At 74.3% G+C, this 54,926-nt stretch carries 58 protein-coding genes and 2 pseudogenes (2 of these 60 only partly in view); 26 read left to right on the top strand and 34 right to left on the bottom strand.

Going from position 1 to position 54,926, the window contains the following annotated elements; translation table 11 throughout:
* On the bottom strand, positions 1-2,206 hold the 5' portion of the coding sequence (locus OF117_RS11200) for a serine/threonine-protein kinase (protein ID WP_263552917.1). The gene continues 8 nt to the left of window position 1, outside the view; only the first 2,206 of its 2,214 coding nucleotides appear in the window; the start codon lies at positions 2,204-2,206; the stop codon falls past the left edge of the window.
* A 289-nt stretch (positions 2,207-2,495) separates the two neighbouring features.
* Between OF117_RS11200 and OF117_RS11195 the strand changes: the two genes are divergently transcribed.
* Positions 2,496-3,020, top strand: coding sequence for a putative nucleotidyltransferase substrate binding domain-containing protein (locus OF117_RS11195; RefSeq protein ID WP_263552916.1), 525 nt, complete (start codon positions 2,496-2,498; stop codon positions 3,018-3,020).
* 130 nt (positions 3,021-3,150) lie between these two features.
* Here OF117_RS11195 and OF117_RS11190 read toward each other — a convergent pair whose 3' ends face one another.
* From OF117_RS11190 to OF117_RS11175, 4 genes are all read right to left on the bottom strand, one after another.
* A complete protein-coding gene (locus OF117_RS11190) occupies positions 3,151-3,750 on the bottom strand; it encodes a short chain dehydrogenase (RefSeq protein WP_263552915.1) in 600 nt (199 codons plus the stop codon).
* A 94-nt stretch (positions 3,751-3,844) separates the two neighbouring features.
* On the bottom strand, positions 3,845-4,975 hold the full coding sequence (gene ald, locus OF117_RS11185) for an alanine dehydrogenase (RefSeq protein ID WP_263552914.1): 1,131 nt from the start codon (positions 4,973-4,975) through the stop codon (positions 3,845-3,847).
* 50 nt (positions 4,976-5,025) lie between these two features.
* Positions 5,026-6,420, bottom strand: a complete 1,395-nt coding sequence (locus OF117_RS11180) for an aspartate aminotransferase family protein (RefSeq protein WP_263552913.1) — start codon at positions 6,418-6,420, stop codon at positions 5,026-5,028.
* Positions 6,421-6,732: 312 nt separating this feature from the next.
* Entirely contained in the window at positions 6,733-7,485 is a 753-nt protein-coding gene (locus tag OF117_RS11175) for a GntR family transcriptional regulator (protein ID WP_263552912.1), read from the bottom strand.
* Between the two features lie 375 nt (positions 7,486-7,860).
* Here OF117_RS11175 and OF117_RS11170 point away from each other — a divergent pair, with 375 nt between their 5' ends.
* Positions 7,861-8,418, top strand: a complete 558-nt coding sequence (locus OF117_RS11170) for a hypothetical protein (protein ID WP_263552911.1) — start codon at positions 7,861-7,863, stop codon at positions 8,416-8,418.
* A gap of 78 nt (positions 8,419-8,496) precedes the next feature.
* On the opposite strand, the gene OF117_RS11165 is transcribed toward OF117_RS11170, so the two are convergent.
* A complete protein-coding gene (locus tag OF117_RS11165) occupies positions 8,497-9,066 on the bottom strand; it encodes a hypothetical protein (protein WP_263552910.1) in 570 nt (189 codons plus the stop codon).
* A 132-nt stretch (positions 9,067-9,198) separates the two neighbouring features.
* Between OF117_RS11165 and OF117_RS11160 the strand changes: the two genes are divergently transcribed.
* Entirely contained in the window at positions 9,199-9,591 is a 393-nt protein-coding gene (locus OF117_RS11160; RefSeq protein WP_263552909.1) for a VOC family protein, read from the top strand.
* 195 nt (positions 9,592-9,786) lie between these two features.
* Positions 9,787-9,996: a hypothetical protein gene (locus OF117_RS11155; protein ID WP_263552908.1), complete on the top strand. Its 210-nt coding sequence runs from the start codon at positions 9,787-9,789 to the stop codon at positions 9,994-9,996.
* 36 nt (positions 9,997-10,032) lie between these two features.
* Here OF117_RS11155 and OF117_RS11150 read toward each other — a convergent pair whose 3' ends face one another.
* Complete coding sequence (locus tag OF117_RS11150; RefSeq protein WP_263552907.1) at positions 10,033-10,809, bottom strand: hypothetical protein; 777 nt, start codon at positions 10,807-10,809, stop codon at positions 10,033-10,035.
* A 63-nt stretch (positions 10,810-10,872) separates the two neighbouring features.
* Between OF117_RS11150 and OF117_RS11145 the strand changes: the two genes are divergently transcribed.
* Both OF117_RS11145 and OF117_RS11140 read left to right on the top strand, forming a co-directional pair.
* Entirely contained in the window at positions 10,873-12,675 is a 1,803-nt protein-coding gene (locus OF117_RS11145) for a carbon starvation protein A (protein ID WP_263552906.1), read from the top strand.
* A gap of 71 nt (positions 12,676-12,746) precedes the next feature.
* Positions 12,747-13,094: a hypothetical protein gene (locus OF117_RS11140; RefSeq protein WP_263552905.1), complete on the top strand. Its 348-nt coding sequence runs from the start codon at positions 12,747-12,749 to the stop codon at positions 13,092-13,094.
* On the opposite strand, the gene OF117_RS11135 is transcribed toward OF117_RS11140, so the two are convergent.
* Positions 13,080-13,934, bottom strand: coding sequence for a mechanosensitive ion channel family protein (locus tag OF117_RS11135; RefSeq protein WP_263552904.1), 855 nt, complete (start codon positions 13,932-13,934; stop codon positions 13,080-13,082). The two genes, OF117_RS11140 and OF117_RS11135, sit on opposite strands and share 15 nt — an antisense overlap.
* Before the next feature lie 105 nt (positions 13,935-14,039).
* On the opposite strand from OF117_RS11135, the gene OF117_RS11130 reads away from it, so the two are divergent.
* The gene (locus OF117_RS11130) at positions 14,040-14,180 is read left to right on the top strand and encodes a hypothetical protein (protein ID WP_263552903.1); all 141 of its coding nucleotides are present in this window, start codon (positions 14,040-14,042) and stop codon (positions 14,178-14,180) included.
* A gap of 29 nt (positions 14,181-14,209) precedes the next feature.
* Positions 14,210-15,580, top strand: a complete 1,371-nt coding sequence (locus tag OF117_RS11125; protein ID WP_263552902.1) for a serine/threonine-protein kinase — start codon at positions 14,210-14,212, stop codon at positions 15,578-15,580.
* A gap of 26 nt (positions 15,581-15,606) precedes the next feature.
* Here OF117_RS11125 and OF117_RS11120 read toward each other — a convergent pair whose 3' ends face one another.
* The 3 genes from OF117_RS11120 to OF117_RS11110 all read right to left on the bottom strand — a co-directional run bounded on the left by OF117_RS11120 (position 15,607) and on the right by OF117_RS11110 (position 17,657).
* Positions 15,607-16,629: a potassium channel family protein gene (locus OF117_RS11120; RefSeq protein WP_263552901.1), complete on the bottom strand. Its 1,023-nt coding sequence runs from the start codon at positions 16,627-16,629 to the stop codon at positions 15,607-15,609.
* Between the two features lie 93 nt (positions 16,630-16,722).
* Positions 16,723-17,301 carry a universal stress protein gene (locus OF117_RS11115; protein ID WP_263552900.1) on the bottom strand — a complete coding sequence of 193 codons (579 nt, stop codon included), beginning with the start codon at positions 17,299-17,301 and terminating at the stop codon, positions 16,723-16,725.
* On the bottom strand, positions 17,298-17,657 hold the full coding sequence (locus tag OF117_RS11110) for a universal stress protein (RefSeq protein ID WP_263552899.1): 360 nt from the start codon (positions 17,655-17,657) through the stop codon (positions 17,298-17,300). The genes OF117_RS11115 and OF117_RS11110 overlap by 4 nt, the downstream gene beginning before the upstream one ends.
* 99 nt (positions 17,658-17,756) lie before the next feature.
* Between OF117_RS11110 and OF117_RS11105 the strand changes: the two genes are divergently transcribed.
* The gene (locus OF117_RS11105; protein WP_263552898.1) at positions 17,757-18,959 is read left to right on the top strand and encodes an acyl-CoA dehydrogenase family protein; all 1,203 of its coding nucleotides are present in this window, start codon (positions 17,757-17,759) and stop codon (positions 18,957-18,959) included.
* Between the two features lie 64 nt (positions 18,960-19,023).
* On the opposite strand, the gene OF117_RS11100 is transcribed toward OF117_RS11105, so the two are convergent.
* Positions 19,024-19,308 (bottom strand): hypothetical protein, encoded by a 285-nt coding sequence (locus OF117_RS11100; RefSeq protein WP_263552897.1) that lies wholly within the window; start codon positions 19,306-19,308, stop codon positions 19,024-19,026.
* Between the two features lie 104 nt (positions 19,309-19,412).
* On the opposite strand from OF117_RS11100, the gene OF117_RS11095 reads away from it, so the two are divergent.
* A complete protein-coding gene (locus tag OF117_RS11095) occupies positions 19,413-19,712 on the top strand; it encodes a hypothetical protein (RefSeq protein ID WP_263552896.1) in 300 nt (99 codons plus the stop codon).
* 110 nt (positions 19,713-19,822) lie between these two features.
* Here the strand turns inward: OF117_RS11095 and OF117_RS11090 are convergent, their stop codons facing one another.
* Entirely contained in the window at positions 19,823-20,410 is a 588-nt protein-coding gene (locus OF117_RS11090; RefSeq protein ID WP_263552895.1) for a TetR/AcrR family transcriptional regulator, read from the bottom strand.
* A gap of 75 nt (positions 20,411-20,485) precedes the next feature.
* Here OF117_RS11090 and OF117_RS11085 point away from each other — a divergent pair, with 75 nt between their 5' ends.
* Complete coding sequence (locus tag OF117_RS11085) at positions 20,486-20,890, top strand: VOC family protein (RefSeq protein WP_263552894.1); 405 nt, start codon at positions 20,486-20,488, stop codon at positions 20,888-20,890.
* A 13-nt stretch (positions 20,891-20,903) separates the two neighbouring features.
* Here OF117_RS11085 and OF117_RS11080 read toward each other — a convergent pair whose 3' ends face one another.
* Positions 20,904-21,839 carry an oxygenase MpaB family protein gene (locus OF117_RS11080; protein ID WP_263552893.1) on the bottom strand — a complete coding sequence of 312 codons (936 nt, stop codon included), beginning with the start codon at positions 21,837-21,839 and terminating at the stop codon, positions 20,904-20,906.
* A gap of 60 nt (positions 21,840-21,899) precedes the next feature.
* Positions 21,900-22,166 (bottom strand): LytR C-terminal domain-containing protein, encoded by a 267-nt coding sequence (locus OF117_RS11075; RefSeq protein WP_263552892.1) that lies wholly within the window; start codon positions 22,164-22,166, stop codon positions 21,900-21,902.
* Between the two features lie 511 nt (positions 22,167-22,677).
* Between OF117_RS11075 and OF117_RS11070 the strand changes: the two genes are divergently transcribed.
* The gene (locus OF117_RS11070) at positions 22,678-23,187 is read left to right on the top strand and encodes a hypothetical protein (RefSeq protein WP_263552891.1); all 510 of its coding nucleotides are present in this window, start codon (positions 22,678-22,680) and stop codon (positions 23,185-23,187) included.
* 74 nt (positions 23,188-23,261) lie between these two features.
* On the opposite strand, the pseudogene OF117_RS22255 reads toward OF117_RS11070, so the two are convergent.
* The 7 genes and pseudogenes from OF117_RS22255 to OF117_RS11040 all read right to left on the bottom strand — a co-directional run.
* A pseudogene (locus tag OF117_RS22255) lies at positions 23,262-23,372 on the bottom strand (lytic murein transglycosylase); the annotation flags it as partial.
* 973 nt (positions 23,373-24,345) lie between these two features.
* Positions 24,346-25,257: an AEC family transporter gene (locus OF117_RS11065; protein WP_263552890.1), complete on the bottom strand. Its 912-nt coding sequence runs from the start codon at positions 25,255-25,257 to the stop codon at positions 24,346-24,348.
* Positions 25,258-25,313: 56 nt separating this feature from the next.
* Positions 25,314-25,637: a putative quinol monooxygenase gene (locus tag OF117_RS11060; protein WP_263552889.1), complete on the bottom strand. Its 324-nt coding sequence runs from the start codon at positions 25,635-25,637 to the stop codon at positions 25,314-25,316.
* Positions 25,638-25,657: 20 nt separating this feature from the next.
* Positions 25,658-26,176, bottom strand: coding sequence for a DUF1097 domain-containing protein (locus tag OF117_RS11055; RefSeq protein WP_263552888.1), 519 nt, complete (start codon positions 26,174-26,176; stop codon positions 25,658-25,660).
* Positions 26,177-26,186: 10 nt separating this feature from the next.
* A complete protein-coding gene (locus OF117_RS11050) occupies positions 26,187-27,212 on the bottom strand; it encodes an NAD(P)-dependent alcohol dehydrogenase (RefSeq protein WP_263552887.1) in 1,026 nt (341 codons plus the stop codon).
* Entirely contained in the window at positions 27,209-28,006 is a 798-nt protein-coding gene (locus OF117_RS11045) for an iron-sulfur cluster assembly protein (protein WP_263552886.1), read from the bottom strand. Before OF117_RS11045 ends, OF117_RS11050 begins: the two co-directional genes overlap by 4 nt.
* Positions 28,007-28,019: 13 nt before the next feature.
* Entirely contained in the window at positions 28,020-29,063 is a 1,044-nt protein-coding gene (locus tag OF117_RS11040; protein WP_263552885.1) for an amidohydrolase family protein, read from the bottom strand.
* Positions 29,064-29,235: 172 nt separating this feature from the next.
* Here OF117_RS11040 and OF117_RS11035 point away from each other — a divergent pair, with 172 nt between their 5' ends.
* A complete protein-coding gene (locus OF117_RS11035) occupies positions 29,236-30,741 on the top strand; it encodes a helix-turn-helix domain-containing protein (protein ID WP_263552884.1) in 1,506 nt (501 codons plus the stop codon).
* Between the two features lie 126 nt (positions 30,742-30,867).
* On the opposite strand, the gene OF117_RS11030 is transcribed toward OF117_RS11035, so the two are convergent.
* The 3 genes from OF117_RS11030 to OF117_RS11020 all read right to left on the bottom strand — a co-directional run bounded on the left by OF117_RS11030 (position 30,868) and on the right by OF117_RS11020 (position 33,254).
* Positions 30,868-31,365, bottom strand: a complete 498-nt coding sequence (locus OF117_RS11030; protein ID WP_263552883.1) for a hypothetical protein — start codon at positions 31,363-31,365, stop codon at positions 30,868-30,870.
* A 117-nt stretch (positions 31,366-31,482) separates the two neighbouring features.
* Entirely contained in the window at positions 31,483-32,307 is an 825-nt protein-coding gene (locus tag OF117_RS11025) for a phosphotransferase (RefSeq protein ID WP_263552882.1), read from the bottom strand.
* Positions 32,304-33,254: a sugar-binding transcriptional regulator gene (locus OF117_RS11020; RefSeq protein WP_263552881.1), complete on the bottom strand. Its 951-nt coding sequence runs from the start codon at positions 33,252-33,254 to the stop codon at positions 32,304-32,306. The genes OF117_RS11025 and OF117_RS11020 overlap by 4 nt, the downstream gene beginning before the upstream one ends.
* Positions 33,255-33,574: 320 nt before the next feature.
* On the opposite strand from OF117_RS11020, the gene OF117_RS11015 reads away from it, so the two are divergent.
* The 3 genes from OF117_RS11015 (at position 33,575) to OF117_RS11005 (ending at position 36,698) form a co-directional block, all read left to right on the top strand.
* Positions 33,575-35,113, top strand: coding sequence for a PTS mannitol transporter subunit IICB (locus OF117_RS11015; protein ID WP_263552880.1), 1,539 nt, complete (start codon positions 33,575-33,577; stop codon positions 35,111-35,113).
* Between the two features lie 45 nt (positions 35,114-35,158).
* Positions 35,159-35,596, top strand: coding sequence for a PTS sugar transporter subunit IIA (locus OF117_RS11010; protein WP_263552879.1), 438 nt, complete (start codon positions 35,159-35,161; stop codon positions 35,594-35,596).
* A 61-nt stretch (positions 35,597-35,657) separates the two neighbouring features.
* A complete protein-coding gene (locus OF117_RS11005) occupies positions 35,658-36,698 on the top strand; it encodes a zinc-dependent dehydrogenase (RefSeq protein ID WP_263552878.1) in 1,041 nt (346 codons plus the stop codon).
* Positions 36,699-36,710: 12 nt separating this feature from the next.
* Here OF117_RS11005 and OF117_RS11000 read toward each other — a convergent pair whose 3' ends face one another.
* Positions 36,711-37,358 carry an ATP-binding protein gene (locus OF117_RS11000; protein WP_263552877.1) on the bottom strand — a complete coding sequence of 216 codons (648 nt, stop codon included), beginning with the start codon at positions 37,356-37,358 and terminating at the stop codon, positions 36,711-36,713.
* A 124-nt stretch (positions 37,359-37,482) separates the two neighbouring features.
* Positions 37,483-37,704 (bottom strand): annotated as a pseudogene (locus OF117_RS22135) (hypothetical protein); the annotation flags it as partial.
* Positions 37,705-37,936: 232 nt separating this feature from the next.
* Here OF117_RS22135 and OF117_RS10995 point away from each other — a divergent pair.
* The 5 genes from OF117_RS10995 to OF117_RS10975 are packed head-to-tail and all read left to right on the top strand — an operon-like array spanning position 37,937 to position 42,989.
* Positions 37,937-38,740, top strand: coding sequence for an ABC transporter ATP-binding protein (locus OF117_RS10995; RefSeq protein ID WP_263552876.1), 804 nt, complete (start codon positions 37,937-37,939; stop codon positions 38,738-38,740).
* Positions 38,737-39,606 carry an ABC transporter ATP-binding protein gene (locus OF117_RS10990; protein WP_263552875.1) on the top strand — a complete coding sequence of 290 codons (870 nt, stop codon included), beginning with the start codon at positions 38,737-38,739 and terminating at the stop codon, positions 39,604-39,606. Before OF117_RS10995 ends, OF117_RS10990 begins: the two co-directional genes overlap by 4 nt.
* Positions 39,603-40,493, top strand: a complete 891-nt coding sequence (locus tag OF117_RS10985; RefSeq protein WP_263552874.1) for a branched-chain amino acid ABC transporter permease — start codon at positions 39,603-39,605, stop codon at positions 40,491-40,493. The genes OF117_RS10990 and OF117_RS10985 overlap by 4 nt, the downstream gene beginning before the upstream one ends.
* Positions 40,486-41,739: a branched-chain amino acid ABC transporter permease gene (locus OF117_RS10980; RefSeq protein ID WP_263552873.1), complete on the top strand. Its 1,254-nt coding sequence runs from the start codon at positions 40,486-40,488 to the stop codon at positions 41,737-41,739. Before OF117_RS10985 ends, OF117_RS10980 begins: the two co-directional genes overlap by 8 nt.
* Positions 41,736-42,989, top strand: a complete 1,254-nt coding sequence (locus OF117_RS10975; protein ID WP_263552872.1) for an ABC transporter substrate-binding protein — start codon at positions 41,736-41,738, stop codon at positions 42,987-42,989. Before OF117_RS10980 ends, OF117_RS10975 begins: the two co-directional genes overlap by 4 nt.
* A 74-nt stretch (positions 42,990-43,063) precedes the next feature.
* On the opposite strand, the gene OF117_RS10970 is transcribed toward OF117_RS10975, so the two are convergent.
* Positions 43,064-44,227 carry an MFS transporter gene (locus tag OF117_RS10970; RefSeq protein WP_263552871.1) on the bottom strand — a complete coding sequence of 388 codons (1,164 nt, stop codon included), beginning with the start codon at positions 44,225-44,227 and terminating at the stop codon, positions 43,064-43,066.
* A gap of 92 nt (positions 44,228-44,319) precedes the next feature.
* A complete protein-coding gene (locus tag OF117_RS10965; protein WP_263552870.1) occupies positions 44,320-45,054 on the bottom strand; it encodes a PIG-L deacetylase family protein in 735 nt (244 codons plus the stop codon).
* 223 nt (positions 45,055-45,277) lie between these two features.
* Between OF117_RS10965 and OF117_RS10960 the strand changes: the two genes are divergently transcribed.
* Positions 45,278-45,685: a DUF1707 domain-containing protein gene (locus OF117_RS10960; protein ID WP_263552869.1), complete on the top strand. Its 408-nt coding sequence runs from the start codon at positions 45,278-45,280 to the stop codon at positions 45,683-45,685.
* A gap of 73 nt (positions 45,686-45,758) precedes the next feature.
* On the opposite strand, the gene OF117_RS10955 is transcribed toward OF117_RS10960, so the two are convergent.
* The 3 genes from OF117_RS10955 to OF117_RS10945 all read right to left on the bottom strand — a co-directional run bounded on the left by OF117_RS10955 (position 45,759) and on the right by OF117_RS10945 (position 49,061).
* Positions 45,759-46,808 (bottom strand): cytochrome d ubiquinol oxidase subunit II, encoded by a 1,050-nt coding sequence (locus OF117_RS10955; protein ID WP_263552868.1) that lies wholly within the window; start codon positions 46,806-46,808, stop codon positions 45,759-45,761.
* Complete coding sequence (locus OF117_RS10950; RefSeq protein WP_263552867.1) at positions 46,805-48,187, bottom strand: cytochrome ubiquinol oxidase subunit I; 1,383 nt, start codon at positions 48,185-48,187, stop codon at positions 46,805-46,807. Before OF117_RS10950 ends, OF117_RS10955 begins: the two co-directional genes overlap by 4 nt.
* A gap of 151 nt (positions 48,188-48,338) precedes the next feature.
* The gene (locus OF117_RS10945; RefSeq protein ID WP_263552866.1) at positions 48,339-49,061 is read right to left on the bottom strand and encodes a GTP cyclohydrolase II; all 723 of its coding nucleotides are present in this window, start codon (positions 49,059-49,061) and stop codon (positions 48,339-48,341) included.
* A gap of 85 nt (positions 49,062-49,146) precedes the next feature.
* Here OF117_RS10945 and OF117_RS10940 point away from each other — a divergent pair, with 85 nt between their 5' ends.
* Positions 49,147-49,671, top strand: coding sequence for a MarR family winged helix-turn-helix transcriptional regulator (locus tag OF117_RS10940; RefSeq protein ID WP_263552865.1), 525 nt, complete (start codon positions 49,147-49,149; stop codon positions 49,669-49,671).
* Between the two features lie 63 nt (positions 49,672-49,734).
* Here the strand turns inward: OF117_RS10940 and OF117_RS10935 are convergent, their stop codons facing one another.
* A complete protein-coding gene (locus OF117_RS10935; RefSeq protein WP_263552864.1) occupies positions 49,735-50,307 on the bottom strand; it encodes a hypothetical protein in 573 nt (190 codons plus the stop codon).
* A gap of 386 nt (positions 50,308-50,693) precedes the next feature.
* Between OF117_RS10935 and OF117_RS10930 the strand changes: the two genes are divergently transcribed.
* Positions 50,694-52,091, top strand: coding sequence for a sulfite oxidase (locus tag OF117_RS10930; RefSeq protein ID WP_263552863.1), 1,398 nt, complete (start codon positions 50,694-50,696; stop codon positions 52,089-52,091).
* Positions 52,092-52,596: 505 nt separating this feature from the next.
* Here OF117_RS10930 and OF117_RS10925 read toward each other — a convergent pair.
* Positions 52,597-53,496, bottom strand: coding sequence for a LysR family transcriptional regulator (locus OF117_RS10925; protein WP_263552862.1), 900 nt, complete (start codon positions 53,494-53,496; stop codon positions 52,597-52,599).
* A gap of 109 nt (positions 53,497-53,605) precedes the next feature.
* On the opposite strand from OF117_RS10925, the gene OF117_RS10920 reads away from it, so the two are divergent.
* Positions 53,606-54,523, top strand: coding sequence for an EamA family transporter (locus OF117_RS10920; RefSeq protein WP_263552861.1), 918 nt, complete (start codon positions 53,606-53,608; stop codon positions 54,521-54,523).
* Between the two features lie 64 nt (positions 54,524-54,587).
* Positions 54,588-54,926, top strand: the 5' portion of a protein-coding gene (locus OF117_RS10915) for a maleylpyruvate isomerase N-terminal domain-containing protein (RefSeq protein WP_263552860.1). Its footprint extends 276 nt past the window's final position; 339 of the gene's 615 nt are visible here — the first part of the coding sequence; its start codon is at positions 54,588-54,590; the stop codon falls past the right edge of the window.

Here is a 54,926-nt window from a genome sequence, read left to right as displayed (position 1 = left end):
GGATCACGTAGTCGACGTCGTAGCAGCGGACGAACAACGATCCGTCCTTGGCCACCAGGTACTCGGGTGCCGAAGCCAGTTCCAGCGCACCGGTCGGAGCGCCCGTCCCCCGATCGAGGACGTAGAGCCAGTCCGGCTCGCTCGTGAAGCCGTAGCCGGTGACGATCCGGTCCTGCAGGATCTCGAAGTTCTCCGAGTTGGCCACGAGGGGCGGGCTCCGCCAGAGCCGCTGCCCGCTCGTGAGGTCGATCGCGGTGATGTAGGCGTTCATCCCCGCTGACGACGCGGAGTACGTCCGGTGGGCGTGCGACACGTAGAGCACGCCGTCGACCTCGCGGGCCCAGCGGATCCCCTGGGCGACGTACGGTTGCTCGCCCTCGGCGAACTCGGGAGCCATGACGAAGCGCTGGAAGTCGTATGCGTACCGCACCTCCTCGTTCGTCGGGTCCAGGGCCACCAGCACGGACGGCGCCGCGCGCTCCCCGTAGAGGAGGAACGTCGCCTCCGGAAGATCCAGCACCCGCGCCAGCGGACGACCTCGGTACGTCGTGGGCACGCCGGCCGGCGCGGGGTCGGCCGGTGCGCCGACAGGCTCCAGATCCCCGGGGAGGGACAACTGGTTCGCTCGTAGCCAAGCATCCACGTCGGTGATCTGGTTCGGCTCCTGCGAGACGACGGCGAGGCCAGCCGCGTCGCTCAGGGACGGTGGCTCCCGGTCGAACGGCGGAGCCTCGAGGACGACGGGCTCGACCGTGTCGAGGTCGGCGAGGCCGGGAGCAGCGGGCGGAGCAGGCGTCGTCGGAGCACGCGTCGTCGGAGCAGGGGTCGGCGCAGCCGGCGTCGTCGGAGCCGAGGTCGGGCTGCCGGCGCGAGGGTCGGGATCCGGTGAGCGGAAGCCGCCGAGGAGGACCGTCGCCAGGACGACCACTGCCGCAATGGCCATCACCACCGCGCCCGGTACGAGCAGAGGGTGACGTCCGCGGGTCGGGCGCCGCCCACGGTCCGGCTCGTGCGGCGTGGTCGGTCCGGTCGGTCCGCCCTGCTCGGTCGGGGGGCGCTCCGGCTCGTCCCCGCCGGTCTCCGGAGCCGATGTCATCACCGCGTCCACGAGGTCGTCCAGCTCCGGCGGGCGGCGGGCTGCGGCGAGGTCGAAGGCCACGCGCCGGGTGACCGCGGAGCACGCGACCTCGATGGTCGTCGGCGCGCCCCACGTCTGTCCGTTGCCCGCGGGCAGCATCTCGGGCAGGGCGAAGAAGCGCATGCGGCGGATGAGGTCGACGAGGTGCTCCGCCTCGTGCGGCGGCAGTGCCTCGGTGCGGATCGGGCCGACGACGGCTCCCGTGCCACCGAGACCGGGGATGAGCGTGATGCTGTACGGCGGGTCCGGCACCGCGGGGAAGTCGGCGAGCGCCGTCCTGGCCGCCGCCGCCAGGTCCCGGCACGAGGCGAAGCGCTCGTCCGGGTCCTTGGCCATCGCCCGCGCCACGACGTCGTCCAGGGCGGGCGGGAGCCACGGGACGAGTGCCGACGGCCGCGGCGGGGGCTGGGTCAGGTGCCCGTGGAAGGCGGCCGCCACGGTGGACCCCGGATAGGGAACGCTGCCGGTGACCAACCGGTAGAGCAGGCAGCCCAGTGAGTAGATGTCGGAGCGGGCATCGAGCGGCCGGCATTCGATCTGCTCCGGTGACGCGTAGTCGAGCGTGGCGACCACCGCTCCGGTCCGGGTCAACCCCGTGCCGCCGTCCAGTGCCTTGGCGATGCCGAAGTCGGTGAGGAACACCGACTCGGGTTCGTCCTCGTCCGGGCCGGGAGCGAGGAGTACGTTCGCCGGCTTCACGTCCCGGTGCAGCAGGTGCCTCGTGTGCGCGTGGTCGAGGGCTGCGGCGACCGCACTCACGACGCGCACGGCCCGCTCCGCCGGGAAGAGGCCACCGGACATGGTCAGCGCCCTCTCGGCGTCGACGCCGTCGACGTACTGCATCGTCAGCCAGAGCCGACCGTCGTCCTCGCCGCGGTCGAGCACCGGGACGATGTTGCGGTGCGACAACCTGGCCGCCAGGTCGGCCTCGCGGAGGAACCGTTCGGCGAAGTCCGGGTCGGCCACGAGTTCGGGACGCAGGAGCTTCAGGGCGTCCGACCGCGGCAGCCGCGGATGGCGCACCAGGTAGACGGCGCCCATCCCTCCGCTGCCCAACTGCCGGATCACCGTGTATCCGGCGATCGTGTCTCCCGGGGCGAGCGACACAGGGGGCCTCCTGAAGCCTGGGACGCAGATGCTAGGAGGATCCGTGCAGCTGGTCATCGGTGCGGGTTGCGGCCCTTGCGGGTCACGGACACGTCCCCTGGCCGCAGCGCCGCGTGTGCGTCGTCCGGGCATGGGCTCGACCTGCCGTCCGAACCTCCCTGTGCGCGCCGGACTGCAGAGGGTGTGGTTCTGAGGCTGGCGCGAGGGCGGCCACCGAAAGGACGACGCGGTCATCAAGACCTGCTTGCTCGTGGACGGTCGACCGATCCACGGCGACCTCACCCTGCCCGAGGTCGCCCGCGTCTTCGGCAACCTCCGCCTCCACCTCTCGACCATGAAGATGCTCCTCGCGATCTCGGTCGACCGGTCCGGCGCGCTCCGCGGGCGGCGGTGGCGTCGCACGAAGATCGACCTCAAGCGGGAGGCGTTGCTGCCGATCGCGAACATCGCCCGGTGGGCCGCGCTCAGCGTGGGCTCCTCCGCGCTGCAGACGCAGGAGCGACTCCGGGCCGCGGCCGGGTCACGGATGATGACCGCGGAGGACGCCGACACGCTTCTCGACGTCTTCGAGATCGTCCAGCACGTGCGACTGCGCCACCAGCTCGAGCAGCTCGTGGCGGGCCAGACCCCTTCCGACGCGATGAGGCTGCGCGACACGTCGACGATCGAGGCGAGCGTCCTCGACGAGGCGATCGGCGAGATCCTCGCCGTCCAGCGCAGGATGGCCAACAAGGCGAGGTACGTCCCGGAGCTCCGGGGCGCACCGCTGGCCTGAACCGCCCGCTGCGGAGCAGGCGCATCCCGACCGACGCGGTGCGCGGTCAGGGTGCGCGGTCCAAGCGCGCGGTCAGGGGCCTGGCAACCTGCGCCACGGCAGCCCGGACCGACGCAGCCGGATCGAGGCGTCACGGCACGTGGAAGACCCGGCCGGTCTCGGCGCCCTCGATGGAGCGGACGTATGCCGCGGCGGCCACGTCGACGCCGACCGGTGTGATGCCCGGGAAGGAGTCGCCGTACTGCTCCATGCTCTCCGCGAACACGGTGGGGCTGACCGCGTTGATGCGCTGAGGTGCGATCTCGATCGCCGCGGCGCGCACGAAGCCCTCCACGGCCCCGTTCACCATCGCGGCCGCGCTCCCGGTGACGATGGGTTCCCGGTTTAGCACGCCGGTGATCAGAGTGAACGACCCCCGCGCGGCGACGTGGTGCGTGCCCTGGCGGACGAGCTCGATCTGGGCGGCGACCTTGCCGCGATAGGCGCTCAGGTAGTCCCCGGGCGTCATGTCGACGACCCGCTTGTACGGGACGGCGCCCGCGGCGCTCGCCACCGCATCGAGGTCGGCGACCTGCGCGAAGACCCGGGCGACCTGATCGGGGTCGGCGACGTCGGCTCGGATGTCACCGGCCGTGCGCCCGACCGTCACGACCTGGTGACCGCGACCGACGAGCGCCTTGCCCACTGCGGTACCGAGCCGACCTGTCGCCCCGACCAGCAGGACCTTCATCGTGTCCCCCTCCGTCCGTCGTCCACCGTCGCACCGCCGTCCCGCGCGACGAGGGGCGGCCGGCACGCGGCGTGCCGACCGACCGCAGGGGACCTCACCGCGGCGCGAGCAGTTCCGCGGGGTCGGTGAAGGGCAGCGAATGCGCCTCGGCGACCGGCTGGTTGGTGAGCCTCCCACCGAGGGTGCTCAGGCCGAGGCGGAGGGCAGGGTCGGCCTTCGCCGCACCGACGACGCCGTGCCGTGCGACCCGGACGAGGTACGGCAGCGTGGCCGAGGTCAGGGCCAGCGTCGAGGTGCGGGCCACCGCTCCGGGGATGTTGGCCACGCAGTAGTGGATGACGCCCTCCTCGACGTAGGTCGGGTCGGAGTGGGTCGTCGGCCGGCTGGTCTCGAAGCAACCGCCCTGGTCGATGGCGATGTCGACGACCACGCTGCCCGGGCGCATCGCAGCGATCATGTCCCTGGTGACGAGCTTGGGCGCCTTCGCGCCGGGCACGAGGACCGCGCCGATCACGACGTCGGCCTCCGCCACATAGGCCGCGGTCCGGGCCCGGTTGGGAGCGACGAGGTCCAGCCGCCCGCCGAAGATGTCCGACAGGTAGGCGAGCCGGCTCGGGTTGGTGTCGAGGACCCGGACGATGGCCCGCATCCCCAGGGCGATCTTCGCCGCCTCGGTGCCGGCCACCCCGCCGCCGATGATGAGCACCTTCGCGGCGGGGGTGCCGGGGACGCCGCCGAGCAGGATCCCCGCTCCCCCGGCGGGGTTCTCCAGGTGGTGCGCGGCGGCCTGCACGGCCATCCGGCCGGCGACCTCGCTCATGGGGGTCAGCAGCGGCAGCTTGCCGTCGGTGGTCTGCACGGTCTCGTACGCGATCGAGTCGATCCGCCGCTCGAGCAGGAACTCGGTCAGCCGCCGGTCGGCGGCGAGGTGCAGATAGGTGAACAGCTGCTGGCCCTCGCGGAAGCGGTGGTACTCCGCGGGCACCGGCTCCTTGACCTTGACGATCAGGTCGGCTGCGTCGAACACCTCGTCCGCGCCGGGCACGACCTTGGCCCCGGCGGCGGCGTACTCGTCGTCGGCGAACCGGGACCCGGCACCGGCACCGGCCTGCACGACGACCTGGTGACCGTCGTGCACCAGCTCCACGACGCCGTCGGGCGTGAGTGCCACCCGGTTCTCGTTGTCCTTGATCTCGCTCGGTACTCCGACGACGAGGGTGCTCATGACGTGTCTCCTCCGGTCAGGTCGGTGCGGTGGGGGCGAGGGGTCCCGCTTCAGACCAGCTCCTGCGCCTCGGTCAGCGTGTGCCGCAGGACCTGCTCCATCTCGTCGAACTCCGCCTGGCCGCAGATCAGCGGCGGAGCGACCTGGACGACGACGTCCCCGCGGTCGTCGGGGCGGCAGTACAGGCCGTTGTCGAACAGCGCGCCGGGGAGGAAGCCGCGGATGAGCCGCTCTCGCTCGGCGGCGTCGAAGGTCTCCCGGGTGGCCTTGTCCTTGACGAGCTCGACGGCCCAGAAGTAGCCGTTGCCGCGGACGTCGCCGACGATCGGCAGGTCCAGCAGCTTGCCCAGGGTGGCACCCAACGCCGCCTCGTTGTCCAGCACGCGCTGGTTGAGCCCCTCGTTCTCCATGATGTCGAGGTTGGCCAGGGACAGTGCCGCCGCCACGGGATGGCCGCCGAACGTGTAGCCGTGCGGGAACGCCACGCCGGGGCGCAGGAACGGCTCGACGACGCGCTCCGAGGCGATCATCGCGCCGATGGCGCCGTAGCCCGAACTCATCCCCTTCGCGCAGGTGATCAGGTCGGGGGTGTAGCCGAACTTCTCGCAGGCGAACGTCGCGCCGTGCCGGCCGAAGGCGCAGATGACCTCGTCGGACACCAGCAGCACATCGTGCTTGTCGCAGATCTCGCGGACCCGCTCGAAGTAGCCCGGCGGTGGTGTGAGGCAGCCCCCGGAGTTCTGCACCGGCTCCAGGAACACCGCGGCGACGGTGTCCGGGCCCTCGAACAGGATCGCCTCCTCTATCCGGTCGGCCGCCCAGCGGCCGAAGGCCTTGGGGTCGTCGGCGAACTCGGGGTGGCGGTAGAGGTTGGTGTTGGGTACCCGGAAGCCGCCCGGCGTCAGTGGCTCGAAATCCTTCTTCATCGCGGGCAGTCCGGTGATGGCCAAGGCGCCGTGCGGAGTGCCGTGGTAGGCCACCGCACGACTGATCACCTTGTGCTTCTGCGGCTTGCCGATGAGCTTGAAGTACTGCTTCGCCGCCTTCCACGCCGACTCCACGGCCTCTCCCCCGCCGGTGGTGAAGAAGACGCGGTTCAGGTCGCCGGGCGCGAGGCCGGCGATGCGCTCGGCCAGCTCGGCCTGCACCGGTGTGGTGTAGCCCCACACCGGGAAGTACGCCAGCTCGGCGGTCTGCCTCGCCGCCACCTCGGCCAGCTCCCGGCGCCCGTGCCCGACCTGGACGACGAAGAGCCCGGACAGGCCGTCGAGGATCCTCCGCCCCCGGTTGTCCCAGATGTAGGCACCTTCCCCCCGGGTCACGACCGGGACGGGCGTCTCCGGGTGACGGCCCTGGCGGGCGAAGTGCATCCAGAGGTGGTCCGCGGCGCGGGCCGCTGTCACGTCCGGTACGCCGGCCGGGGGGTGCTCGATCGAGGTGGTCATCCCAGGCTCCCTTGCGGCTTCGGTCCAGCGGGGCGTCGGATGTCGCGGGCAGCTCGTGCGGACTGCCGCTCCCGCCCGTGGCCGGATTCGTCACATCGGAAAGCGACTGCCCGGTCCGCTCGGATCGGCGCCGCTCGGTGATGCAGGTTGCGCGTGCCCGAACGGCCCGTGGCGTCGGCCCCGGTCATCGTCGACACGACACGAGTCTGCGGACACCTGCCCCCGCAGTCACCAGACGGTCTGTATCGCTCTTCGCCGCCGGCCCGACATCCCGTAGCGGCGTCGCGGGTCGGCAGGTCCATGGGCGTGCGGCTAGGGAAGCCGGCGCAGCACCTCGTCGACGCTGTGCCTGATGTGCACCTCCACCTCGGCGGCGATGGTCGCCTCGTGGCCTTCCTCGATGACGCGCACCAGCCGGCGGTGCATCGTGGCGTCCCGCTCCGGGTCGTGCCGCACCGCCTGGTCCACGGTGAGCGCTATGTGGATCTGCGATCCGACCAGCGGCCAGATCTTGCGCAAGGTCGGGCTGTCCGCGAGGTCCCAGATCGCCCTGTGCAGCGCGATGTGGGTGATGTGCGCCTGCAGGTCGTCCCCGGACCCGATCGCATCCAGGTGCACCCGCAACGCCTCACGGACGCCGTCCATGGCGGGCCCCTGCGGGTCGCGTGCCAGGCGGAGTGCCGCCATCGTCTCCAACGGCATTCGCACCTCGGCGACGTCAGGCAGCTCGTCGGGTGTCGGCTGGGCGACGCGGATGCCCTTGTAGGGCACCTGGACGAGCGCTCCCTCGTGGATCAACTGCTGGAGCGACTCACGGAGGGTGGGGCGGCTGACGCCGAGCGCCTCGGCGAGGTGGACCTCCTTGATGCGCTGTCCCGGTCGCAGCTCACCGGTGAGGAGCGCGCGCCGGATCCGCGTCGAGACCTCCTCCCGCAGCGTGGAGGGACGACGGCCCCGCCACTCAGGGTCACGGCCGCCGCCTCCGGCACGCGCATCGCCCCACTCCGCAGATTGCCTGACGATCCGTGCCCATTGTCCACGGTCACCAGCCCGAACGACGGGCACCGTGCGGGAGGACCGTCCGACGCGCTCCGGCCGTGGGCGACTGGCCGGTCGGGCGGCCCGCCGGGTCGCACGCACGACGATTCCGTCGGTGGTTCCGCGCCACGCCCGATCCGCCCGTCCGGCGGTCCGGCATGCCTGTAGCGAGGGCGTCGAGGCACCGCCCCGAACCCCCCGTTGCGTCGCGCACACGGCACTTGTGGCGCCCTCGGCCCCCGAGGAGCATCCCGCGGCGTGGCGGAACAGCCCCGGTGACGTGCTCAGACGAGCACGTACCGGCACGGGGGACGCGGCGGCGGTGACGTCGTCGAGGCAGCACCGGGCCGGTCCACGTCACGGCGTCGACCGAGCACGTCCACCTGACCGAGGGAGTTCCCCATGCGCCGCATCGCCGTCCTGTCCGTCCTCGTCCTCGCCGGTGGCCTGACCGGCTCGAGCGCCGCGGTCGCCGCCGAGGCGGACCCCGGGGTCGACCACCAGTGGATCGGCGTGGAGGACACCTTCGCCCTCGTGCTGCCCGACGGCCAGACCTTCACCGGCGACGAGGAGGCCCCGCCACCGGAGGAGGGCATCCAGCCCGGCACCCAGGTGTTCATCGGTGAAGCCCTGTACGCGACCGACGACGGCGAGACCCTCGGCGACGAGATCGGCCGGACGCACATCGAGTGCCTGGGCCAGGCCGTGCCCGACAACCTGGTCTGCGACATCGCCTTCGTCCTCGACAGCGGGTCGCAGCTGCACGGCACCGTGCACGTCGACTTCTCCACCCCGCCGGAGAACGAGACCGACCCCTTCCAGCTCGACATCGCCGTCACCGGCGGGACCGGCGACTTCTCCGGCGCCACCGGCGAGGTGGCCCTGCTCGACATCACGCCGACCGACGACCCGAACGCCGAGGTGACCACCTTGTACGAGGCCGCTCTGGTGCTGCCCTGACGTCCGCCGCCGGGTGCCGCGCGGACGCCGCGGCACCCGGCGCGCCACGGTTCCGGGCGGCCCGGGCGTTCCTGCGGGTCAGTCCTCCGGGCGCTGCTTCTCGATCGCCTCGAGCACCGTCTTGCGGCCCGAGCCCAGCTCCTCCTCCGCCTTCTCCGCGCGGTCGAGCTGCGAGTCGCCGTCCATCCTCGCGACCTTCCTCCGCGCCTCGGCCGCGTCGACGTCGAGCAGCTCGGCGGCCTTGCGGGCCTCCTTCGCGGCGTCGGTGTTGGGCACGTGCTGCCGGTTCCCGCGCTTCTTCCTGCGGTCGGTTGCCTTCCGCTCGTCCTCGCCGAGCAGCTGCCACGCGGCGTCGGGCAGGTAGCGCGCGGTGCCGTCGTCACCGCGGGCGTCGGCACCGCCCTCGGCGGTCTTCCAGTCCTGCTCGCCCCACTCCTCCAGGTGCTCCTGCGACTCCGTGCGCTCCCCCTCGTGCTCGTAGCCGCCGCCCTGCTTCTCGTACTCGGTGGTCAGCAGTTGGCTCTTGCGGGCGCTCCACTGCCCGGGCTCGCCGCCGCGGTCCCCCGCTTTGATCTCCTCCTTGAGCCGCTCCCGCAATTCCGGCTCCGTGTAGTCCTTCTCGTAGTCCTTCGCCGACTTGCCGCTCATGCCGCTGCGCCGTACCCGCGCCGCCGTGCCCGGGAACCGGCACGCGTCCGTGCTCCTTGTCCGCGTCCTCGGGCCGGGTCTAGCTTGCCCGCCATCATCGGAGCGGGGGACTGAGCGGTTCCGGAGGCGACGATGCTGAAGACCAGCCGGGTCGAGGCCAACATCCCCGCGGCCGACCTCGACCGGGCCCGCACCTTCTACGCCGACAAGCTGGGCCTGACCCCCGCCCGTGAGCTTGCCGGGGAGACCCTCGCCTACCGCACCGAGTCCGGGACGCGGTTCAACGTCTACAGAACGACCTATGCCGGTCAGGCCGGGCACACCATCGCCCAGTGGCACGTCGACGACATCGCGTCGGAGGTCGAGGAGCTCAAGGCCAAGGGCGTCGGCTTCGAGCACTACGACATGCCCGGCGTCGAGTGGGAAGGCGACGTCGCGGTCATCAAGGGCATGGGCAAGGCGGCCTGGTTCAAGGACAGCGAGGGCAACGTCATGTGCCTCGACCAGAACGAGGCGCCCGCCTGACGACGGACCCGTAAGCATCGCGGCGAGCGCCGGCGAGCGCGGAATCGCTCCCCGGCGCGAGGTGCCGGAGCGAGGACGCTGTCGACCACCGGGGGGATTCCGGTAGCCGCGGTCCCGGAACCCGCGACCGGCAGGGGCACGGTGTCCTACGCTGGCGGAAGGGGGAGCCGCTGGTCCGCGGAAGGAGCCGCTTCGGTGCGCCGGGTCCCCTGCCCCTCGTACGTCACGGTCACGCCCGGCCGCGTCGTGCGCTGCACCGGTTCGGCCGGCCACGGTCCCGCGGACGACATGCACCAGGGCCTGCTGCTCGTGATCCTGCCCGATGGCCGGGAGCACGCCGCCTCGCTGGTGTGGAGCACCGAGACGACCCCCGGCGACGAGGACCACCTGCGCCGCGCCCAGTGACCCCGCGCGGAGGGCGCCGACCCGGGCCGGTCACGGTCAGCCGTGACCGGCCGCCCGCAGCGCCGACACGCACGCCTTCTCGAGGGCGCGCTCGCGCCGCATCCGGGCCAGCAGCCCGGGAGTCGGCTCGAGCGCCCGGGTCGCCGCCGGTTCGACCCCGGTCAGCGCACCTTCGGCGTAGGAGCCGGTCGTGGTGTGCACGGTCCACCGCTCGGCGTCGGGCACCGAGACCTCCTGCCCGACGAGCACGGCCGGCCCGCGCGCAGCAGGCCCGCCGGTCACCGCCAGCGGCCGGGCGTCCCAGTCGGGCACCCGGACTGTCCGCACCTCGAGACCGTCGTCGTCGACCGCGAGGACCGCGTCGGCGGGGCCGTCGCGGCGGCCGCCGTCGCGAACCGTGACCGGGTCGAGCAGCAGGATCAGCCGCGGCAGGTACCACCAGTGCTCGCGGCGCAGCACCGGCGAGTCGACCAGCGCCCGCGCCGGCGGGTGCTTGCGCACCTCCTGCCGCAGCAGGTCGTCGCGGAACAGGCTGCCGTCGCCGTCCTCCACCAGTTGCATCCGGCCGGCGAGGACCAGCGGCCGCCAGCCGGGCCCGCTCAGCCGCGGATCGGACAGCACCAGCGCAGCGCCCGGACTGGCCGCCGCCGCCCGGGCGTCGTCGACGAACGCCCACGGCAGCGCCACGGCCGGGCGCGCGTCCATGAGCAGCGGCACGACGCCGATCGCCCGCGGTGGCGCCCCGGGCACCCGCCAGATCAGTTCGGCGATACCTGACGAGTGGATAGCCGGACCGTGACTTGAGTTGTCCATCAGCCAGTTGTCTACTCCACAGGGGGCGGCCAACGGCGGCCGCCACGGACGTGGGGAGAGACCGTGCCGGCATTCGTCGTGGCCGCGGTCGTCGGGGTGCTGTTCTTCCTCGGCTACCGCTACTACTCCAGGTACCTCGCGAGGAAGGTGTACGCACTCGACCCGGCGTTCGTGACGCCGGCGCACGAGTTCAACGACGGCAACGACTACGTGCCGACCAACAAGCACGTGCTCTTCGGCCACCACTTCACCTCGGTCGCCGGCGCCGCCCCCATCGTCGGCCCGGCGATCGCCGTCTTCTGGGGCTGGGGTCCGGCGCTGGCCTGGATCGTGCTCGGCACCATCTTCGCCGCCGGCGTGCACGACTTCGGCTCGCTGGTCGTGTCGGCCCGGCACAAGGCGAAGAGCATCGGCACGCTGGCCGGCGAGGTGATCAACGGCCGCGCCCGCCGGCTCTTCCTCGTGATCATCTTCTTCCTGCTGACGCTGGTGAACGCGGTGTTCGCCGTCGTCATCGGCAACCTGTTCGTGGCCAACCCGGGCGCGGTCATCCCCATCGTCCTGGAGATCCCGCTGGCCATCGGGATCGGGCAGTACATCTACAAGACCCGCTCGTCGGCGCTGCTGCCCTCGATCGTCGGCGTCCTCGTGCTGTACGCCCTGATCCTCGTCGGCAACGCCTTCCCGATCTCCCTCGACGGGCTGGCCGAGGCCCTCGGCGTCGAGCAGACCCGCAACGTCTGGGTGGTGCTGCTGTTCGCCTACACCTGGATCGCCTCGCGCATCCCGGTGTGGGTGCTGCTGCAGCCGCGCGACTACATCAACAGCCACCAGCTGTTCATCGCCCTCGGCGTCATCGCGCTGGGGATCATCGTCGGCCTGAACGTCATCCAGGCGCCGGTGGTCAACGACGTGCCGGAGGGCTCGCCGAACTTCTTCCCGTTCCTGTTCATCACCATCGCCTGCGGCGCGATCTCCGGCTTCCACTCGCTGGTGTCGTCGGGGACGTCGTCCAAGCAGCTGGACAAGGAGACCGACGCCCGCTACGTCGGCTACATGGGCGCCGTCGGCGAGGGCTCCCTCGCCACCGGCTCGGTGCTCGCCGCGACCGCGGGCGTCGCGGCCTCGCAGGCCGACTGGGACGCGCTCTACCCCGACTTCGCCACGGCGTCGGGCGGCGCGGCGGGAAACTTCGTCAACGGTGTCGCGCAGTTCGCCAACAACCTGGCCATCCCGCTCGACCTGGCGACGATCTTCGCCGCGGTCGTGGTCATCAGCTTCGCCGCGACCACCATGGACACCGGCGTCCGGCTGCAGCGCTACGTCGTCCAGGAGATCGGGGAGCTGGCCGGCATCAAGCCGTTGGCCCGCAACCTGACGCTGGCCACCACGGTGGCGGTGGTCATCCCACTGGTCATGGCACTGCTGCCGGGCGGCGGCGAGGCCGGTTACACGTTCGGCGTGCTGTGGCAGCTGTTCGGCACGACCAACCAGCTGACCGCCGGGCTGGCGCTCGCGGTGGTGGCCGTCTGGGTGGTCCGCGGCGGGCGCAACCCGGTCGCCGTGCTCGTGCCGCTGGTGTTCCTGCTGGTGATGACGTCATGGGCGCTGGTCGTCAACCTGCGCAACTTCGTCCAGGCCGGCCAGTGGGTGCTCGCGCCGCTCGACGCGATCATCTTCGTGCTGGCCGTCTGGCTCGTCGTCGAGGCCGCGCTGGCCCTGCGTGGCGCCTACCGGCAGCCGCGGGTTCCGTCGGGCGGTGGCCCGACCGGCACGGGCGCCCCGTCGGCGGTGTCCAAGGCCAACCCGTCGTCGCCGGTCGAGAGCCGGGGCGACGAGCGTCGCCCGGACGACGGCCGGCGGTGAGGCACCGCGTCGTCCTCGTCCGCGGACCCCGGTCCGCGGGCGGGGGCGGCGGCGGGTGCTGCAGCGCCGACGTGCGCCCGTTCGACGAGGGCGGCGGCCACGCGCACGACGCGCCGGCCTGCGCCGCCGGGCCGGCGGCGGACGACGACGTGGCGGCTGTCTACCGCGCGTTGCGGAGGGCGCTGCCGCCGGACGTCGACGTCGAGCTCGTCGCGCCGTCCAATTGGATCTTCCTGCTCCCCGAACTGGTCGCCGGCGGCCGCCGCGCGGGCCTGCGCGGCGGCCCGCTGCGGCGGTCGGTCCGCGCCGGCCTCGCCGTCTCGTCGCTGCTGGTCGACGGCCGGGTGATCACTTCGGGCGGCCTGCCCTCCCCCGCGGCCGCGGTCCACGCCGTCCGGACCGAGCTAGCCCTCGCCTGACGTGGCCGCCGGGTCCTCGCGGCCCCACCACAGCACCCGCTGCGGGAAGGCGATGGTGATGCCCTCGCGGTCGAGAGCGGTCTTGATCGCGATGGCCACCTCGCTGCGCACCCGCCACCGGCTGGCGATGTCCGCCGCGTGCCAGTAGCGGACGGCGGCGTCGACGGTGGACTCGCCGAACGTCTCGATCCACACCTCCGGCGGGGGGTCGGCGACGACCCCGTCCGCCGACCGGCACGCCTCGAGCAGCACGTCGCGCACGCGGGCGAGATCGGTCTCGTAGCCCAGCCCGACCGTGATGGACGTCCGGCTCAGCGGCGTGCGGGTGTAGTTGACGATCGCGGCCTTGAGCACCTCGGCGTTGGGCAGGTGCACGACCAGGCCGTCGTAGGTGCGCAGCACCGTCGTGCGGAGGTTGACGTCCGCGACCGTCCCCTCGTGGTCGTTGCTGCTGATCTGCTCGCCGACCCGGAACGGACGACGGATCTGCAGCAGGATGCCGGCGATGAAGTTGGACAGCAGGTCCTGGGCGGCGAAGGCCAGCGCGATGCCGCCGACGCCCAGCGCGCCCACCAGCGGGCCGATCCGCACGCCCATCAGGTCGAGGGCGTAGACCAGGCCGACCGCGACCACGAGGATCGACAGGAAGCGGCCGATCAGCAGGCCCGCGTGCCGGTCGGCGTCGCGGTCCAGGGCCTTGACCAGCAGGCGCCGCAGGAGGATCGCGAGCAGGATCGCGGCGACGAAGACCGCCGTCGCCTGGACGCCCTCGGCGAGGGTGATCGCGTCCTCGACGAAGGTGCCGTCGTCCTCGGTGGAGGCGGCGGTCGGGAAATGCATCGCCGTCCATGCTCACAGGACCGGCCGCGGACGGCACGACGGGGGTCCTCCGGGCGACGAGGTCCCCGCGCGCGGGCGTCGCCCCGGCTGCGGCAGGCTCGCGCCATGACCACACCTTCCGCACCACCGCCGTCCGACGCCGGGCCGCCGCAGCCCCGGGACATCGCCCTCGAGCAGGTCACCCCCGAGCAGGCCGCCGCGCTCGAGGAGCTGAGCGAGCCGGACGAGCGCCCGGAGGAGGGCTGAGGAGGGCACCGCGCGGGTAGGTTCCGCCCATGGGCCTCGACGCCGGGCCGCGGGGCCGGGTCATCGCCGACCGTTACGAGTTGGCCGACGTGCTCGGCCGCGGCGGCATGGGCACCGTCTGGCTGGCCACCGACCGGGTGCTGCAGCGGAGGGTCGCGCTCAAGGAGGTGACCTTCTCGGTGCACCTCACCGACGAGGAGCGCGCCGTGCTGCGCGAGCGCACCCTGCGCGAGGCGCGCGCCGCCGCCCGGCTGGACCACCCCTGCGTCACCACCGTCTTCGACGTGGTCGAGGAGGAGGGCAAGCCGTGGCTGGTCATGGAGCACGTGCCCGCCCGCAGCCTCCAGCGCATCGTCGAGGACGACGGCCCGCTGTCCCCCGAGGCCGTCGCCCGCATCGGCCTCGACGTGCTCGCGGCGCTGGAGGCCGCGCACGCCGAGGGCATCGTGCACCGCGACGTGAAGCCGGCCAACGTGCTCGTCGTGCACGACGGCCATGCGCGGCTGACGGACTTCGGCATCGCCACCAGCACCGGGGACGCCTCGCTGACCACCTCGGGGGCGTTCATCGGCTCGCCGCCCTACATGGCGCCGGAGCGGGCGACCGGTGGCACACCCGAGCCCCCGGTCGACCTGTGGTCGCTGGGGGCCACGCTGTACACCGCCGTCGAGGGCCGGCTGGCGTTCGACCGCGGCGACGCGATGGCCACGCTCATGGCGGTCGCCAACGAGGACCCGGCCCCCGTGCACCGGGCCGGCCCGCTGGAGCCGCTGCTGCGCGGGCTGCTCACCAAGGAGCCGGCGCGCCGCGCCACCGTCGCGCAGGCCCGCCGCGACCTCGAGGCGGTGCTGGCCGGTGCGCGGCCGGACGCCGCGGCCGGCACCCCGGCCGCCCCGCCCCCGGCCGCCGGGGACCAGGCCGCCCGGCCCTCGGCCGCCGGGTCCTCGGCCGCCGGGTCCCCGGGTCCGCCGCCGAAGGCGCCGGGAGGCCCCCCTCCGCCCCGGTCGGACGGTGCGCCGTCGCCCGACGGGGCGGCCGGCCCCCCGGCACGGGAGCAGCCGCCGGCCTATCCGCCGCCCCGGCCCGGTCCCGTTCCCGCCGGATCGGTGCACCGCTTCGACGCCGACGACCTGCACCGGCTGGCCCACGCGTCGCGCGCCGTCCTGGGCTCCGTGGCACGCGGCTCGGCGCGGTACGTGGCCGAGCGGCGGCGCGAGCACCGGCGGCCGGAGCACCGGCGGCCGGAGCACCGGCGGCCCGAGCCGCCTCCGCCGCCCCCGGCGCGGCGGCGGTTCAAGCGGCGGTGGGTGGTGGTCCCCACCCTGGCCGCGCTCGTGGTGACGCTGCTGGTGCTCGCTGCCGGCGTCGCGCTGCTCGGCTGGCTGCTGGGCTGGATCTGACCGGCTCCGGCGAGCGGCCGCCCCGCTCAGCGCGCGGCGCGCAGCCCCGCCGCGTCGATGCGCCGGCGCGCCACGTAGTACAGCGTGGTCCCGGGCGGCACGGGGCGGTCCCAGGACGGGCTGACCTCCAGTCCGCCGTCGGCCCGCAGCCCGAGCACGACGGCCCCGAACGCGCGGCCGAAGTGGCTCTGGCAGTCGCCGAAGGTGGCGTACCCGTCCGGCAGCGTGACCGAGTAGGTGTTGCCGCTGCCGCCGTGGGTCATCAGCTCGTTGTAGATCTGGGTGATGCCCGGATCGTTCGCCTCCTCGGTGAGCAGGTAGGGCATGTGCCACTGCACCACCTGCACGCCGGCGTTGACGTAGCGCAGGTTGTCACGCCGGGTCAGGTCGCGCAGCGCCGCGACCATGTGCACGGCCGGGTTGGCGTGGTCGACGGCGACGGCGATGGCCAGCGTCTCGTTGTCGTCGCGGCCGTCGATGACCGCCGTCCGGGCGCGGGCGACGCCGGCGCGCTGCATGACGTCGGCGTGGGTGAGGTCGCCGCGGACGAAGTGCACCGCCTGCTGCTCGGGCATGGGGTCCTCGGCGACGTCGTCCCAGGCGCACAGCGCCACCTGCTGCCGGCCCTCGGCGGTCAGCTCGGCCACCAGCCGTTCGGTGCGACCCGGGAAGTAGCCGAGCAGGACGACGTGGTCGCGCAGGTCCAGGGTCACCACACCTCTCAACCGCTTGCTCCTCAGCGACTGCAGCACGTCGGCGAGCCGGGTGAACAGCAGCGTCAGGGTGACGATGCCGCCGACGATGACGTAGCTGCCCACCAGCCGGCCCCCGGTGGACACCGGGAAGAAGTCGCCGTAGCCGACGGTCGCGGCGGTGACGACGAAGTACCACCAGTAGACGCCCGGCCGCACCAGCTCGCTGCCGACCGGCTCCACCAGCCACATGAGCAGCCAGCTGGTCAGGAAGACGCCGATCGCCACGGCCAGCGGCAGCCGCCACCCGCGGACGGCCAGCCGCAGGCTGCGGACCAGCCGGATGAGGATGGGCACGGCAGGCTCCCGCGACGCCGGAGGGGACGCCGCAACCTACCGCGGTGTCCGCGCCGCGGGTGCCTCGCGACCTGCGGGGATGCCCCCGACGGGTCAGCCGGCCTGGATGTGCGCGCCCACCGGACGGCGGGCCCGCCGCTCGCGGTGCAGGTGCAGCCGGTGCCGGCGCGCCTCGGGCGAGTGGACGACGGTGACCGGGCAGGGGGCGTGCATCACGCACTCGATGCTGGTCGAGCCCAGCAGCATGCTGGCGAACTCACCGCGTCCCCGGCTGCCGACCACGAGCAGGTCGGCCCCCTGCGACTCGTGCAGCAGCACGTCGACCGGCAGCCCCATGACCGCCTTCACGTGCAGCTCCGGCGGCGGCTGCGGCCCCCGGGCCAGGACCTCGTCGACCAGGTGCCGCGCCCGGTCCTCCGCGGACCGCTGCATGCTGTCCTGCGACCACTCACCGACGGCGTTGAAGTCGAGCCAGTACTCCGGCGGCCGGTAGGCGCTCACCGCTTCCACCGGCACGCCGCGCCGCGCCGCGTCCTGCAGCGCGAACAGCAGTGCGGCCCGGGCCCCCTCGGACTCGTCGACACCCACCACCACGCGGTGACCGCGGTGCTCCGCCTCGCCGGGGTGCGGCACCGGCTCGCTCTGCTCGGGGACGACCGTCTGCTCGGTCATGACGCGACCTCCTCGGAAGGCACCACCATGAGCTCCGCGCCGGAGCACTCCGCCAGCTCGCCGAGCCGGACCGGGCCGGTGACCACGTCGACCCGGGTCCGGCCGTGCACCCCTGTCTCGTCGGTGGCCCGCTGCACGGTGGCGGCCAGGGCCCGCGCCATCTCGTCGCGGCCCTCGTCGGGCTGTCCGGGATCCCCCGGCCACACGGTGACCGCGAGCAGGGTGGCGTCGCGGCGCTCGGCCTCGCGCAGCGCCCAGAGCAGGGCCTGGTAGCCGCACGCCGAGGGGCGCACGTCGACGAGGAGCAGCGGCCGATCGGCAGCGTCGACCGGCGCGCCGGGGGCGCGCTCCGTCATGGCGGCATGGTGCGCCCCGCGTCGTCCGCACGACAGGGTCCTTCGTCCCTGCCGCGACGCGGGTTCGCCGTCGTCCGCCGCCGGCCGTAGCGTCGGTCCATGGACGACGCCGCCACCGACTTCTACGTGGTCGAGGACCTGCTGCAGCCCGCCGACGTCGAGATCCGCGACCGGGTCCGCGCCTTCTGCGACAAGGAGGTCACCCCGCGGATCAACGACTACTGGGAGCGCGCCGAGTTCCCCTCCGAGCTCGTGCCGAAGCTGGCCGAGCTCGGCATCGCCGGCGGGACGATCCAGGGGTACGGCTGCCCGGGCATGAGCAACGTCGCCGCCGGCCTCGTGGCCGCCGAGCTGGCCCGGGGTGACGGCTCGATCGGCACCTTCAACGGCGTGCACAGCTTCCTGGCGATGCAGTCGATCGCCATGCTCGGCTCGGAGGAGCAGCGCGAGCGCTGGCTGCCGGAGATGGCCCGCATCGAGAAGATCGGCGCCTTCGGCCTCACCGAGCCCGCGCACGGGTCGGACGCCGTCGGGCTGGAGACGACGGCGCGCCGCGACGGCGACTCCTACGTGCTCGACGGGCAGAAGAAGTGGATCGGCAACGGCTCGATCGCCGACCTGGTGCTCGTCTGGGCCCGCGGCGAGGACGGCGCCGTCGGTGGCTACGTGGTCGAGAAGGGCACGCCGGGCTTCTCGGCGCGGGTGATGACCGGCAAGACGGCGCTGCGGGCGGTGTGGCAGGCGGAGCTGACGCTGGACGGCGTCCGGGTGCCGGCGGACAACCGGCTGGCACGCTGCACCTCCTTCAAGGACGTCTCGACGGTGCTCGACCGCACCAGGTACACGGTCGCCTGGCGCGCGCTCGGCACCGCGACCGGGGCCTACGAGCTGGCCCTGGCGCACGCGTTGCGCCGCGAGCAGTTCGGCTCGCCGATCGCCGGTTACCAGCTGGTGCAGGACAAGCTGGCCCGGATGCTGGCCGAGATCACGACGATGCAGCTCATGTGCTGGCGGCTGTCGACGCTCGCCGACGCCGGCCGGATGACCGCGGCGATGGCCTCGCTGGCGAAGATGAACTGCGCCGCCAAGGCCAGGACGATCGTCGCCGACGCCCGCGACATCCTCGGTGGCGACGGCATCCTGCTGGAGCACCACGTGGCCCGGCACCACGCCGACATGGAGGCGGTGTTCACCTTCGAGGGCACCGACTCGGTGCAGGCGCTGATCGTGGGCCGGGAGATCACCGGGCTGTCGGCGATCAGCGGACGCCGTGCGGACCCGCGCTCGCGCGCGCGACCCTGACCGACCCCGACCGGCCCGCCCTCGACCGGCACGGCGCCGGGCGGTGGCGTGCGTCCGACGGGGCTCAGCGGCGGCTGCCCACCGGCTCGGCGACCGCGGTGATCCGCTGGCACTCGGGGCAGGCCGTGCGGCCCACCCCGACGCGCGTCCAGGCCTGGGACCCCCACACCTGGACGATGGCCCCGCACACCGCGAGCTCGACCTCCCCGTCCAGTTCCGCGGCCGGGCGGTGCGCCTCCACGGCGTGCCACGGGTAGGTGTGCTCCGCCGGGTGCGTGGCCGACCATCGGTCCGGGCGCGAGAATCCGACGGCGTAGGCGTTCACGATCATCACAGTGCCCTGCGTCACATCCGAGAAACCATGGCATCCGGGTGAACCCTGATTGTCGATTCGACGGCGGCGTCCCGTCCCCGGGCGCGCTACCTTCGGGGCGACGACCGCGAGGAGGCACGATGGAGCCGATCAGCCTGCTGGTGGGTGCGGCCCTGCTGGTGACCGGTTTCGCGGCCGGTCGGTTCGGCCGGCGCCGTTCGACGCCGCGCCCGGTGACGCCCGTGTGCGGTTGCGGGCACGTGCTCAGCCAGCACGACCGCGAGCGCAGCACCTGCTACGCCGAGCTGCGTCGCGAGACCTACGACAAGAAGGGCCGCTTCGCCGGCCACACCTGGGTGCCCTGCACGTGCCGCCAGTACGTCGGTCCGATGCCGGTCGACGAGGTGTTCGTCCCCCGCGTCCTGCCGCCGGTCGACTGATCCGCAGCCCCGCCCGACCGCCTCGACGCCGTCCTCGCCACCGCACCACCGCGCTGTCGGACCCCGGCCGACCGGGCCGTGATCGGACGCGGACGGCGCTCCGCGCAGCGTCACACGCGCAGGGCCCGCAGCAGCCGGAGCAGCACCTCCTCCGCCTCCCCGAGGGCCTTCCGCGGATCGTCCGCGCCGGCCGCCCACAGGACGGCCTCGTTCATGGCGCCGGACAGGAGGGCCGACGCGGCCGCGACCGAGGTCGTGGCCAGCCGACCGTCGTCGGCGAGCCGGTGCAGCACCTGGTCGAGCAGCCGGCCGGAGCTCGCCGCGTCGGCGCCGCGCCAGGTGCTCCAGCCGAGCACCGCGGGAGCGTCGACCAGGGCGATGCGTCGCACGCCGGGGTCGAGGACGGCGGCGAGGAAGGTGCGGCAGCCCACCTCGAGGCTCTCCCACGGCTCGTCGATCGGGCCGGCGGCCCGCGCCACGGCGGTACCGACCGCACCGAGGACGTCGGCCAGCACCGCCTCGAACAGGCCGCGTTTGCTGGCGAAGTGGTGGTAGACCGCACCGCGCGTGACGCCCGCCCGGGCGGCGACGTCCTCCAGCCCCACGGCGGCGTAGCCGCGCTCGGCGAACAGCGACCGGGCCGTCGACCGCACCCGCGCCTCCGTGCGCGCGGCCTCCAGCCGCGAGGACCGTGGCATGTCACCCCTTGTTACGTACAGCGTGCAGGTATAGCGTCCCCACTATACGTACAGCACGTATGCAAAGGAGCGGTGATGGTGCCGACCAGCGTGTACCCCGTCCTGATGAGCGCCGACGTCGAAGGGACCGCGCGCTTCTACCGGGAGCGCCTCGGGTTCGACCCGACGTTCGAGTCCGACTGGTACGTGAGCCTCCGGCGCGACCGGTGGGAGCTGGCCGTGCTCGACCCCGACCACGACTCCGTGCCCGCGGCCTACCGCGGACGGACGGCCGGCGGGGTCCTGCTCAACCTGGAGGTCGACGACGTCGACGCGGAGTACCGGCGGCTGGTGACCGACGGCGGCCTGGAGGCGCTGGTGCCGCTCCGGTCGGAGGCGTTCGGGCAGCGGCACTTCATCCTCGCCGCGCCCGACGGCGTCCTGGTCGACGTCATCACCCCGATCGAACCGGCGCCCGAGCCCGCCCGGGACGGCGCCTGACGAGCTCCGCGCGTCAGGCCGCCGGGGACCGCCCCATCCAGGCGGGAGCCGGACCCAGGCCCAGCCGCCAGCGCGCGGACTGCTCCGAGGGGCTGTACGGGCCGAGCGCGAGTTGCAGGCCGCGTAGCTGGGCGCGGGTGAGCGCGACCCGCACCGCGCCTCCGGCGCCCCGGCCGGGCATGTGCGCGAACGGCGCCGTCGTCGGCGAGAGCAGGTGCGCGGCCGCCCCGGCGAGCCCCCGGTAGAACAGCTGCTCGGGCCGGCTCAGCCCGGGCGGGGCGGCCAGGAAGGCGCGCAGGTCGGCCGGCACCGGCGCGAGCACCGGTCGGAAGGCCGCCAGAGCCTCGGCCAGCCCGGCCTCGGACGACGGCAGGTCGGTCGTGCCCAGCGCCCCTGCTGCGCGCGCCCACTCGCGCACGTAGGCGTCGGGCCACCGCCGGCCGAAGCGGGGCGTCAGGTCGTGGCCCACCGCTTGCTGGGCGGCCAGGAAGGCATCGGTGAAGGCCAGGTGCACCCAGCGGAGCAGGTCGGGGTCGGCCGCCGAGTACGGGCGGCCGTCGTCCGCGCTGCCCCGGACCCGGGTGTGCATGCGGCGCACGCGGCCGGCCTCCCGCTCGGCCAGCTCGCCCGAGCCGAACGTGCTGACGACCAGCCAGCGGGCGGTGCCGGCCAGCCGCCGCCACGGGTCCTCCCGGTAGGCCGAGTGGCGCTGGACGCCCACCAGGGCGAGCGGGTGCGCCGCCTGCCCGAGCAGTGCGGCGACCCCGCCGACCAGCGTCGAGAGGTCGCCGTGCACCCGCCAGACGATGCCGTCGGGCTCGAACCACCCCGGCCCCTCCCCCACCGTTGCGATCTCCCGGACCCACGGCGGGGCGCCCGTCGGGTCGCCGGACACGCGAGCGCGGAACGCCTGGCGCGCCAGAGCAGGTAGCGCGACGGGGTTGGGCACGACCCGATCGTGCCAGCTGTTCTGCACCCCGGCTCGTGCAGCGAGCGGTGGGACGCCGGTTCAGCAGCCCGGATCGCCGGTCAGCAGGACGGCGTGGTCGTCCCGGCCCACGACGAGGACGACCGCCCCGGCAGCCCCGTCCGGCTCGACCCCGGCGAGCCCCAGCACCGTGGCGAGCGCCTCGGCCTGCGGCCGCTGCGCCTCGGCGGACCGGACGGCGGAGATGGCGGACTCGACCGGCGTGACCGTGCCGACGGCGATGCCCGCGGCGGCCAGGCGCGCGGCGAGTTCGGCGGCGACCGCCGGATCACCGGAGCCGTCGTGCACGTGCACGACGGTAGGCGCCCCCGCGAGGGGCTCGCCGCTGCACCCGGAGGTCGGGGCGACCGGAGGCGGCCCGGGCACCGGGGCGGCCGTCCCGGTCGGCGCGGGCGGCTCCGTCGGCGGCGGAGGCGCGGGCTCGTTCGGCGGCTCCGGCGCGGGTGCGGGCTCGGGTGCGGGCTCGGGCGCCGGCGGAGGCGGAGGCGGCTCGGGCGCGGGTGCGGGCTCGGGCGGGGGCTCCGGGGCCGGTGGGGGCGGCGGCTCCGGAGCGGGTGCGGGCGCCGGCGGAGGCGGAGGCGGAGGTGGAGGCGGCTCGGGCGCGGGTGCTGGCTCGGGCTGAGGCGGGGGCTCCGGAGCGGGTGCGGGCTCCGGCGCCGGTGGAGGCGGAGGCGGCTCGGGCGCAGGTGCGGGCTCGGGCTGAGGCGGGGGCTCCGGGGTCGGCGGGGGCGGCGGCGCGGGCGCTGGCGGGGGCGGCGGCTCGGAAGGCGCGGGCGGCTCCGACGGTCCCGGTCCTCCTGTGGGATCCGACGGAGGCGCCGGCTCGGAGGGCGCCGGCTCGGAGGGCGCCGGCGAGGAAGGCGCCGGCGAGGAGGGCGGGGGCTCGGTCGGCGACGGTGCCGGCGTTCCGGAGGGCTCGCCGGGCGGCGTCGTCCCGACGGGCTCGGACGGTGACGGAGCCGCCGGCTCGGCGGGTGACGGGCTCGGCGTCCCGGCGGGGGGCTCGGTCGGCGTCGGCGCCGCCGGCTCGGCGGGCGTCGTCGGCGGATCGGCCGGCGCGGCGGACGGCGGGTCACCGGGTGCCGGGACCGCCGGCGCGGGCTGGCCGACCGGCGGGGCCGGCTCCGCGGTGGCCACCTGGACGGGCGGGGGCTCGACGGTCGCGGGCGGCAGCACCGGCAGGGCCGGGGCCGGAGCCGGATGGGCCGGCGGCACGGTCGGTTCGGGCGCCGGCCCCGGCGTCGTGGGCAGGACCGGCGGTGGCGTGCCGGCGTACGCCGCGGCGAGCGTGAGGACCGTGGCCACGTAGTGGTCGGAGTGGTTGTACGCGAAGACGGCCCGCCGACGTCCGGCCTCCCAGGAGAGGTCGCCGCCGGCGGCGCAGAGGTACCGGGCCGCCGCAGCGGCGGCGTCGTCGATGTCGAACGGGTCTCTCCGGCCGTCACCGTCGCCGTCGGCCGAGTACAGCCGCCACGTCGACGGGATGAACTGCATCGGACCCACGGCGCGGTCGAAGGCGCGGTCGCCGTCGAGGCGCCCGCCGTCGGTGTCGCGGATGGTCGCGGTGCCGTTGCCGTTGAGCTGGATGCCGACGATCGGCGGCGACGAACGTCCGTCGGTGTGCAGCACCGCCCCCGCGAAGCGACCGTGGTTGGACTCCACGCGCCCGATCGCGGCCACCAGCGACCAGGTGATCCCGCAGGAGGCGGGTGCGCCGGCGGCCGCCCGCTGGTACGCCTCCAGCGCGGTCGACGGGATCCCGTTGGCTGCCAGCGTCGACGCAATCCCCGACGGGGCGACCCGCGCCGGGGGCGCCGGCGAGCCCTCCGCCGGAGCTGGAGGCGCCGCCTGCGTGCCGGGCTCCGCGGGTGCAACCGCGGCGGCGGGGGCGGCGGTGGCCTCGGCGGCGGCGGTCGCCGACGGGGCCTTCCGGGTGACGGCGTCCCGGGCCAGCAGGAGGACGTCGGCCACCAGCACGGTGGGCTCGTGCGTCCCGTCTTCCCTCTCGGCCGAGCCGCTGCCGGACGTCGCAGCGGGTGCGCCCGGGCCGGGCACCGCGCCCTCCGCCTGGAGGGCCGTGGCCACGGCGGCCACGGCGAGACCCACGGCGGCCCGCCTGCGCAGGTTGCGCCGCCGGCGTCCCGCGCTCATCGGCCCGGCGAACCCGCCGGGGCACGGCCCCGGGGCACACGGGCTCGGTCGACGTCGCCTGCGCTGCGGGCCATCGCGGTCTCTCTGGAGCCACCGACCGGTCCCCCATGGTACCGGCACCGGCCCGCAAGTTAACGGTCCGATCTCGACGCGCGCACCCGGTCCGGACGCGGTGCCACCGGGGACCGCGGCGTGTCCTGCGGCCGGCCCGGCCGGTCGTGACGCAGCGCTACCGCGCGTAGGGAGATCGCCCACATCGACGGGTCCGGTGCGGGCGGCGATCGCCGCACGAGGTCCGGTCGCGGCCGGCCCGAGCTCAGCCGGTCAGGGCGAGCCAGAGCGGCAGGGTGACCAGGGCGGCGGCCGTCGTCAGGGACGTCTGGGCCGCGACGAAGGGGCCGTCCCCGCCCATGCGGGCGGCGAGCACGTAGGACGACGTCGCGGGCGGGACGGCGGCGAACGCCAGCACCACCGCGGCCCCCGGGCGACCCACCCCGAGGGCGGCCGCCAGCCCGAGGGCCACGGTAGGCACGGCGAGAAGCTTCACCACGGCCAGCGACGCGGCCGCGGGCCAGCGGTCTCGCGGGAGCCCGGCCATGCGCAGGGCTGCCCCGACGGCGAGCAGTCCGAGCGGCACGGCGGCGGAGGCCAGGCGCGCCAGGGTGGTGTCGAGCAGACCGGGCAGCGCGAGACCCGCCGCGTTGCCCGCCAGCCCGGCCGCCGTCGCGAGGACGAGCGGGTTGCGGGCGACCGCGGCCGGCACCCGACCGCGCCGCCGTCCCGCCCCGCTCGCGGTCGCCCGCGCCAGCGCCGTCACCGCCAGCACGTTGACCAGCGGCACGTTGACGCCGAGGAGCACGCCCATGAGCGCCAGGGCGGCCGGACCGCCGTCGTCGGCGAGGGCGAGGGCGAGGAAGGAGTTGAACCGGAACGCCGTCTGCCACCCCGAGGCCGCCGCCGTCCGGCCACCCGGGAGCACGAACACCACCGACCCGAGCACGGCTCCGGCCAGGGTGCCGCCGACCGCCGCCAGCAGCACCGCGCCCGTGCCGGCCGTGCCCAGATCGGCGGCCAGCGTGGTGCGGAAGAGCAGCACCGGGAAGAGGACGAAGTAGACCAGCCGCTCGAGGTCGACCCAGAAGCCGGGAGCCCGCCAGAACCGCAGCCGCAGCAGCAGGCCGAGCGCGAGGAGTGCGAACTCGGGGAGGACCACCGCCGCCGCGTGCACCGCGCGAGCCTAGGGAGACCCGCCGGTCGGCCGGCGCCGTTCCCTGGGCGGGGGACCTACTCGACGCGCAGCTCGCCCAGCTCGGACCAGTCGTCCTGCGGAACGGTGAAGTTGACGATCCGCGGCGTCGCGGCCAGGTGCGGGGGCAGCTCCTTCTGCGCGGCGTAGAAGTGGTCGGAGGTGACGTGGGCCTTGGCCGCCTCGTCGTCGCGGAAGGCCTCCACGAGCACGAACTCCGTGGGGTCCTCCAGGCTCCGCGACCAGTCGAACCACAGGCAGCCGGGCTCGGCGCGGGTGGCCTCGGTGAACGCCTTGCTGATGTTCGGCCAGTCGTCGGCGGACTCGGGGCGGACGGGGAACTTGGCGGTGATGAAGATCATCGGGGTCGTCCTCTTCTGACTCAGACGTTCGTGGTGGCGCGCAGGGGCCGGGCGGCCCCGCGGGACGGCAGGGCCTTCTCGACCAGGTCACCCAGCAGCTCGGAGGCGTAGGCCAGCAGTGCCCCGGCGACGAGGGAGGCCAACGTCGACCAGAACACCCCGGCGTTGCCGAAGAACGCGGCGGCGCCGACGAAGGCCCCGGGGATGAAGGCCAGCGGCGACCAGGCGGCCTGCACGCACATGCCGAAGGCGGCGAGCGCGACGAACAGGCCGAGGACGGCCACGGATCCCTCGCGCACCGCGGTCGCGCCCCACAGGAGGGCGAATCCCCACAGCAGGCCGCTGACGTTGGACGCCAGACCCTTCGTGAGGCCGGGCAGCCGGCCGCCGGCCGCGTAGAAGCAGGCCCAGGCGGCGAACCCGATCCAGACGACCAGCGGGGCCTCCCACCCGCCGATCGCCGGGACGGAGGAGGCGAGGACGGTCCACAGACCGGCCAGCACGCCGATCGAGATGCCCAGGGCGATCAGTCGCTTCACGACGGGCTCCTCAGGGCACCAGGATCGCGCGGCCACGCACCTGGCCGGCCGAGAGGTCGTCGATGGCGTCCTGGAACCGGTCCAGCGGGTACTTCGCGGTGTGCAGCGTGACCTTGTGCTGAGCGGCGAGGGCCATGAGCTCGACCAGGTCGTTGTACGAGCCGACCAGGTTGCCGATGATGTTGATCTCGGTCGAGATGAGATCGATCGTCGGCACGTTCACGTTCTCCCCGTAGCCGACGACGTGGTAGTCGCCGGCCCGGCGGGTCATGGCGATGCCCTCGGCCGTCGAGCCGTTCTCGCCGACGAAGTCGACGACCTGCTCGGCGCCGTGCCCACCGGTCAACTGGAGCACCTGCTCCACCTGGCTGCCGTCGGCCACCACGCCGTGGTGCGCGCCGATCGACTCCGCGAGCTTGACCGCTTCGGGATTGCGGTCGATCACGACGATCTCGGCCGGCGACAGGGCGGCCAGCACCTGGATGCCGATGTGGCCGAGGCCGCCGGCGCCGATCATCACGCACCGGTCACCCGGCCGGAGCTTGCGCGCCGCCTTCGCCGCGGCGTGGTAAGCGGTCAGACCCGCGTCCGCGAGCGCGGCGACGTCCGAGGGCTCCAGCCGGTCGTCGATCCGCACCACGCTGCGCGCCGAGGTCCGGAGGTACTCGGCGTACCCGCCGTCGGTGCTGATCCCCGGGAAGGCGTTGTCCTCGCAGTGCACGTCGTCGCCGGAACGACAGGCGCGGCACAGCCCGCAGGTCATCAGCGGGTGCAGGATCACCTTGTCGCCCTCCGCGACGTTGGTGACCGCGCTGCCGACGGCGTGCACCCAGCCGGCGTTCTCGTGGCCGATCGTGTAGGGAAGCTGGACGCCGGACTTCTCCGCCCACTGCCCCTCGAGGATGTGGATGTCGGTGCGGCAGACCCCCGCACCGCCGATCTTGACGATGACGTCGTGCGGGCCGGTGATCTCCGGCGCCGGGACGTCGTCCATCTCCAGCGGCCGGTGGTAGCCGACGACGCGGACAGCTCTCATGACGGGATCCCCTTCGCGGTGGTGAGGAGCGGGAGCAGCGGGCGGACGGCGGTCTCGTCGTCCGCGCGGACGACCTGGTCGTGCTCGGCGCCCGGGTAGCGGGTGCGCAGCAGCCCGCGGCAGAAGTGCGCGTTGCCGTCGATCGAGATGCGGACGGAGCGGGCCTTCCGCAGGAAGAACGCCGCCGTCGCCGGATCGGGCCGGCCGCCGTGGGCGTCGACCAGCACCGGCGCAGAACCGTCCAGCGGCAGGCCGACGGCCGCCCGGCGGCGCAGCAGGGACTCCGTGGTCGGAGTTCCGGCCGGCAGGTCGGCGAGCACCAGACGGTGCACGTCGTCCTCGCCGAGCGACCGGTCGCTCCGCAGCAGGGCGGTGACCGCCCGCTCCATCGCGGCCGTGTGCGCCTTGCGGTGGAAGGTGGCCCGCAGCTCGTCGAGGGAGTCCTCGGCCTCGTGCCCGAACGTGCCGCGGTAGCCCGCGGCGGCGGCCAGGCCGCGATTGATCAGGTCGGAGTCGTGGTGGTCGTCGAGCTCGACCACCGCGGTGGCGACCCCGGGCACCGCACGGACGGCGTCGAGCGCGTCGGAGGCCATGAGGTAGGCGAAGTTCGGCGCGCAGAACGAGGTCGGCAGCCGCAGGTGCACCTCGACCCGGTCGCCGTCGATCGAGATCGACCGGACGAAGCCGAGGTCGGTGATCGGCTCGTCGAGCTCGGGGTCGACGACGGAGCCGAGAGCGGCGCGGACGTCGGACCCGAGGACGGAGGTGGCCAGCTCGGGCAGGACGGCGGTCATCGGCACACGCCCCTCACACCGATGCGAGGTCGGCCGCGGCCGGCTCGCGGGGACCGGTGGCCGGCTCGCCGGCGTCGGGCAGCCGCAGGTGCGCCGGCACCGGGATGTCGTAGAGCCTCGCCGCGTTGAGGCCGAGCACCTTCTTCTTCTGCGCGGTCGTGATCGGGGCGTACTCGGTCATGTCCTCGGGGATCTGGAAGTCCACGAAGCGCTTCACCAGCCACTGCGGCGTCCAGAGCGCGTAGTCGCTGGCGAACATGATGCGGTCCTCGCCGACCCAGTAGAGGAGCTCGCCCATGATCTGGGCGAAGTAGCGCGGGCGGGTGTGGATGAACGGGATGGCCACGGCCAGACCCGCGTGCACGTTCGGCTCCTGCGTGGCGATCCAGCAGAAGTCCTCGAGCCGCGGCAGCCCGCAGTGCTCCACGACGAAGGTCAGGTCGGTGAAGTCGGTGGCAGCGTGGTCGACGTCGGCCACGTCGAACGCGTCCCGGTCGAGGGGCCGGATGGTCGGACCCTTGTGGATGTGGATGTTGCGGATGCCGAGCTCGCGGCAGGCCTCGAAGTACCGGTAGGCCATCGGGTCGGTCAGCTTCCAGCCGCGCGACTCGCCGTGCCAGTCGGCCGTGTACAGCTTCACGCCCTTGAGGCCGAACCGCTCGGCCGCCGCGCGCAGCGCGTCGAGGCCGTTCTCCCCGTCCCGCGGGTCCCAGTAGTGGTTGTAGGTCAGCTTGTCCGGGTGCGCCGCGGCGAGCGCGGCGGCCTCCTCGGTCTGCCCGAAGCCCCGGTGGTAGAACTCGGCCAGCCGGGCCGGCTGGAAGATCGCGTGGTCGACCATGCCGTCGGCGAACACGTCCCGCATCAGGCGCTCGCCGCCCTGGTACAGGTACTCCTCGTACGACCAGACCTCGGACTCGGGGCTGAGGTTGCGGTGGTAGTCGTAGAAGCAGTCGATGAACTGCTTGCCGTGGACGTTGCGCTGGTTCTCGGGACGTCCGTCCCACAGCGCGATGTGCGAGTCGACGATGAAGTAGGTCTCGCCGTCCTTGGTGTACATCTGCGTCCCTCCGGGCCACGTCGAGCTACGGGTGTCCTTCTGGCCGGAACGCTAGGTATGTTGCGCACCACCGAAAAGCTGTGGTCTGTCTCACTTTGGGACGACGGACCGGTGTCCCCCTGCCGGACCCGGCCATAGCGTCCGACCGCACGACGACGTGTGGAGGCTGCCCGTGGATCCCGCACCTGCCGCCCCGGCGGCCCCGTCGGCGCCCCTGCCGGACCCGGAGCTGGAGGCGCGCGACGCAGCGCCGCGGCTGCGCGCGTCCTGGCGCCGCAGCGCGCGGTACGGGGTGCCGCCCGACGAGGTGCTGCCGGTGTTCACGGGTTCCGTGGACACCGGGTCGCTGCTCTACGAGTGCGCCCACGAGGTGCTCACCGGCCTCCACCGGACCATCACCAACGAACCGGTCAGCCTCATGGTGGCCGACCGCGACGGCCTGGTGCTCGCGCGGCTGGGTGACGACCGGGACATCCGGCGCTCGCTGGACCAGGTGCACCTCGCCCCCGGCTTCTTCTACTCCGAGCGCACCGCCGGGACCAACGGTCTCGGGCTGTCGCTCGCCGATCGGGCGCCCTCGCTGGTCCGCGCCTCGGAGCACTACTGCACGGTGCTGCGCGGGTACACCTGCGCGGCGGTCCCGGTGCTCGACCCGGTCGACGGCGACCTCGCCGGCACCATCAACTTCACGACCTGGTCGGACTCCTCCCCCGACCTGCTGCTCGCTCTCGCCCAGGCCGCGGCCGGCGCCACCAGCGCGTTGATGCTGGCCCGGTCGACCGGGCGCCCGGTGCGGCCCGTGCCACGCGGCGAGGTCTTCCACGTCGTCGGCGGTCCGCTGGCGCCCGGGCACGGCGATCCGTGCGTCTCCGCCGGATGGCGCCGGGCGGTGGCGGCCGCGGAGGCGGCCACCGCGGCCGGTCGGGTGCTCGTCGTGGTCGGCGAGCCGGGCGCCGGCAAGGCGGCGCTGGCGTCCCTGGCCCGCCGCCGGCTCGCCCGCCGCGAGCGGATCCTGCACGCCCGCGCCCCGGAGCCGGCCGACGTCGCGGCCTGGCTGGAGCTGTGGACGCCGGCGCTGCGCGACGCCGACAGCTGCGTCGTCGTGTCCGGCGTCGAGCGGCTGCCCGCCTGGGTGGCCGAGGAGCTCGCCGCCACGCTCGGGGGCGTGCGGCGCGGGGACGGCCGCCCCCAGCCGTTCGTCCTCACCGCTCCCGACCTCGCCGCGGTACCGGCGTCGATGGCGGCGCTGGTGGACGCCGTGGTGGAGGTGCCTCCGCTGCGGCGCCGGGCGGACGACGTCCTGCCGCTCGCGCGCGCGGTCGCCCGCGAGGAGCGCCACCGGGAGGTGGCCTTCACGCCGCGCGCGGCGCAGGTGCTTGAGAACTGCTCCTGGCCGGGCAACGTGCGGCAGCTGCGGCGGGTGGTCCGGGACGCCGTGTCCCGGACCGACGTCGTCGACGTCGCGCACCTGGCCCCGGAGGTGCTCGACGGCGGCACCCGGCCGCTGACCCGGCTCGAGCGGCTGGAACGCGACGAGATCGCCCGAGCCCTCATGGCCCCCGGCGCGACCGCCACCCGCGCTGCGGAGGAGCTGGGCATCGGGCGCGCCACCCTCTACCGCAAGATCGCGCACTACGGCCTCGCGCTGCCGCCGCGGTCTCCCGATCCGGGCGCCTGAGCCTGCCCGGCTCCGCCGCCCGGCTGCCGATGCCGTCGTCGGTGCACCTGCCGACGGCGGTTCCGGTCCACGTCGGCCCACCACGCGGGCCGGGTCACCGTCCGGTGCGGGGCGGGCTGCGGGTGGTCAGCTGCCGCGGCGGGCCTTGGTGATCCGACGCAGCAGCCCCGGCCTGGTGGCGCCCGGCGCCTCAGGATCCACGCCGGCGACCTCGTAGACCTCCGGGTCCGTCTCCCTGCCGAGCCGGTCGTCGACCGCGATGAGCGACTGCGCCGCCGCGACGCGAGCGCGCTGCACGGCGTCCGAGCGCCCGGCTGCCACCCGCTCCCGCGCGGCCGCGGAGGCTGCCGCGTCCTCGAAGGACCGCCGCAATGCGATCCTCAACACCTCACGGTCGGCGTCCCAGATGCCGAAGCTGTCGCGGTTGAGCACCCCCATCGACCGGTTGCCGATCTCGCGCTGGTCGGGGTCGGGGCTGTAGCTCTTGTCGATCGCCCACTGCGCCCGCTGCCACCATGCGTCGCGCCGGTCGCTGCGCCACTTCTGGAGGACGGTCACCCCGACGCCGACGAGGGCCACGAGGGCGGCCATCAGCGTTGCCAGCTGGGGCGTCAGCCAACCCATCGGCCCGCCCTCACCATGGCGCAGGACCGTACCGAGGACGCGCGGCGCGGGCACGCGCTGCGGCGGCGGCGCGGACCGCCCACCAGCACATCCTCCCGGCCGGCCCGGCCGCTGCGGTCACGGCTCCAGGGCGTCCCGCAGCGCCGCGTCGTTGTCGGCCAGCCAGCGGCGGTACTGCTCGGCCTGCATGCGCACGTCCGACTTGGAGTACTCGGCGAACGCGGCGTGACCGGCGGCCACGTAGCGCTCGACGAGCCGGCAGAACCACGCCTGGTTCGCCTCGACGGCCGCGAGCACCCGGCTCCGGTCGACCTCGTCCGCCCCGTAGCCGTCGAGGAACAGGCCCAGCCGGTGCAGGGAGCGGCCGCGGCGGGCGTCGTGGATGGTCGCTTCGGGTCGCAGCGGCGCCCACAGGCGGGCGGCGCAGGCAACGTCCCACAGCCGTGACCCGGGGCCGGCGAGGTCGAAGTCGATCAGTGCGACGGCGCGGCCGTCGCGGAAGACGACGTTGTCCAGGTTCGGGTCGTTGTGGCTGACCAGCCCTCCGGAGAACTCCGCCGGCAGCGGCGCGTGCCACGCGTGCGGAGAGGGGTCGAAAGCGGCGACGGCGTCGTGATAGGCGCGCAGCAACCGCGCCACGCTGGTCAGCGCCTCGTCGGTGAACGCCCACCGGGGGTACGGCGGCAGGACCGCCTCGCCGGGGACGTGGCTGAGCACCTCGCGCCCCTGCGCGTCGATGCCGAGGAAGCGCGGCGCCCCGTCGAAACCGACCGCCTCGAGGTGGCCGAGCAGGGCGTGGACGGCCGGGCTGGTGCTCCGCACCGGACGGCGCACCGTGTCGCCGACCCGGACGACCCGCCCCCGGTTGGCGACGCCGCCGGGCAACGGGACCTCCCGGTCGCCGTCGTCCCCGGGCCCGGCCCCGCGGGCGCGCCCGTTCACGCCTCGTCGAGCAGCGCCTGCGCGAACGAGCGGTGCGTGACCAGGCCGCCCACCAGCCCGCTGCGCAGCGCCGCCCGGGCGGCGGGGACCTTCGCCGTCCCGTAGGCGAGGACCACCACCTCGGGGATCGCGCGCATCTGCTCGGCGCCGATGCCGATCATGCGCTCGGCCAGCTCGGCGGCCACCGGCTCACCGTCGGCCCGGAGGAAGACCCCCGACATCTCCGCCTGCACGCCCAGCTGGCGCAGCGCCGTCCGGTCGCGCTCCCCCGCCGTGTCGTACAGGGTCGACCGCCCCGGCGCCCACAGCCCGATCCCCACGACCGCCTTGGTCACCCGGGGCAGCTGGTCGAAGGCCAGGGCGACCTCCCGCTGCCGCCGCAGCGCCCGGGCGGTGGCCGCGTCGGGCAGGGTGAACGGGGCGTAGAAGACATAGGCGGGGCCGCCGGCGGCCCGGGCGACGTCGCGGACGATGTCGATGGCGTTGGCATCGCCGTCGGGCATCGCCAGGGCGCCGGTGAGCTGGACCACCGGGACCGGGGCCAGCCGGGGCAGCTCCCGGGCCATCGCGCCGACCGACCGGGACCAGGCGACACCGAGGACGTCGTCCGGTCCGACGATCTCCGCGAGCAGCTCCGCGGCGACCCGGCCGACCTGGGTCCGCAGCGCGTCGGTCGACTCGTCCTCGGCAGCCGCGACGACGGCGTGCTGCAGGGCGAACCGCTCGCCGAGCCGGGCCGACAGGTCGACGTCGACGACGCCGTGGTGCCCGATCTCGATGCGGACCAGGCCGCTGTCCCGGGCTCCGTCGATCAGCCGGGCCACTTTGAAGCGACTGAGCCCGAACTCCTCGGCGATCTCCACCTTGGATCGCCCGTCGAGGTAGTACCGGCGCGCGACCGACGCCGACAGCACGAGGGCCGCCGGCCCCACCGGAGGCACGGTCATCCACCTCCTGCACCGAGCTTCCCGCTGGCGAGCGTCCCGACCGCCCGACCGTGCGCTCATCTGAGCGCCTGGCGCGCATTTTGCCACGTCTGACTTGACCGCGGGTGACCTGGGTCACGACACTCGTCGCGCACGGGTCACGAGCCGATCGCCCGCTCCGCCGTCGTCCCGCCCCCCGCCCGGTCCCACCGGGCCCCGGAGTCGGCGAACGGTCCTCCGGCCCGTACCGGGGACGCCGGCCGGCCCCGCGACGAGCGTGAGCAGGTCCAGAGCACCGGGCCGGGTCGGGGCCCGCGACCGACGAGGAGCAGGGGCCAACAGTGAGCACAGCCTCGGACGCGCCGACCAGGGGTTCCGGAGCCAGGATCGCCGTCCAGAAGTTCGGCACCTTCCTGTCCGGGATGATCATGCCGAACATCGCCGCGTTCATCGCGTGGGGGATCATCACGGCGTTCTTCATCGAGACGGGTTGGACGCCGGTCCCCGGGCTCGGCGGGTTCGGCGAGGATGCCGCCGGCGACCCGAACATCGGCCTGGTCGGGCCGATGATCCGCTACATGCTGCCGCTGCTGATCGCGATGCAGGGCGGCCGGATGGTCTACGGCCTGCGCGGGGGCGTCGTCTCGGTGGTCGCCACCATGGGCGTGATCATCAGCGTGCCCGACCCCACCTTCCTCGGCGCGCTGATCATGGGTCCGTTCGCGGCCTACGTCATGAAGCATCTCGACAAGCTCTGGGACGGCAAGATCAAGCCGGGCTTCGAGATGCTGGTCAACAACTTCTCCGCCGGCATCGCGGGCGCCGGGCTCGCCGTCGTCGGCTACTTCGCCTTCGGGCCGTTCGTGCAGGCGCTCTCCCGGGCGCTGGGCAACGGCGTCGACTGGCTGGTCGACAACGGCGTGCTGCCGCTGGCCAGCATCCTCATCGAGCCGGCCAAGGTGCTGTTCCTGAACAACGCGGTCAACCACGGCGTCCTCACCCCGCTGGGCGTGCAGCAGTCGGCGCAGGACGGGCAGTCGATCCTGTTCCTGCTCGAGGCGAACCCGGGCCCGGGCCTCGGGCTGCTGCTCGCCTACATGGTCTTCGGGACGGGCATGGCCCGCAGCACCGCCCCGGCCGCCGCGATCATCCACTTCTTCGGCGGCATCCACGAGATCTACTTCCCGTACGTGCTGATGAAGCCGATCCTGCTGCTGGGCATGATCTCCGGCGGGATGGTCGGCATCGCCACCCTCACCATCTTCGACGCCGGGCTGCGGGCGCCGGCGGCGCCGGGCTCGATCATCGCGGTGCTGGCCCAGACGCCGGCCAGCAGCTTCCTCGGCGTCATCCTCTCGGTGCTGCTGTCGGCGGCGACGTCGTTCCTCGTGTGCTCCCTGCTCCTGCGGCTGAGCAAGCGGAAGGAGGGCGACCTGGCCGAGGCCACCGCCTCGATGGAGGCCATGAAGGGCAGCCGCAGCTCGGTCGCCGGCGTCCTCTCCCCCGAGGAGCGGCTGGAGGCCGAGGCCGAGGCCGCCGAGGAGGCCCACGAGGCCCGGTCGCGCCGCACGCCGATCCACAACATCGTGTTCGCCTGCGACGCCGGCATGGGGTCGAGCGCGATGGGTGCGTCGGTGCTGCGCAACAAGATCAAGAAGGCCGGCTTCGAGGACGTCAACGTCAGGAACCTGGCCATCGCCAACCTCACCGACGACATCGACCTGATCGTCACCCACCGGGACCTGACGCCACGCGCGCAGAGCATGTCGCCCTCGGCCCAGCACGTGTCGGTCGACAACTTCATGAACAGTCCCAAGTACGACGCCATCGTCGAGGAACTGAAGGAGACCAATGCGCGCGGTGCGACCTCGCAGGGCTGAGCCGTCGGGGCCCGAGCGGCCGGGAGGATCGGAGGAGCCGGCACCGTGAGCGACATCCTGGCGCCCGCGCACATCAAGGTCCCGGGCAGCGCCACGAACAAGGACGACGCGATCCGGGAGGCCGGGCAGCTCCTGGTCGACGCCGGCGCGGTCGACCCCGCGTACGTCGACGCGATGTTCGAGCGGGAGAAGTCGGTGTCCACCTACATGGGCAACTACCTGGCCATCCCGCACGGCACGAACGAGGCGAAGGACACCATCCGGCGCTCGGCCCTCTCGGTCGTCCGCTACGACCGGCCGATCGACTGGGACGGCAACGAGGTCCGCTTCTCGGTCGGGATCGCCGGCGTGGAGGGCGGGCACCTGGAGATCCTGGGCCGGATCGCGATGATCTTCTCCGACGAGGACGAGGTGGCGAAGCTGCTCGACGCCGGATCGGCCGACGAGCTCTACCAGCTCCTGCACGCGGTCAACGAGGAGTGACGCCGATCGGTGAGCCCGGTGCGGCCGGGACCGAGGACGACGAGGACGAGGACGGGAACGGATGAAGGTCTTGCGGTTCTACGCACCCGAGGACGTCCGTTACGAGGACGCCCCGGAACCCGCCTGCGGTCGCGACGAGGTCAAGATGCGCGTCCGCAACTGCTCCACCTGCGGGACGGACGTCAAGATCCTGCACAACGGGCACCAGAACCTCAGCCCGCCGCGGATCATCGGGCACGAGATCGCCGGCGAGGTGGTCGAGGTCGGCGCGGACGTCGACGGCTGGTCGGTCGGCGACCGCGCCCAGGTCATCGCCGCGGTGCCCTGCGGGGAGTGCTACGAGTGCCGCCGCGGCTGGATGGCGGTCTGCGCCAACCAGACGTCGGTCGGCTACCAGTACGACGGCGGCTTCGCCGAGTACCTGATCGTGCCGCGCCAGGTGCTCAAGGTCGACGGCCTCAACCGGATCCCCGACAACATCGGCTTCGACGAGGCCTCGGTCGCCGAACCCTTCGCCTGCGCCATCAACGCGCAGGAGCTGGTGCACGTCGGCGACGGCGACACGGTCGTGGTGTTCGGCGCGGGCCCGATCGGCTGCCTGCACATCCGGCTGGCGCGGGCCAACGGCGCGAGCCGCGTCTTCCTCATCGACGTGCTCGCCGACCGGCTGGCGATGTCGGCCGACGCGGTCAAGCCCGACGAGGTGCTCAACGGGCGCGAGGTCGACGTGGTCGAGCGGGTGATGGAGCTCACCGACGGGCGCGGGGCCGATGTGGTGATCACCGCGACGGCGGCCAACGTCGCGCAGGAGCAGGCGGTGCGGATGGCGGCGCGGCGCGGGCGTATCTCGTTCTTCGGCGGCCTGCCGAAGACCAACCCGTTCATCCAGCTGGACTCGAACCTGGTGCACTACCGCGAGCTGATGATCATGGGCGCCAACGGCTCGGCGCCCGCGCACAACAAGCGCGCGCTGGAGTACATCTCCAGCGGCCAGGTGCCGGTCAAGGACCTGATCAGCGTGCGGCTGCCGTTGGAGCGCGCGCTGGAGGCGTTCGACATCGTGGCGAAGGGCGAGGCGATCAAGGTCACCGTGGAGCCCTGAGCGCGACGGCGGTCAGGCCGGCGGCGGGTCGTCGGGCCGACCGCGGAGCACGCCGTCCAGCGTCAGCCGGCGGGCGCCGGCCCGGTCGACGCGCAGGATCGTCGACGGGTCGGCGCCGGGGTTGACGTCGCGGTCGGCGCCGGGGTCGACGTCGCGGTCGGCGTCCAGCCGCCGCAGCAGCCGGGCCCACCGAGCGGCGTGCCGGCGCATCGACCGCTCCGGCACCACCCGCCCGCGGGCTGCCTGGCCGTCCTCCGCCGCGTCCTGGGGGGCGTCGAGCAGGAGCAGTCGCACCGACCGCCCGGCCCGTCGGGCGGCCGCCGTCACGACCGCCCGCCACCACGGGCTCGTCCACGGGTCGGTGAGGACGACGACCGGCGCACCGCCGAGGGTCATCGCGACCACCCGCACGCGGTGCACCACGTGCACGAGCGGCCGCAGCGCGCGGTAGGGCAGCCCACCGGCGGCCGCGGTCAGCCGCGCGGCGACGTCCTCGGAGTCCAGTCCGACCACGCCCGCCGGCCGCTGAGCGAGCAACCGGCGCAGCAACGTCGTCTTGCCGGCGCCGGGCAGCCCGCCGACCACGACGAGCGTCCGGCCCCGGCCGGCGGGATCCGGCCCCGCGGAACGGGCCGCCCCGACCACCGCATCCGTCCGCACCGCACCTCCCCGGGGTCGTCCCCGATGATGCGACCGCGACCTGGGAGGAACCTGTGCGGAGTGGAGCCGTCGCAGTGACCACGACGGATCCACTCCGTCGGTCGCAGCGGGCCGACATGCCCCCGTCGACCACCAGTTCGGTGCCGGTGACGAAGCGGACCTCGTCGGAGGCGAGGAACAGCGCCGCGTATGCGGTGTCGCGGCGGTCGCACTGCGCGCGTCGTCCGGCACCGCCCGGGTGACCAGGCTCGTCGTCAGCGGCTGGCCGACGCCCAGCAGGAGACCGCCCACGAGCAGCGCCGTCGCCCTGCCCGGCGCGCCCGGCCCGTCGACGACCACGGCTCACCCGCCCGCGCGCGGCGTGCACCCGGGGACCGCGGACCGCGGACCACGGACGGCGGACGGCGGACGGCGGACGGCGGACGCTTCACAACGATTCGGGTGCGGATCGGCGTGGAGCACGTGGCCCACTACTGTGAGCCCGCACACACTGCTCGCACGCTCGCGCCGAGTCGGGCCCTGGCCACCGGAGGTTCTGCTTTGGGTCGTCCTGCCCCGTTCCGTCCGCTCGCGTCGGCATGCGGGCCCGGCGCCCCGTGCTGACCGTCCAGGACCTGCGCGTCACCTACGGCGGGGCCGTGCAGGCGCTCCGCGGGATCTCGATGGAGGTGCCCGACGGCAAGGTCGTCGCCGTCCTCGGCAGCAACGGCGCCGGCAAGAGCACTCTCCTCCGCACCGTCTCCGGAACGCTGAAGCTGCACCGCGGCAGGGTCGAGTCCGGCTCGGTCCGGCTCGACGGCACCGACCTGCTGGCGCGCGACGCGGCGCAGACGGTCCGCTCGGGCGTGGTGCAGGTGCCGGAGGGCCGGCGGATCTTCGGCCGGCTGACGGTCGAGGAGAACCTGCGCGCCGGGGCCATGGGCAACCGCGACCGCGCCGCGCGGGCCGCGGCCCAGGCGCGCGTGCACGAGCTGTTCCCGGTGCTGAAGGAGCGCAGCTCGCAGCGGGGCGGCCTGCTGTCCGGCGGCGAGCAGCAGATGCTGGCGATCGGCCGGGCGCTGATGGCCAGCCCGAAGCTGCTGCTGCTCGACGAGCCCTCGCTGGGCCTCGCACCGCGGGTCATCGGCCAGATCGGCGAGGTGATCGCCGAGATCAACCGGCAGGGCACGTCGGTGCTGCTGGTCGAGCAGAACGCGACCATGGCGCTGGGCGTCGCCGACCTGGCCTACGTCCTCGACGTCGGTGAGGTGTCCCTGTCGGGCGAGGCCGGCGTGCTGGCCGGCACCGACGAGGTGCAGCGGCTCTACCTCGGCCACGACGCCGACCACCAGCGCGGTCGCCGGGCCACCTCGGGCCGCACGCTGTCCCGGTGGACGGCGTGAGCGCGGCACCCGTGGGGGCGGGCACCGTCCGCGACGACATCCCGCCGGTCGAGGTCCGCGACGTCAGCGTCCGGTTCGGCGCCATCAAGGCGCTGGCGGGCGTCTCGTTCACGGTGGAGCCGGGCACGATCCATGCGATCATCGGCCCGAACGGGGCCGGCAAGTCGACGATGTTCAACGTCCTCTCCGGCGTCTACAAGGCCGCCGAGGGCGAGGTGCGCTTCGGCGAGCACCGCCTCGACCACATGCGGCCGCACAAGATCGCCGGCATCGGGGTCGCCCGCGCGTTCCAGAACATCGCGCTCTCGGGCACGCAGTCGGTCGCCGAGAACCTCATGCTCGGCCGCCACCACCTCACCACGGCCGGCTTCCTGGCCGCCGGCCTGCGGCTGCCCCGGGCCACCCGGGAGGGCAAGCGGCACGGCGCCCGCGTCGCGGAGATCGCCGAGTTCCTCGAGCTGGGCGACAAGCTGCACGTCCCGGTGGGCGTGCTCTCCTACGGCGACCAGAAGCGCGTGGAGGTGGCCCGGGCGCTGTGCACCGAGCCGCGCCTGCTGCTCCTCGACGAGCCGGTCGCCGGCATGAACGCCGACGAGACCAGCCGCATGGCCGACGCCATCCTGGAGATCCGGTCGGCCCTGGGGATCTCGATCGTCCTGGTCGAGCACGACATGGGGATGGTCATGTCGCTGGCCGACCGGGTCACCGTGCTCGACTTCGGACGGCGGATCGCCGACGGCACTCCGGCCGAGGTTCAGCGCGACCCGGAGGTCATCCGCGCCTACCTCGGCTCGGGCGACGACGTCAGCCCCGACGCGGCCGCCGCCCACCACCACCCCGCCGACGCTCCCGGGACGTCCTCGTGAACCAGTTCCTGTCGCTGCTGCTGAACGGCGTCTCGCTGGGCGCGCTGTACGCCCTCATCGCCCTCGGCTTCGTGATCATCTTCAAGTCGAGCGAGGTGGTGAGCTTCACGCACGGCTCGCTGCTGCTGCTCGGCGCCTACTCCATCGCCCGGCTGTCCGGACCGCTCGGCTTCTGGCTCGCCGTGCTGGCCGGCCTGCTGATCACCGCGGTGGCCGCCTTCCTGGTCGAGCGGCTGATCATCAACCGGCTGCGCGGAGCTGCGGTGATCAGCCTGGCGATCGTCACCATCGGGGTCGACATCATCCTGCTGACCGAGCTGGTCCGGCGGATCGGCTCGGACATCCTCAACGTTCCCCACCCGTGGGGCGGGCAGTCGGTGCGGATCGGCCCGGTCGGCCTCAGCCAGAACCGGCTGATCGCCATCCTGGTGGCCGGCGCGCTCATCGCCGCCTTCTTCGCCGCCTTCAAGTACTCCAGCTGGGGGGTCGCGATGCGCGCGTCCGCCGAGGACGGTGAGACCGCCGCGCTGATGGGCATCCGCCAGGGCCGGGTCTCGGCCGTGTCCTGGGTGGTCGCCGGGGTGCTGGCCGGGGTCGCGGCCCTGTTCCTGGTCGGCTCCCCCACCCCCGGGGTCACGCCGGCGAACTACGCCGTGGCGCTGCGCGCATTCCCGGCGGCGATCCTCGGCGGCCTGGACTCGACCGGCGGGGCGCTGGTCGGCGGGTTGCTCATCGGCATCGCCGAGGCCCTCGCGGCCGGCTACCAGGACCAGCTGTTGTTCCTCGGCCGCGGGTTCAGCGCCATCGTGCCCTTCATCGTGATGATCGCCGTCCTGCTGGTCCGGCCGTCGGGACTGTTCGGGACCAAGGAGCTGACCCGTGTCTAGCCCGACCGCACGCACCACCGAGGCGCCGGCCGGCGGCGCCACCGGGAGCGGGACGCGGCCCGCTCCCGCGCGTCGCCGCCGCGGCGTGCGCTCGCTGGTCGGGCTGGTGGTCCTGCTCGCGCTGCTGCTCGTCGCGCTGGCCTTCCCCCTCTACTTCGGGGAGTTCTGGCTGCGCACCGGCTTCGCGGTGTTCGGCGCGATCGTGGGTGCCATCGGGCTCAACCTGCTCGTCGGCAACGCCGGCCAGCTCTCCCTCGCGCACGCCTTCTTCCTGGCCGTCGGCGCGACCAGCTACGTCTACGTGTCCGGGGAGCCCGGCGGGCTCGGCGTCGCGGAGCTCGACGGGCTGGGCCTGCCGCCGCTGGTCGGCATGGTCGTCGGCGTCCTGCTCGCGGGTCTGGCGGGGCTGATCTTCAGCCCCATCGCGGCCCGGCTGCGCGGCATCTACCTCGGCGTCGCCTCCCTGGCGCTGGTCTTCATCGGCATCCACCTGCTCAACACCTGGACGCCGGTCACCGGCGGCTTCAACGGCCGCGCCGCTCCGGACTTCTCGCTGTTCGGCTTCACGTTCGGCAACACCGACCCGCAGCTGTGGGTGCTGGGCGTCCCGTACCGCGAGGCCGAGCGGCTGTGGTACCTGGGCCTGGTCCTGGCCATCGGTGCGTACGTGTTCGCCCGGAACCTGCTGCGCTCCCGCCCCGGCCGCGCGATGCAGACCGCCCGCGACAGCGAGGTCGCGGCCGCGGTCATGGGCGTCAACGTGCAGGGCTACAAGGCCCGGATCTTCATGATCAGCTCCATGTACGCCGGGCTGTCGGGCGTCATGCTCGCGCTGTCGATCGGCAGCATCGCGCCGGAGTCCTTCGGGCTGGAGCTGTCGATCCTCTACCTGGCCATGATCGTCCTGGGCGGCCTGGGCTCGGTGGGCGGGGCCGCGCTGGGCGCCGCGTTCGTCGTCGCCCTGCCGTTGGTCTTCCAGCGCTACGCCGACGTCGTCCCGTTCGTCGGCGGCCCGGGCGAGGCCGGGCTGGCCCCCGGTGAGGCCGCCCGCTTCCTCTTCGGCGTGGCGATCATCCTCGTCATCCTCTTCGAGCCGGCCGGGCTGGCCGGGTTCGCGCACCGGTTCCGCCGCCGCCTGACCCGGCCCGGCGGCGGGACGACGACCCCGCCGCCGCCGGACTCCCCCGAAGGTTCCACCCGTCCCGACCCGTCGGACCGACCAGCACAAGGGAGCACCACCACATGAAGCAGTCCAGGAAGCCGCGCACCGCCACGGTGCTGGCCGCAGCCGCCGTCGTCGCGGTGGCCAGCGGGTGCAGCACGCGGGCACCGGAGTCCTCCGGCGGCGGTGGCGGCGGGGGAGGCGAGGCCGCCGACGTCCTCACCGACGTCGGCGTCGAGGGGACCACGATCACCCTGGGCGTCCTCACCGACCTCACCGGTGTGTTCGCCGCGCTGGGCAACGACATCACCAACGCCAACACGCTGTTCTGGCAGAACAACCAGGTCTGCGACACCTACGACGTCGAGCTGAACATCCAGGACACCGGCTACGTCCCGCAGCAGGGCGTGCAGCTGTACAGCAGCATCCAGGACAGCGTCCTGGCCATGCAGCAGACGATCGGCTCGCCGATCAACACCGCGCTGGCGCCGGAGTACGAGTCCGACCAGATCGTGAACTTCCCGTCGGCCTGGTCCAAGACGCTCACCCAGATCCCCGGCACCGGCGTGCTCGGCGCCACCTACGACGTGGAGATCGCCAACGGCTACGACTACCTCTTCCAGGAGGGACTGCTCGCCGAGGGCGACACCGTCGGCCACATCTACTTCGAGGGCGAGTACGGCGCCAACGGCCTCGAGGGCACCCGGGCGGTCGCCGAGCAGCGCGGTCTGGAGGTGGTCGAGGCCCAGATCAAGGCCACCGACCAGGACATGAGCGCGATCGTCACCCAGTTCGCCTCGGCCGGGGTGAACGCCATCGTGCTGACCGTCGCGCCGACGCAGCTGGCGTCGGTGGCCACGGTGGCCCAGGCCCAGGGCCTGGACGTGCCGATCCTCGGCAGCAACCCGGTGTTCGCCCCCGGCCTCCTGCAGGGCCCGGCGGCGGGCAAGCTGAAGGAGGACCTCTACATCGCCTCGCCCATCTCCGCCTTCGACCAGCACCCCGATCTGCTGCGGCAGTACCAGGAGGCCTACCCGGACTCCGTGCCGAGCCTCGGCGTCGTCTTCGGCTTCGGGATGAGCGAGACGATGAAGCAGGTGCTCGACACCGCCTGCGAGAACGGTGACCTCACCCGCGCGGGTGTGCTCGAAGCCTTCACCTCGCTGGAGGAGGTCGACACCGGCGGCCTCATCGTCCCCATCCAGGGCTTCGAGGTCGGCCGGTCGCCGAGCCTGTCCAGCTTCGTGCTGCGGCCGGCCGACGTCCCGGGCGGCGCCACGGTCGCGGCCGAGGCCTTCGAGAGCGAGCTGGCCCAGGCGGTCGCCGGGGGCTGACCCCGCACCCCCGCGACGGCGCCCCCTCCCCCGGCGGGAGGGGGCGCCGTTCTGCGTGCGCCGGCCGGCGCGGCCTACGCCCGCCCGGTCCGGGCCACCGGCAGCAGCCGCACGGCGAGCAGCCCGGTCAGGACGGCGCCCGCGACGAGCGGCACCGCGGGCGCGCTGGCCCGCGCGGTCACCGCGGCGAGGAACGGCGCGGCGAAGCCCAGGTAGGCGCACGCCAGGAAGAGCGAGGTGAGCTCGCCACGGCGGGTGGGCGCGGACAGCCGGGCGGTCAGCGTGAGGCCGGCGGCCAGCGCCAGCCCGCCGCCCGACCCGAGGGCGACCGCGGCCAGGAAGAGCCACGGCAGCGCGGTCGTGAGGGCGTAGGTCGCGGCGGCGGTGAAGCCGACGGCGCCCGACGCCGCGGCCACGACGGCGGTCCACGGCCCGAGCCGGCGCTGCAGCCCGGCGACCAGCGTGCCCGCGCCCAGCGTGCCCCCGGCGAGCACGCCGGTGACGGCCACACCGGCGGCGGGCAGCTCGACCAGCAGCGGCACCGCCGAGATCATCGTGCTGGGGAAGGCGTAGACGCAGACCGCCACGGGCGCCAGGACGGTCGCCGCCAGCCAGCCGTCCCCGGGCCGGACGAGCGGTGCCGGCGGGAACTCGGGACCACCGTGGTCGCCGCCGCCGCGCGAGGCGACGGCGACGGTCTCGGGCAGCCCCGCCGCGGCCGCCAGGCCGGCCAGCGCCAGGACGACGTGCACGAGGTAGGGCAGCACCGTCGGGGCCGGGGCGTACTGGCCGAGCAGCCCGCTGGTGAGCGGCCCGAGCGAGAACCCGGCGGTCATCGCGAAGGCCGCGCGCCGACCACCGGCACCCTCGCCGGAGGCGTGGGACAGCTCCCCCACCCACGCGCTGACCACGCCGAAGACGGCACCGCTGACGACGCCCTGCACGAACCGGGCGACGAAGAGGAGCGCGAGCGCGTCGCCGGCCGCGGCGAAAGCCAGCGACACCGCGGCCGAGAGGAGGATCCCCGGGAGGGCGACGCGGCGCCGGCCGAAGCGGTCGGACAGCGGGCCGGCGAGGAAGAGCGCGGGCACCAGCCCGGCCGCGTAACTGCCGAACAGCGCCGTGAGCACCTCGGGCGAGAGGTCGAGCCGGTCCTGGTAGACCAGCAGCAGCGGGGTCGGCACGTTGGTGCCGGCTGCGACGGCGAACAACGCGAACACCGCCCGCCGCCACGCCACCGGCAGACCCTAGTGACCGCTCCACCGGCACGCACGACGGGCGCCGGTGCCGGGCCGGGCGACGCGCCGTCCCACCGTGGTCCGCCGCGGGCTCAGAGCTGCCGGACGACGGCCGGCACGGCGCGCTGGAACGCCTCGGCGTGCCGCACCGACGCGTCGCCGTTGGCGTAGCGGGCGTGCCAGGCGCGGTGCTCGGCCCGCTGCGCGTAGTGCGTGCCCATGTACGACTGCGACGCGAAGGCCGCCATCGCGGCGATCTTGCGGTCGACCACCGGCGTGATGTCCAGGAAGGTGTCCGGCAGGAAGCCGCACCGCTCCGGCTGGTGCGGCTCGAAGAAGAAGAGCGCGGACGGCGGGACGGTCGGGAAGGCGCCGGCCACGCCGGCACCGGTGGCGAGCAGCCGGGCGCGCACGACGGCGGCGTGCGCGACCGGGTGGTCGGGATTGAACGGGTCGCGCTCGGTGTGGGTGAGCAGCACGTGCGGCGCGAAGTCGAGGACGACGTCGCGCAGCCGGTCGACGACCTCCTCACCGAACCGGAGCGGGTAGTCGCCCAGGTCGAGGCAGTCGAACGACGCGCCGAGGATCCCCGCCGCACTGGTCGCCTCCGCGTGCCGGACCTCCTTCACCGCCTCCACCGTCTGCCCGGCGACCTTCCACAGCTCCCCGGACTCGCCGCGTTCGCCGTAGGAGAGCGCGACGACGCGGGCCTCGCCGCCGGCGGCGACCGCGGTGGCGATGGCGCCCCCGGACCGCCAGACGAAGTCGCCGGCGTGTGCGGCGATCACGAGGAGCCTGCGCGGGATGTCGTCGGTCGTTCCGGGCACGGTCGTCCTCCGGGTGCAGGCTGTGCGGGTGGCCCTGGGGCGGGCGGTCAGCGACAGGGTGCCCGAGCCGCCCCTCCCCCTCGGCGCCCGGCCCGTCCCGGGACCGTCCGCGGAACCGCGGCGCCGAGCCGCCCGCCCGGGCACGTCGTGGGGCACGATGCTGCGCACGGTTCGCGAGCACGGCGCTTCCCGGGTGCGCCCCTGACGACGGAGAGGAGCAGGGATGACCTCCTCGGCCGACTGGGACGATCCGTCCCCGTCCGACCCATCCCGCATCCATCCGCCCCTGCGGGCGTCGGACACCGAACGCGCGGAGACGGTCCGGGTCCTGCAGGACGCCGTCGCCCGCGGGCTGCTCGGCACGGACGAGGCGGACCAGCGGATGGCCGCCGCCTTCGCCGCCGTCCACCGCCGGGACCTGCGCCCGCTGACGGCCGACCTCCCACCGGCGCCGTCCTCGCCGTCGCCGCCGGGGTGGGGCGCGCTGGCCGCGCTGACCGTCGCGCAGCTGCGGTCGTCGCTCGGCGGTGACGGGGGTGAGCGCCTGCGGGCGGGTCGGGTCGCGGTCGTGCTGCTCCTGACCTTCCTGGCCGTCGTCGTCGGCTCCGCGTTCGTCGACGCGTTGGACTGACGGCGGCCGGGGTGCGGCCGGTGCCGACGGCCGCGCGTACCGCCGGGGGCGTGCCGACGGCTCCCGACCGGTGTCAGGTCGCGCCGGCGCGCGGCCCGGGTGCACTTGTCGGGCCCTCGCGGACCTCGCCGCCGGGTGACCGCTGGAACAGCGCGTAGAGGTAGGCCAGCGCCGGCACGAGCACCAGCGCCCCGACGGCCAGGGCGACCAGCATGGCGACCAGCGTGGCCCGGCCGCGGGCGGCCTCCTCGATGGTCAGCTCGGGCAGGAGGACGTAGGGGTACTGCGCGGCCGCCCAGCCCAGCAGGATCGCGGTCACGGCGAGCGCCGAGGCCGCCCGCGCCGGCAGGAACCGCCGGCGCCACAGGAACACGAGCGCGACGAGGCCGGCGACGACCGACAGGACCACCAGCGGCAGTCCCCGGCCGGTGAGGCCGTCGAAGAGCAGCGGCGCGTCGGCGCGGAGGACGAAGAGGCCGGCGATGCCCAGCGCACCCGTTGCCGCCGCCGTCCCCAGGGCACGGGTGCGGAACTGCTCGGCGAGGTCGTCGGCCCCCTCGCGGCGCGCGTCCGCGCCGAGGAACACCGCGGCGAGGTAGGCGCACACCAGGACGGCGAGCACCCCGCCCAGCGCGGAGGTCGGGTTGAGCCAGCTGGTCAGCACGTCGCCCGCGGCGATGCCGGGCGGGACCCGGCCCGACGCGACGGCGCCGACGACGCTGCCGAGGAAGTACGGGGTCACCAGCGACGACAGGGCGAAGGCGGCGCCGAGGAAGCGGCGCATCGGGAGCGTCGTGATGCTCTTGCGGAAGGCGAATGCCGCCCCCCGCGCGATCATGCCGAAGGCGGCGAGGGTGAGCGGGATGTACAGGGTGGTCACGATCGCGGCGAACGCCCCGGAGAACGCCGTCCAGAGGACGACGAGGACGAAGATCAGCCAGACGTGGTTGGCCTCCCAGACCGGCGCGATGGTGTGCTCGATGAGCTGGCGCTGCCGGGCACCGCGGCGCGTGCCGCCGGCCAGCAGGTCCCAGATCCCGGCGCCGAAGTCGGCCCCGGCGAACAGGCCGTAGGCGACCAGCCCGACGAACATGCAGCTGAGCAGCACCTCCGCGAGGGTCATCGGACGGCCACCTCGCCGGCGGCGCGGTCGGGGGTGCCGGCGTCCGCCTCCTGCGGGGCGGGTGTGTCGGGACTCCGGGCCAGCCGCCGGAGCACGATCGCGGTGAGCACGGTGAGCACGGCGTACACCGCCACCACGCCGTAGAGGCCCAGGTACAGCCCCGACGCCGGGCTGACCGCGTCGGCGGTGCGCAGGAGGCCGTGGACGATCCAGGGCTGGCGGCCGACCTCCGTCGTGACCCAGCCGGCCTCCATGGCCACGATCGCGGCGATCCCCGAGACCGCGACCGCGCGCAGGAACCACGGCGTCCGCGGGATGTCCCGGCGCCGCCACCACGTCCAGCCGGACACGACGGCCAGCAGCAGCAGCGCGGAGCCGAGACCGACCATCGCGTTGTAGGCCAGGTGGACGACGTTGACCGGCGGCCGCTCGTCGGGCGGGACCTCCTCGAGGCCGGGCACGACGCCGTCGGGGTCGTGGTGGATGAGCAGGGACAGCCCGTTCGGGATCTCCAGCGCCCAGCGCAGCTCGTCGTCCTGGTAGATGCCACCGAGCGACAGGGGGGCGCCCGCGGTCGTCTCGTACTGCGCCTCCATCGCGGCCAGCTTGACCGGCTGGTTGTCGGCCACGGTGTTGGCGATCCAGTCGCCCACACCGATCTGCACCGGCGTGAGCGCGGCCGCGAACGCCAGCGGCACCAGCAGGCCGGCCCGGTGCCGGCGGTCACGGCGTCCGCGCAGCATCCCGACGGCGTACACGGAGGCCACCGTGAAGCCGGTGACCATGTACGCCGCCAGCAGCATGTGCACCACCTGCGGCCAGGTCGACGGCCCGAACATCGCCGCCCACGGCTGGGCGTCGACCACCCGGCCGTCCGCGTCCAGGCGGAACCCGGTCGGGTTGTTCATCCAGGCGTTGGCCGCCACGACGAAGAAGGCGCCGGCCATCCCCGAGACGATCATCGGGACCGCGCTGAGCATGTGCGCACGCGGGGACAGCCGGTTCCAGCCGAAGAGGTAGACGCCCACGAAGATCGCCTCGATGAAGAAGGCGAAGCCCTCGAGCACGAAGGGGAAGCCGAACACCTCCCCGAAGCGGTCCATCAGCCCCGGCCAGAGGATGCCCATCTCGAAGGACAGCAGCGTCCCGGACACCGCGCCCGCCGCGAAGAGCACGCCCATGGCCTTCGCCCAGGTGTGGGCGAGGTCGGTCAGCGTGCCGTCGCCGCGGCGGTGGCCCAGCCACTCGCTGACGACGGTGATCAGCGGGAAGGCGATCCCGAAACAGGCGAAGACGATGTGCCAGCCCAGGGACAGCGCCATCTGCATCCGCGCCGGGTAGAGGTTCTCCGCCGCGTCGGCGAGCACGATGGGGTCCACGCGGCTCCCCCCTCACGGACCGGTGACTGCAGGATCGGGGGCGGCCCCGGGTGCGCGCAACGGCTGCGGCGGTGACGGTGCCGGCGATCCCTGACGCGGTCGGGCCGGCTCCGGTCGACGGGCGGCCCGTGCGGTGGACGGAGCCTCGGCCTCAGGCCGCGGGCAGGTCGAGGACGTGGGCGGTGTGGTCGCGCTTGGCGGTCAGGTAGCGGGCGTTGGCCTCCGACAGGTGCACGCCCGTGGGCACCCGCTCGGTGATCGCGACGCCGAGCAACCCGAGCTGCGCGGCCTTGTCCGGGTTGTTGCTCAGCAGCCGGATGCGGTCGACGCCGACGGCGTGCAGCATCTGCGCCGCGGCGGTGTAGTCGCGTTCGTCCTCGCCATGGCCCAGCGCCCGGTTGGCCTGGTAGGTGTCGAGACCGGCGTCCTGCAGCGCATAGGCGTCGAGCTTGGCGTAGAGGCCGATGCCCCGGCCCTCCTGCCGCAGGTACAGCAGGAACCCGCCGGCCTCGGTGATCCGCTCGGCCGCCTCGCGCAGCTGCGGGCCGCAGTCGCAGCGCTGCGAGCCGAACACGTCGCCGGTGAGGCACTCGCTGTGCGGCCGCACCAGCGGGGCGGCGCCCCCTGCCGCCGCGCGGCCGAGCGCGCCCCGCCAGTCGCCCAGCCCGACCAGCAGGTGCTCCCGCCCGTCGGCCAGGCCGGTGAAGGTGAGGACGTCGGCCGTGGTGGCGTACCCGTCGGGGAAGCGCAGCGGAACGGTCACCCGGGTGCGCACCGCCGCCGGCACCCCCCGCCGGACGGCGGGGGCGGTGCCCGGCCCGTTGTCGACCGCTCGTCCGACCGGAGCCGGGTGGACCGTGCGACAGGAGGTCATGGGGGCCCCTCGATGGTTGTAGCGACAACTGGACGGTACGGGGGGATCGTTGTCGCGTCAACCATTTGTCTGCGACACTCGTGCCGTGGGCGTGGAGTGGCTGACCGACGACGAACGGGCCGCGTGGGTCCGGCTGATCGCCGTGGTCGAGCTGCTGCCCGGCGTCCTGGACGGCCAGCTGCGCCGGGACGCGGTGCTGACCCACTACGAGTACTACGTGCTCGCCATGCTGTCCGAGGCGCCGGTCCGGACGCTGCGCATGACGGCGCTGGCGGCGCGGACCAATGCCACGCTCCCCCGCCTGTCGCACGTCGTCCGCCGGCTCGAGGAGCGCGGGCTGGTCGAGCGCTTCCCCTGCCCCGAGGACGCCCGCGCCACCAACGCCCGCCTCACCGACGGCGGGTGGCGCAAGATCCTGGACACCGCGCCGGGGCACGTGGCGACCGTCCGCAGGTATGTGATCGACGCGCTCTCCCCCGAGCAGATCGGCCAGCTGGCCGGGATCGGCGAGGCGCTGCTGCGGCGGCTGGACCCGGACGGGAACCTGACCGCGCGCACTCCCACCGGACCCGACGTCCCGGCGGCGACATCGGGGGGTACCCGGGCCTGACCCGGCCGGCGCGCGGCGGCGCCGTCGCCCGTCGGACGACGGCGCCGCGCGGCCGTGCGGAGGTCAGTTCCCGCCGGCGTCGCCCCGGCCGCCCGGTCCGCCCCGGCCATCCGCGGGACGGTCCGGGAGGGCGCTGGTCATCCGGTCGGTGATGCGCTCCTCGAGGTCGGCCACCCGCTGATCGGCCTCCTCCTGGGTGAGTCGCCCGTCCTCGACGGCCTGCGCGACCCGCTCCTCCGCCGCGGCGACCAGCGCCCCGACCAGCGTCTCCAGCGGGACGCCCTGGGCCTCGGCGACGTCGGCCAGCGTGGTGCCCTCCGGTTCCAGGGCGGTGCGCAGCTCGTCCTCGGTCATCTCGAGCGCCTCGGCCGCGGTCGCCAGCGGGAAGCCGCCGCGGTGGCCACCGCCGTGCCCACCGAGGCCCGCGTCGCGAAGCGTGGTGGCGACCCGGTCGGCCTGCTCCTCGGTCAACGTGCCGTCGGAGACCAGGCCGTCGAGCGCGTTCCGGATCCGTTCGACGGCCGACGCCGCGGCATCCGCACCGGTGTCCGAGGCGGCCACCGCCGGCACCGCCACGGCCAGCCCGCCGAGGGTGAGGGCACCGGCGGTCACGCCGATGATGAGCTTCTTGCGCACGGGTCACTCCTTCGCCGGCGACCGGGACCTCCGGCCGCTGGGGAGGAGCCTCGGGGCTGTTCCTGGGGCGGAGCTGGGAACCGGCCGGGACGTCGGTGTGAACCGCGGCGCGGGGAGCAGACCTCCGCTGGCGCCCGGAGTGGACGACGCGGGACGCCCAGGCAGGCATCTGGTCGTGCTCCGGGCCATGACGACGTCGTCCCTGGCCGACGCCAAGGCGCACCTGTCGAAGCTCGTCGCGCGTGAGCGGTCAGCACGAGCGCGTGCACGTCACCGTGGATGGGAAGCCCCCGGCCGGGCGTCCCCCGGTCCGCCCGCTCCGCCTCGGGGATCGGTCAGGGAACGCGGCCCCTGGGAGCATGGGCGGGCTGACCGAGGAGACCCCCATGGGACTGTTCATCGTCCGCCACGAACACCGCGCGGACCACTGCCCCGCCACCGACCCCGCGATGGGCGCCCTGCTGCTCAACCACCTGAGCCGGGTGAACACGAGACGCCACGGCATCGACATCCACGGAGAAGCCGTCGCGCAGGGTGCGCACGCGCTCTACATGATCGTCTCCGCCGACGCCGAGGACCGGGTCCGACACTTCCTCGAGCCGTTCGCCCGCGCCGGCACGGTCGAGGTGCTCCCGGCCTCGACCTGCGCCGGGGTCGTGGCGAGCGGAGGGTGCGCCGCGCTGCCCGTGACCGACCCGGGCACGCCCGCCGCGGACCCCGAGGAGGTCTGCCAGGACGCCATGGAGGCCGGGCTGGTCGTGCACCGGGCGCACCCGCTCAACGGGGAGACCTCGATCCCGGCGCTCCTGGGCGGCGTGGTCATGCCGAATGCCCACTTCTACGTGCGCAACCACTTCCAGATCCCGCTGCTCGACCCGTCGGCGTGGCGGCTCGAGGTCGTGGGGCGGGTCGAGCGGCCGCTGCGTCTGACGCTCGGTGAGCTGCGCGCGTACCGCTCGCAGAGCACGGTCGTCACGATGGAGTGCGCCGGCAACGGCCGGTTCCTGCTCGACCCCGCGGTGCCCGGCGAGCAGTGGCGGCACGGCGCGGTGAGCACCGCGGAGTGGACCGGCGTCCCGCTGGCCGAGGTCCTCGACCGCGTCGGCGTGGGTACAGGAGCGCGGGAGGTGGTGTTCCGCGGCGCGGACCACGGCACGGTGGACGGCCGCGCCGACCCGATCCGCTTCGAGCGGAGCCTCGCGCTGGACGTCGTCCGGGAGGCGGGGGTCCTGCTCGCCTACGCCATGAACGGCGAGCCGATCCCGCGCCGGCACGGCTACCCGGTGCGCCTGGTGGTGCCCGACTGGTACGGCGTGGCGTCGGTCAAGTGGCTGACGGAGATCGAGCTGACCGACCGCCCGTTCGAGGGGTACTTCCAGACCGAGAAGTACCGCTACGAGTGGAACGGTGCGGACCGGCCGCGGTCGGAGCCGGTGACCCTCCAGCGGGTCCGCGCCCTGATCACCGACCCGGCCCCGGACGACGAGGTCGACCCCGGCGAGCTCACCGTCCGGGGAGTGGCCTGGTCGGGGGCGGCCGCGATCGACCGGGTCGAGGTGAGCATCGACGCCCGACCGTGGCAGGAGGCCCGGCTGGTGGGCGAGCGCCGCCGGCACAGCTGGCAGTGGTGGGAGCTCCGCACCCGTCTGGAGGCGACCGGGGCGGTGAGCCTGCGGGCGCGGGCCACCGACCTCGCCGGGCGGTCACAGCCCGAACGACCGGAGTGGAACCGCCTGGGATACGGCAACAACGCGATCCAGGAGGTGCTCGTCACCGCGCGATAGGGAGGGCGGCTGATCACCACGACGTCGCTGATCACCACGACGTCGCTGCACGACCGGCGGGCAGGCGGCCCGGACGGGGCACCCGCCTCCCCGCCGGTACCGCTGGTACGGGCGCGCCCGGGGGGTGGGCTCCTACGACTCCGTCGCGGACGGCTACGAGCGGCTGGCCGCGGGAGCCGATCGCGCGGGACCGGGTCGCCGCGGTGGCCGTCGCCCGCACCTGGCGCGGCATCGTGCCCGGCGCGGCATCGTGCCCGCCGCCGCGACGGCGCCTGGTCTGCCTCCCAACCCCAGACGGAGGACGAAGGCCCGGCCGAGGGCGTCGGCCACCTCCCGGTGGCGGCCGAACGACCGGGCGCTGGACCCCATCGTCAGCGGGTCGACGGGTGGCACGGCGGCAGCGGCGCACGGGAGCGACCACGCGACGCCAGCACGACACGGCGTGGCCGAGGGTGCGAGCCACGGGCTGGATCGGCGTGGAGCCCTGCCTTCGGCCGACGGCCGCTCAGGGCGCCGCCGGGGCATGCCTCCCGAGCTCGTGCGCGCGCCCGGGGTCGGTGGCGAGCGTGTCGGCGGCCAGCCGGAGGAAGTCGGGCAGCGCGGGGTGGGCCGACGACGTGCGCCAGGCGAGGACCAGTGGCACGGGAGGTGCGTCCCGGACAGGCACGTAGTGCACGTCCGGCCGGTTGTGGAAGAAGGCGGTGGACACCGGGGTCACGCCGACCCCCCGGCCCATGGCGATGGCGGTCAGCCACTCCTCGGTGTCGAGGACGTCGACGGTGCGGGCGGGCCGTCCCCCGGCCGGCCAGAGCTGCAGTGTCGTCGTCCCGTACTGCCGGTTGAGGACGACGGGCTCCTCCGCCAGGTCGGCCAGGGTCACCTCGTCCCGGTCGGCCAGCCGACCGTCGGCTGCCACGGCGGCGACGCGCGGTTCCTCGCGCAGCATCCGGACGTGCAGACCAGGGTCGTCGACGGGGCCGCGGAGCAGCGCGACGTCGACCGCACCCCCGGCGAGCCCGGCGGTGCGGTCGGTGACCCGGACCACCTGCAGCGGGCGGTCCGGATGGGCCCGCGACCACGCGCGGAGAAGCTCCGTGGTGTGCTCGCCGGCCGCGGCCCAGGCGTGCCCCAGCCGCAGCGGGCGCAGCGGGGCCGCCACCGCCAGGGCGTCGTCGACGGCGGCGAGGACGGCCCGGCAGCGGTCGCGGAAGGCCTCGCCGGTGGGCGTCAGCCGCAGCGACCGGGTCGAGCGCTCCACCAGCACCGTCCCGAGTTCCTCCTCGAGCCGGCGCAGGGTCCGCGACAGGGCGGGCTGGGTGATGTGCAGCCGGGCCGCGGCCCGGGTGATGGTCGGCTCCTCGGCGATGGCCAGGAAGGCCCGGACGTGGCGGAGCTCGAGCTCCATGCCCGGAGAGCATAGATCCCGGCGGATCGGCATTTCCCTCGACGGCCGGTCGGTGCCTAGCGTCGGGGTGACCACCCACCCGCTGCGTCCCCGGGGACCGCCTCCCGCCATGAGCACCTCGCCACCGGCCACCGGCTCCGCCGGCACCCGTGCACCTGCTGCCAGCCGCTGGTCGGCGCCCGGGCGGGGCGGTGCGGTCGGCATGGTGCTCGGCGGCATCCTGTCGGTCCAGTTCGGCGGCGCGCTGGCCGCGACGATGTTCGACCGGGCCGGCCCGGCCGGCATGGTGACCCTGCGGCTGGGCGGGGCCGCCCTGGTGCTCCTGCTGCTGGTGCGCCCCCGCTGGCGGGGCCACTCGCGGGCCGACTGGGCCGTCGTGGGCGCCTTCGGCGTCTCGCTGGCCGCCATGAACGCGTTGTTCTACGAGGCGCTGGCCCGGATGCCGATCGGCGCGGCGGTCACCGTCGAGTTCCTGGGGCCGCTCGGGCTGGCCGCGGTGCTGTCGCGGAGGCTCCGGCACGTCGGCTGGGTGCTGATGGCGGCGACGGGCGTGCTGCTGCTGGGTTACGGCTCGCTGACCGGGCTGGACCCGGTCGGGGTCGCCTTCGCCCTCGGCGCGGGCGTGTGCTGGGCCGGCTACATCCTGCTGTCGGCCCGGACCGGGCGCCGGTTCCCGGGCCTCGACGGGCTGGCCCTGGCGAGCGCGCTGGCCGCCGTCCTCGTGCTGCCCATCGGCCTGGCCTCGGCCGGGCCGGCGCTGGCGGCCCCCGACGTGCTGCTGGTCGGCCTGGCGGTGGCCCTGCTGTCGTCGGTGGTGCCCTACGCGCTGGAGCTCACCGCGCTGCGGGCGCTGGCCAGCCGGGTGTTCGGCGTGCTCATGAGCCTGGAGCCGGCCGCGGCGGCACTGGCCGGGTTGCTCGTCCTCGGACAGCTGCTGACCCCGCTCCAGCTGCTGGCGGTCGCCCTGGTCGTCGTCGCCAGCATCGGGGCCGCCCGCTCGCCGGCGGCGGCGGCGGTCGGACCGTGAACCGCACCCCCTGCGCCGGAGGCGGCCGGCCGGCGGCCACGGCGGCGTGTCTAGCCTCGCGGGCATGACGTTCTCGTGGGCCGACTCGCGTCGAGCGTTCACCGACGGCGCCCGGTGGTTCGTCCGCACGGCGGCCCTCGTCGGGGACCGGTGGGACCGCCCCGGCCTCGGCGAGTGGGACGTCCGCGCGCTGGTCGGGCACACCAGCCGATCGCTGCTGACCGTCGAGAACTACCTCGGCCAACCCGCGGCCACCGTCGAGATCCCCTCCCCCGCCGAGTACGTCCGCGCCACGCGGGCGATCGCCGCCGGCCCGGCCGTCGCGGCGCGCGGACGCGACGCAGGCGCCGCGCTGGGCGCCGATCCCGCAGCCGCCGTCGCGGACATCGCCGACCGCGTGCTC

Source organism: Geodermatophilus sp. YIM 151500, assembly GCF_025716945.1.
Classification (GTDB): Bacteria; Actinomycetota; Actinomycetes; order Mycobacteriales; family Geodermatophilaceae; genus YIM-151500.
This window is presented reverse-complemented; position numbering and strand designations above follow the sequence as displayed.

What these genes read in the sequence shown, in the direction of transcription:
- OF117_RS11190 (WP_263552915.1), bottom strand. Translation starts at nt 3,750, where the DNA reads ATGAAGGTCCTGCTGGTCGGGGCGACAGGTCGGCTCGGTACCGCAGTG.
- ald (WP_263552914.1), bottom strand. Translation starts at nt 4,975, where the DNA reads ATGAGCACCCTCGTCGTCGGAGTACCGAGCGAGATCAAGGACAACGAG.
- OF117_RS11180 (WP_263552913.1), bottom strand. Translation starts at nt 6,420, where the DNA reads ATGACCACCTCGATCGAGCACCCCCCGGCCGGCGTACCGGACGTGACA.
- OF117_RS11170 (WP_263552911.1), top strand. Translation starts at nt 7,861, where the DNA reads ATGCGCCGCATCGCCGTCCTGTCCGTCCTCGTCCTCGCCGGTGGCCTG.
- OF117_RS11165 (WP_263552910.1), bottom strand. Translation starts at nt 9,066, where the DNA reads ATGAGCGGCAAGTCGGCGAAGGACTACGAGAAGGACTACACGGAGCCG.
- OF117_RS11160 (WP_263552909.1), top strand. Translation starts at nt 9,199, where the DNA reads ATGCTGAAGACCAGCCGGGTCGAGGCCAACATCCCCGCGGCCGACCTC.
- OF117_RS11150 (WP_263552907.1), bottom strand. Translation starts at nt 10,809, where the DNA reads ATGGACAACTCAAGTCACGGTCCGGCTATCCACTCGTCAGGTATCGCC.
- OF117_RS11135 (WP_263552904.1), bottom strand. Translation starts at nt 13,934, where the DNA reads ATGCATTTCCCGACCGCCGCCTCCACCGAGGACGACGGCACCTTCGTC.
- OF117_RS11130 (WP_263552903.1), top strand. Translation starts at nt 14,040, where the DNA reads ATGACCACACCTTCCGCACCACCGCCGTCCGACGCCGGGCCGCCGCAG.
- OF117_RS11125 (WP_263552902.1), top strand. Translation starts at nt 14,210, where the DNA reads ATGGGCCTCGACGCCGGGCCGCGGGGCCGGGTCATCGCCGACCGTTAC.
- OF117_RS11115 (WP_263552900.1), bottom strand. Translation starts at nt 17,301, where the DNA reads ATGACCGAGCAGACGGTCGTCCCCGAGCAGAGCGAGCCGGTGCCGCAC.
- OF117_RS11110 (WP_263552899.1), bottom strand. Translation starts at nt 17,657, where the DNA reads ATGACGGAGCGCGCCCCCGGCGCGCCGGTCGACGCTGCCGATCGGCCG.
- OF117_RS11105 (WP_263552898.1), top strand. Translation starts at nt 17,757, where the DNA reads ATGGACGACGCCGCCACCGACTTCTACGTGGTCGAGGACCTGCTGCAG.
- OF117_RS11095 (WP_263552896.1), top strand. Translation starts at nt 19,413, where the DNA reads ATGGAGCCGATCAGCCTGCTGGTGGGTGCGGCCCTGCTGGTGACCGGT.
- OF117_RS11090 (WP_263552895.1), bottom strand. Translation starts at nt 20,410, where the DNA reads ATGCCACGGTCCTCGCGGCTGGAGGCCGCGCGCACGGAGGCGCGGGTG.
- OF117_RS11085 (WP_263552894.1), top strand. Translation starts at nt 20,486, where the DNA reads ATGGTGCCGACCAGCGTGTACCCCGTCCTGATGAGCGCCGACGTCGAA.
- OF117_RS11060 (WP_263552889.1), bottom strand. Translation starts at nt 25,637, where the DNA reads ATGATCTTCATCACCGCCAAGTTCCCCGTCCGCCCCGAGTCCGCCGAC.
- OF117_RS11050 (WP_263552887.1), bottom strand. Translation starts at nt 27,212, where the DNA reads ATGAGAGCTGTCCGCGTCGTCGGCTACCACCGGCCGCTGGAGATGGAC.
- OF117_RS11045 (WP_263552886.1), bottom strand. Translation starts at nt 28,006, where the DNA reads ATGACCGCCGTCCTGCCCGAGCTGGCCACCTCCGTCCTCGGGTCCGAC.
- OF117_RS11040 (WP_263552885.1), bottom strand. Translation starts at nt 29,063, where the DNA reads ATGTACACCAAGGACGGCGAGACCTACTTCATCGTCGACTCGCACATC.
- OF117_RS11030 (WP_263552883.1), bottom strand. Translation starts at nt 31,365, where the DNA reads ATGGGTTGGCTGACGCCCCAGCTGGCAACGCTGATGGCCGCCCTCGTG.
- OF117_RS11020 (WP_263552881.1), bottom strand. Translation starts at nt 33,254, where the DNA reads ATGACCGTGCCTCCGGTGGGGCCGGCGGCCCTCGTGCTGTCGGCGTCG.
- OF117_RS11005 (WP_263552878.1), top strand. Translation starts at nt 35,658, where the DNA reads ATGAAGGTCTTGCGGTTCTACGCACCCGAGGACGTCCGTTACGAGGAC.
- OF117_RS10995 (WP_263552876.1), top strand. Translation starts at nt 37,937, where the DNA reads ATGCGGGCCCGGCGCCCCGTGCTGACCGTCCAGGACCTGCGCGTCACC.
- OF117_RS10975 (WP_263552872.1), top strand. Translation starts at nt 41,736, where the DNA reads ATGAAGCAGTCCAGGAAGCCGCGCACCGCCACGGTGCTGGCCGCAGCC.
- OF117_RS10960 (WP_263552869.1), top strand. Translation starts at nt 45,278, where the DNA reads ATGACCTCCTCGGCCGACTGGGACGATCCGTCCCCGTCCGACCCATCC.
- OF117_RS10955 (WP_263552868.1), bottom strand. Translation starts at nt 46,808, where the DNA reads ATGACCCTCGCGGAGGTGCTGCTCAGCTGCATGTTCGTCGGGCTGGTC.
- OF117_RS10945 (WP_263552866.1), bottom strand. Translation starts at nt 49,061, where the DNA reads ATGACCTCCTGTCGCACGGTCCACCCGGCTCCGGTCGGACGAGCGGTC.
- OF117_RS10930 (WP_263552863.1), top strand. Translation starts at nt 50,694, where the DNA reads ATGGGACTGTTCATCGTCCGCCACGAACACCGCGCGGACCACTGCCCC.
- OF117_RS10925 (WP_263552862.1), bottom strand. Translation starts at nt 53,496, where the DNA reads ATGGAGCTCGAGCTCCGCCACGTCCGGGCCTTCCTGGCCATCGCCGAG.
- OF117_RS10920 (WP_263552861.1), top strand. Translation starts at nt 53,606, where the DNA reads ATGAGCACCTCGCCACCGGCCACCGGCTCCGCCGGCACCCGTGCACCT.